Origin of the sequence: Dongia soli, from assembly GCF_034044715.1 — a bacterium.
GTDB classification, from domain to species: domain Bacteria; phylum Pseudomonadota; class Alphaproteobacteria; order Dongiales; family Dongiaceae; genus Dongia_B; species Dongia_B soli.
In genome coordinates, this window is the sequence record NZ_JAXCLW010000004.1 from 349,028 (window position 1) to 406,698 (window position 57,671).

Sequence of the window (57,671 nt, forward strand, 5' to 3'; positions counted from 1 at the left end):
ATCGTCATCTGGATCGACAAGATATAGAGGCCGAAACCCGAAGAGTGGAAAGCCGGGTCCAGCGACATCACCCAGTCAACAGCGATGAGGGAATCGAGCAAGACCAGCGCTATCAAGCCGACAGGTGCCACAAAAATCGCCGGTCGCGGCATCCGCAGCAGCAGGAAAGCAACCGCTCCCGAGGTCAGGAAGAAAAGGGCAGTCCTGCCAATGAAAGAGAGCGGCGTGAGATAGATGGCCCGGAAGGCTGAAGCAGCATCGGCTCCGCTCCAGGGATAGAGCGCCGTCAAGCCGGCCAGGATCGGCAAGGCGGCGCAAGCCGCTAAAGGAAGCAGCAGCACCGCGACTTCTCCCTGTACGGCAAGGAGGTCGTTCCATGCGCCGGGAATGATGCGCATCATCATCACAAGGGCCAGGGCGCCGATCGGCAGACTGCTCCAGAAAACCAGGCCGACAAGCCAGCCGGCAAGCGCATCCTGTTTGCTGAAGATCATCGTAAGCAAAGCGGCGGCGCAAAGGCATATTCCCGCCAGCGCAAAGTGCCGGGGCCATTGCTCGGCAATGGGTTTCCTATGGCGCGGCATCAGCCTTCTCCACCCGCTCGCGCTCGGCAGGCGATAAGTTATCGACCGGCGCATTCTGGCTGAGCTGTAATGCCTGGATATAGGCGGCGATCGCCCAGCGATCCGCGGGCGCCACCCGACCGGCATAGGCATACATCACGCCATGTCCATGGGTGATCACATCGACGAAATAGGCTGGAGATGCCTGCCGCAGCCGATCGATATGGAAACTCGGCGGATGCGGGAATCCCCGGTTCGCCACTGTGCCGTTGCCATAGCCGGCCTGGTCATGGCAAGGCACGCAATAGATATTGAATCGCTCGCGGCCGCGCTCCACCAACTGCCGGCTCATCTGCGGCTGCTGACGCAGCGCCGCTAACAAAGCGGGATCGTCCCGACCAATGCTGCCCGCCGGTGGCGCCTGCATCGATTTGCCGTCGGCAAAGAGCTTGCTCCTCTCATAGGAATCGTATTTCGGCTGATGTGACATCTCATCGCATCCGGCCAGAGCCAGCAAAACGAAGCCGAGGAGAAGCGCACCTCTCATGCCGGCTCCTCCGTTTGCCTGACGACATCAACCCTCACTGGATCGAGGCTCTCCAGGAAAGTGCGCGTCTGCACCGGATCGAATTTTTCGTCATGGCCGAACACGATCAGGAAGAACTTGTCCCTGGTGGCCAGATGAAAGCTCTCAACGCCGAAGACCGGATGATGCAGTTTGGGCAAATGATTGAGCACAAGCATACCGCCGATCGAGAACAAAACGGCAAACAGCACCGTCAGCTCGAAAGTGATCAGCATGAAGGCTTGCGGCGTAATGGTGGGACGGCTGCCGACCAGAATCGGATAGTCCAGATGCAGCCAGGCTTGCATGCCGTAGCCCGCGGCCGCGCCGAACAGCCCGCCGAACAATGTCAGCCAGGCGACCCGCCGGTCACGGAAATCCAGCACCTCGGCCAATTCCTCGATGGGGAACGGCGAATAGGCGTCGATGCGGCGGAAGCCGGCATCCCGGCTGCGCTTGACCGCCTCAATCAGGCTTTCGGGCCGGTCGAATTCTGCCATCAGCCCAAAGAGCGGATATCCGGCGCTCGGCTCACGCATGCTGCGCCTCGCTCTCTTCAAACTTGGCCTCTTTGATTTCGAAGACTGAGATGACCGGCAGGAAGCGGACGAATAGCAGAAACGGCACGAAGAAGACGCCCAGCATTCCCGCGAACAAGCTCCAATCCCAGAAGCTCGGATGATAATTTCCCCAGGAGGAGACCAGATAGTCGCGGTAGAGCGTCGTCACCAGCAGCATGTAGCGCTCAAACCACATCCCCACCGTAACGGCGGCACTGACCATAAATAGGCAAAGCGGATTGCGGCGCGCCCAGCGCAGCCATAGCAGTTGCAAGGGAACGAAATTCGCCAGCACCGCGCCCCAATAGCTCCAGGCATAGCGGCCGGTCAGGCGGTCCATCAAGGTGCCGAGATCCTGCTTGTCGCCACTATACAAGGCATCGAAGACTTCCGCACAATAGCCATACGCCGTCATCAATCCGGTCGCGAGGACGAACTTGCCCAGAAGGTCGAGATGGCGTTCGGTGACGAGTGCTTTCAGCCCGAGCACATCGCGCAGCACCACCGCGATCATGGAGACCACGGCAAAACCGGAAAACGCGGCGCCCAGCACGAAATAGGGTGGGAAGACGGTAGACGTCCAACCCGGCATTGGGCCCGCTGCCAGCAGGAGCGAGATTTCCGAATGCACCGAAACCACCAGCGGTACGGCAATCGCTGCCGTCAAGCGATAGCTCTGGCGCCAGCGCGCCCAATGCCGCGCCGAACCGCGCCAACCTAAAGCCAGAATTCCGTAAAATACCTGCAGTCCGCGCTTTTTTGCCCGGTCCCTGGTGGTGGCGAGATCGGGAACGATGCCGATATACCAAAAAAGCAAGGACACAGTTAGATAGGTGAGGACGGCGAAAAAGTCCCAGGTCAGCGGACTGCGGAATTGCGGCCAGATCGTCATCGTATTTGGATAAGGCGCCATCCAGTAGAACAGCCAGGGCCGCCCCAGATGCAGGATCGGATAGAGGCCGGCGCAAATCACCGCAACTAGAGTCATTGCTTCGGCAAAGCGATTGAGCGAATTGCGCCAATGCGCTTCCAGGAGCAGCAACATGGCGGAAATCAAGGTACCCGCATGGCCGATGCCGAGGAACCAAATGTAATTGGAGATGGCAAGCCCCCAATTCACCGGAATATTGTTGCCCCAGACACCGATGCCGCGCCAGAACAGGACAGCAGCGGAGATGCAGAAGAGCAGCAATAGGCAGAGCGCGCAGCCGAAACAGATTAGCCAGGCAACCGGTTTGGGGAAAGCGAGCGGAATGCGCGTCACCCGATCAGTGGGCGCCGCATGGCCGGATTGGGTCTGCGTCTGCGCCTGCGCCATCTCACCCTTCTCCCTCATCGCGTGCCGGCTTTGTCTCGATCCGCGCTAGATAGGTGGTTCTTGGCCAGGTATTGGCTTCTTCGAGTAAGGTGTAATTACGCACGTCCGCCTTCTGGCGGCTGACCTCGGTGGTCGGATCCATCACATTACCGAAGATGATGGCTCGTGTCGGACAAGCCTGCTGGCAGGCCGTGACGACGTCGCCGTCGCGCAGCTTGCGTCCATCGATTTCGGCGGCAATTCGCGCTTCGCCGATGCGCTGAACACAATAAGTGCATTTCTCCATGACGCCGCGCTGTCGCACCGTCACATCCGGATTGCGCATCGCCTTTATCGTCTCAGGGTCATCACCCGTGTAGTCAAACCAATTGAAGCGCCGGACCTTGTATGGGCAATAGGATGAACAGGTGCGCGTGCCGATGCAGCGGTTATAGACCTGCAGATTGAGACCATCGGAACTGTGAACGGCGGCATTCACCGGACAGCCCATCTCGCAAGGGGCTTGCTCGCAATGCATGCAGGGGACCGGCTGAAAATACGAGGCCGGTGCATCCGGCGGCCCTTCGTAATAATGATCGACCCGCAGCCAGTGCATCTCCCGCCCCATGGCGACAAGGTCCTTTCCCACCATGGGAATGTTATTTTCGGCGACGCAGGCTACGACGCAGGCATTACAGCCGATGCAAAGGTCGAGATCGATCGTCATGCCCCAAGACGGATCGTCCCATTTATGCCGGGGATAAAAAGTCGCCGTATGGCGTTCCTCGTTCGGGCTAGATCTCGGCTTGACTGCCTGGTCTCCATCGCTGAGGGCAGAAGCATCGACCAAGCGAACGAAATCAAAGCCATCCATTGCCTGATGCAACTGCGTCGTTGCGATGTCTTGCTGCTGGCCGGTGGGCGAGATTTGCACGGCTGGAACGTACCAGGGATGATCGCTGTCACGTAAAGCAAAGGCATTGCATCCGAGCCCCGCGGAAAGCGGGCAAGCCGAACGCCCGTGTCCGAAGCTAACGGCAATGGTCTTTGCTTCTTGCCCCGGCACAATCCATACCGCACCAGTGAGAGTCCGTCCGGCTACCTCCAGGTTGATCTCATCGCCATTCTTCAATTGGCGTTCTGCGGCCAGGCGGGGACTGATCGTTAGGACATTCCCCCAGGTTATCTTGGTGAGCGGCTTCGGCAGTTCCTGCAACCAAGCATTGCCTGAGAAACGCCCATCCCAGATCGTGGGATCCGGTCGCAGGACAAGGTTCACTTCGCCTGCGGGCTCCTGATCGGACTGATTGGCCTGGGGTATTCCAGACATATCTCCCGCGATTGCCGGCTCGACAATCGCAGCTGCCGTTCCGGGTACGTAGCCGCGATAGAGTGCATCAGACCAGTGCGCGTCGAAATCTGTCTGCCAGTTTTGCCGCCAGGTGGCCTGGATGATCTCTCGGCCATCGCGTGGCCCGCCGAGCAATCCAGCCAGGATCTCATGCTGCGACCTGACGCTATAGAACCGTCGCACCAGCGGCTGGATGATCGTTGCCGTGCCGTCAACGGCGCGCGCATCGCTCCAGCTTTCCAACTCATGCGTCATCGGCAAATGCCAGTGGCTGAGCTGCGCCGTCTCGTCGTCATGAAGCCCGGCATGGATGCGCAAGCCCACTTTCTCGAGATGCGCAGCGAAGTTAAGGTCGGCAAATCCGGCATAGACCGGATTGACACCGATCATGAGCAAGGCTGAGATTTGACCGGATGCCATATCCCCAACGAGCCTTGCGAAAGACGCCGCGCCATCAGGGGGCAAAACAGCAATTGGCTCGGTGAAGCGCAAGGTCCTACCGAAGCTGCCGATCCGTTGATTGACGAGTAGCGCGAGCGCCTGTAGCTGCGGTTCACGGTGGCTACCGACGGTGACCAGCGCCCTTCCCGCTTTCTCCTTCAGCAATCCGCCGATCCGGTCAACCCAGGACCGCTCGCCCTCAGTCAAGTCGAGCGCTGAACCGGCTTCGATATCAAAGGCCGCTGCAATGCCGAGCAGGAGAGCGGCGATACGACCATGCGGTGCGGCCAAACGTTCCTCGGCCATCGCCCCGGTAATGGTTGGTGTCGGTTCGGCCACGAACAAGCGGATGCCTCCCTCCCCCTGCGGCAAGCCACGCCGACGCTTCGCCCAAAGGCCCGCTTGCATAGTTTGACGAGGACCCGCGCCGAGAAAATCGTCGTCCAGACTGACGACGAGTTCAGCCTGGTCGAGACCTAATTGCTGATCGAGCGGCCGGCCGAAAACCAAACGCGTCGCTTCCAGGCGGAGGTCCTCGCTGACCGGCTCGAAAACGTGCCAGCGAGCTTTCGGCCAACGCTGAACTAACATCTTGATCTGGCCGGCCAGGCTCGGTGAGGTGACCGTACCGGTGAGCAACCGAAATCCTTCGCCCTGCTTTCCGTTGAGCGTCGCTATCTGGGCCTGGATGGCATCGTCGAAGGCGCTCCAGCTGACCGGACGATCGAGGTAGCGTGGCGATTGCGATCGGTCCGGATCATAGAGGCCGAGGAGAGCCGCCTGCGTAAAAGCATCACAGGTGCCGGTGCTGGCCGGATGGTCCGGGTTGCCCTCAAGTTTCACCGGTCGCCCGACATAGGTCTTGCCGAGGATGGGCTGTGCATAGCCATTGAGCGTGACAGCGCTTGCGTACCATTTCGGTTTGCCTGGGACGACGGATTCCGGCGCATTCACATAGGGAAGCGCGGTTTCATCTTCCTTGCCATCGCAGCCCGCGAGCCCGGCCAAAGCGAGGGAGGCACCCATTGCCTTCAGCAAGGTCCGGCGTGCGAACTTTGGCTGATGTGTTGCAAGAGCAGGAAACTCCGCCGCGAGGAAATCGGTGAATTCCTTTGTTCGGGAAAGTTCTTCAAGGCTGCGCCAGAAAGTCCGCCCGCGCTTGCCTTTCAGTCGCGCCCCTAAGCTTTCCAAATTCGGTGCCAGTCCATCAGGTCCCGGCATATGATCCTTCGTCATCGCCTTCACCTGTGGCAGATATTGCAATCATCGAGCTTATCAGGCTGAAGGCCATAAACCGTCACCATCCGCTCGCCATATGCCTTATGTTCCTTGGAATTCTCATCCCAGCCCGACCAGTCCATCTGCGTGACCTTCGATGGTGGGCGCAAATGCGGCGCCGGATTGCGGTGACAGTCGAGACACCAGCGCATCTGGAACGGCTGGGCACGTGTCATCAACGGCATCTGGTCGACCCGACCATGGCAGGTAACGCAGGGGACACCGCGGGCGATATGGATCGAGTGATTGAAATAGACGTAATCCGGCAGCCGGGCGACGCGCTGCCATTGCAGCGGCGTGTTATTGGCGAGGCTTTCCCGTACCGGTGCCAGCATCGGCGCACCGGTCCAGACCTGAGAATGGCAGGTCATGCATATATGGGTGCTTGGCAGCCCCGCCTCTGGTCCGACGTCGACCGTGGTGTGGCAATAGCGGCAGTCGATCCCCAATTCCCCGGCATGATGCTTGTGGCTGAAAGGCACCGGCTGGTCTTTCACCCATCCCACAAGCGTCGCATAGGTTGAATCCATCTCCCCTCCAACAAACAGAGCGGCGACGAAGATCAGGAGGACGATGACAAGACCTACGGCACGAAGCCGCGTATCGGCCGATGCCGTAAAGATTTGCGGCATGAGCACGCCCCTGCGATGCGCATTCCGAACCTCAACAGCGCAGGGGGCTGGAAGTTCCGGTGCGGACATTGCCACGCTGCCATATTCGCCCCCGCTGTTCGCGGGAGACCGAACAGGTCAGAATGAAGCAGGCGACAGCTTTCTTGCCCGAAATCGTATCAACCGGATAGCGGCACGGCCGCGGTCGCTCAACTTCAGATTATTCGCCGGCTTCCGTCAATTGCCGGACGGATTTGTCATCGAGGTCGAGTTGGGCGCCGGCCAGAAGCTGCTGAAGCTGTGACTCTCCGGTCGCACTAGCGATCGGCGCCGTGAGGCCGCGGCGTTTCAACAGCCAAGCCAGAGCCACCTGTGCCGGTGTCACCGAATGCTTGGCGGCGACATCATCAAGCGCCTGGAGTATGCGCTGGCCGCGGGCATCGAGATATTTCTCAACATCTTCGCCACGCTCCCTGCCCTGCAGGTCCTGCTTGCTCCGATACTTGCCCGTCAGGAATCCGCTGGCGAGTGAAAAATAGCTGATCATGCCGAGTTGGCGTTGCAGGCACAACTGCTGCAGTTCACCTTCATATTCGGACCGGTCATAGAGATTGTAGCATGGCTGCACGACCTCATAACGCGGATATCCCTGCTTCGCGGCAAGATCTAGCGCTTCCGTCAGTCGGCCGGCTGAGAAATTGGAGGCACCGATGACGCGGATTTTCCCCTGTTCCACCAAATGAGCATATGCCTCAAGGGTTTCTGCCTGGGAGACCGTGTCGTCGTCACGATGCGAGAAATAGAGATCGATATGATCTGTCTGCAGCCGCCGCAGGGAAGCCTCGACCGCTTTCATGATATAAGCCTTGGACAGGCCTTTTGATCCGCCGCCCATATCCATGCCGACTTTCGTCGCAATGATGACGTTGTCCCGGCCGCCGCGCTTCTTCAGCCAGGTGCCGATGATCGTTTCGGATTCGCCGCCCTGGTGACCATCGGCCCAGATCGAATAGACATCTGCCGTATCGATCGCATTAAAGCCCGCCGCAACGAACATATCGAGCAGGCGATGCGATGTCGCTTCATCTGCCGTCCAGCCGAAGACATTCCCACCGAAGACCAGTGGTGCAATCTGTAGGTTCGACTGGCCTAGTTGGCGCATCTCCATCACTCTACCTTTCGTTATGCTTGGTTTGGCGAGATCACCGGCAAGGCTGCGATGAAAGCAGCGCCGCATAAAGCATGTGGCGCTGCCTCACCTTAATAGCCGAGCGCGCAGCCATCCTTACGCGGATCGGAGCCGCCGGTCAGTGAGCCGCGCTGCCAATCAATCAGCACAGCCTGACCGCCGCCATGGGGATCGCCCGCCAGTTCGCAGCGATGGCCGCGTTCCTGCAAGCCACGGAGGCTTGCCGCCGCAACGCTGCGCTCAACCAGAACGGTGGTTCCGTCATGGAAGACGCGGGGCTGGTCGAGCGCTGCCTGAACGTCCATCTCGAAATCCACCACGTTGGTCACCAGGCGCACATGGCCAAAGGGCTGGTAATCGCCGCCCATCACGCCATAGGGCATCATCGTGCGGCCGTTGCGCACAGCCATGCCCGGCATGATCGTGTGCAGCGGGCGCTTGCCAGGTTCGATGCAATTCGGATGCTTGGGATCCAGCCGGAAGCCACTGCCACGATTCTGCAAGACGATGCCGCTCTTGCGAGTGACCACGCTGCTGCCGAAGGAATGATAGGTCGAGTTGATGAAGCTTACCGCGTTCCGATCCTTATCGACGACCGAGATATAGACCGTGTCCGACTTTTCGCGCAGCGAGGGCGGCAGATCGCGCATCGCCCGGTCTGGCCGAATCGCCGTGCGCAGCCGTGCCGCATATTCCGGCGACAGCAATTCCTCAATCGGCACATTCTGCTTCTTGGGATCGGCGATATAGAGATCGCGATCGCGATAAGCAAGCCGCCCCGCTTCGATCTCCAGATGCAGCCGGTCGGCTGAATAAGGATCGAGGCTCGCCAGATCGAACCCCGATAGGATGTTCAGCATAATCAAAGCCGTCAGGCCCTGATTGTTCGGCGGCATCTGATAGATATCGACGCCGCGATAGTTCGTCTTGATCGGCGTGACATATTCACCGGCCGCCGCTGCGAAGTCTTCCTTGGTATGCAAGCCACCGAGATCGCGCAGCGTCTTTACGATGTCTTCCGCGATTTCGCCCTCATAGAAAGCAACACGGCCTTGCGCCGCGATGGCGCGCAAAGTCGCGGCCAGAGCCGGTTGACGATGCACTTCGCCTGCCTGCAAGGCGCGGCCCTGGGGCAGAAAGATCTCCTTAGCAACTTCATTGCTCTCGAGATTCTCGACACTGTCGGCCCAATCGAAAGCCACCCGGTCATGCACGACGTAGCCTTCCTCGGCATACCGGATGGCCGCTGCCAGTGCTGCCGCAATACCCTTCCTGCCGTGATCCTGTAGCAAGCGGCACCAGGCATCGATGGCACCGGGAACCGTCACCGCATGCGGGCCATAGGTCGGAATTTTGGTCATGCCCTTCGACAGATACCAATCACTGGTCGCCGCCATCGGCGCTCGGCCTGAGCCGTTGAAAGCCAGAACCTCGCCATTGCCCTTGGGGCTGTAGAGGACGAAGCAATCGCCGCCGATACCGGTCGATTGCGGCTCGACCACCGCCTGGACCGCGGCGGCGGCAACGGCCGCATCCATCGCATTGCCGCCATCACGCAGCATTTCAATGGCCGCGAGGGTGGAGAGCGGGTGCGACGTCGCTGCCATGCCACCCAGGGCACGGATCGGAGAGCGACCTGGGAAATGGAGGTCTCGGGAGAATTTGCTCATGTTGAACTTTCCGGCAAAATGAAGGAGCAGAGTGGAGGTTCGGTTAATTCTCGCGTTTCGTACCCAATATCTGCGCGATCGAGAGCATGAGGACCGACAAGATGATCAAGCAGGTAGAGATGGCGGCGATGGTCGGGTCGATTTCGTCCCGCAACGCGTTGAACATGCGTCGGGTCAGCGTCGTCGTTTCGCCGCCCGAAATGAAGAGCGAGACGACGACTTCATCGAAGGAGGTGGTGAAGGCGAACAAGGCGCCCGAGATGATCGAGAACCGGATCTGCGGTGCGGTCACCTGCCAGAAGGCCGACAGGCGCCCCGCACCGAGGCTGCGCGCCACGCGCTCCTGGTTCATGTCATAGCTCCGGAAGCCGGAGAGCACCGTCAGCACGACCAGCGGAATGGCGAGGACGGTATGAGCGAGAACCAGGCCGGTCAACGTATTGTTGATACCGATCCGGGCATAGAGGAAAAAGGCGCCGATCGCGATCAGGATCACCGGGATGATCAGCGGTGCCGTCAGGATCATGTTGATGATGCCAGTGAAGCGCAACACACTGGCATTCAGGGCATAGGCCGCAGCGACACCTATCGGGGTGGCCAGGATCGTCGTCATGACAGCAACTTTGATCGAGACCATCGTGGCATCGCGCCATTCGATCGAACCGAAATACTCGTTATACCAGCGCAGCGACCAGGTCGGCGGGGGGAATTGCAGCAGCGTACTGTCTGAGAACGACATCGGCACGATGATCAGGCACGGCGCGATGAGGAAGAACAGCACAAAGCCGCCGACCGCATAGAGCCACAGCCGTTGCCAATGTGTAATGGGAAGACCAGTCTGATCGCTCATTTCCCACCCCATGCAGCCTTGATTTGGCCGCGCAGCAACCAGTTGAAGAAGCCGAGAAGACCGAAGGTCACGATCAGCAATAAGACGCCAAGCGCACTGCCGGCGCCCCAATTGGCATAAAGGCTGGTCGTCTGCTGCATGCGCATCGCCCACATGATGACCCGGCCGCCACCCATCAAAGCCGGCGTGACGAAGAAACCGAGACAAAGCACAAAGGTAATGACGACACCGGCAGCTAGACCCGGCAGGGATAGCGGAAAGAAGATCTGCCAGAAAGTAGCAACCGGCCCGGCCCCGAGATTCATCCCGGCCCGTTGATAATCGGCGCTGATCGATTTCATCGAAGCGTAAAGCGGCAAAACCAGGAAAGGCAGCAGGACATGAGTCATGCCAATCAGGACGCCAGTAAAATTGTTCACCAGGGCCAGCGGCTGGTCGATGACGCCAAGATCGATCAGCAAGTTATTGATCAGGCCTTTGCGTTGCAGGATCACCAGCCAGGCATAGGTGCGCACCAAGACCGAGGTCCAAAACGGCAGGATGACCAAGATCATGCAGATGGAAGCGGCGCGCCGCGGTATCTGCGATAGCATATAAGCGAGCGGATAGCCAAGCAGGACACAGGCGCCGGTAACAGCGAAGGAAACCTTGAAGGTCGTCAGGAAGGTCTTGATATAGGAGCTCTGCTCGACGAAACGTTCGTAATTGACGAAGCTGAGCATGCCGTTTTCATCATAGAGCGACAGCCAGAACAGCCAGCCGACCGGCAGGATGATGATGACGCCGACCAGGAAGAGGCTCGGCGAGCAGAGACCGAGCAGGCCCCAAATTTCGTTGCGGGCGTTACGCTTGAGCTCGGCGACATTCAGCTCGCCAGATCCGACGTCGACGTCCTTGCCCGGATCGGTCACGAGGGCCGTCATGATTCGGCCTGTACGATCGCCGCATCCTCCGCATCGATCCGCAGATGGATCGGTTCGCCAGCGGCCGGCAGACGGGAGAGGACATCGCTGCGGCAATAATCCCGAAGCGCCATGACCTGGCCATCCTGCAAGGTCGCATAGCAAATGAAGCTGTCGCCCTGATAGACGACTTCACGCACCGAGGCGGCGAAGAAATTGCCCTGATCGCCGTTCGTGGTGCTATCTGCCAAGCGAACCTTTTCAGGGCGCGTCACCAACCAATGCTGGCCGGAACCGGGCACCTGCGAGTGTGTTTTGATCTGCCTGCCTTCGTACCAGGCAACGCCGTCGCGGCATTCAACCGGCATGAAATTCGACTCGCCGATGAAGCCGGCGACGAATTGCGTCTTCGGCCTGGTATAGAGTTCTTCCGGCTTGTCCAATTGCTCGATCCGGCCATTATTCATGACGGCGATGCGATCCGACATGGTGATTGCCTCGCGTTGATCATGAGTGACATAAACCGTGGTCATGCCAAGCCGGCGATGCAGGCTGCGCAGCTCTATCTGCATATGCTCGCGCAGCGACTTGTCCAAAGCCGAAAGCGGTTCATCCATCAGCACAATGCGCGGCTCGAAGACGATCGCGCGCGCCAAGGCGACACGCTGGCGCTGACCGCCGGAAAGCTGGTCTACGCGGCGGTCGGCATAACCGTCGAGCTTGACTTGGTGCAGCGCTTGCTCGACCTGGCGCGTGATCGTCGCCTTGTCGGCACGGCGCTGCTTCAGCGGAAAGGCGATATTGTTGAAAACGTTCATATGCGGAAAGAGCGCATAATTCTGAAACACCATGCCGATATTGCGCTTATGCGGCGGCATGGTGATGACTTCATCGGGCCCGATCTTGATGCTGCCGGAATTGGCGCGGACGAAGCCCGCGAGGATCATCAGCAGCGTGGTCTTGCCCGAACCCGATGGCCCCAGCAAGGTGAGGAACTCGCCGGGTGCAACTTCGAGATCCAGATCTTTCAAAACGTCCTGAGACCCGAAACGCTTGACGATCTTGCGTATGCTGATTGGCGGAGCAGATAGCGCGAGAGACAAATGGCACTCCCTTTGCGATCACTTGATAAAAGACATCGACCTGCCGGGACGCCCCGCACGCGACGTGTCCCGGCAGATCTCTTATTCGGCTATTCTGATCCCGTTACTGCTGGATGAGATTGTCGAACTGCTCTTGCGCTTCGACCTGATGCTCACCCCAGAAGACCGGGTCCAGCAGAATCTGGTGCTTCATGTTTTCCGGCGAGGAGTTGATGCTGGGCATCTTTTCCGCCGGAATCTTGCCTGTATCGAAAGCCTTCTGATTGACCGGGCCGTTGGCAACGAGCAGCGGCAAATTGGCTTGAAGGTCCGGGCTCACGAAACGAGCCAGAGCCTTCATCGCCAGATCCTTGTTCTTCGATCCCTTCGGAATGATCATGCAATCGGCGGTGAAGACGCCGTTATCGTAGCTGAAAGCAACCGGAGCGCCGCCGGTCTTCAGCGTGGTCGCCCGGCCGTTCCAGATGCTGGCCATATCGACTTCGCCGTCCTTGAGAAGCTGCAGCGCCTGCGCGCCCGAAGACCACCAAACGTCGATATTCGGCTTGATCTTTTCCAGCGACTTGACCGCGCGCTCGATATCCAGCGGATAGAACTTGTCCATCGGCACGCCATCGGCCAACGCCGCAACCATCAGGCTTTCCGTTGGAAAGGCGCCGAGCGCACGGCGGCCCGGAAACTTCTTCACATCCCAGAAATCGGCCCAAGTCTTCGGACCATTGCCGTCCTTGAAGACGTCGGTGCGATAGATCAGGACGACCGAGGTATAGCTGATGCCGACCCAGTCGTCGTGGACCAGGCGCGGATCGATGCCGTCGGATTTGATGACATTGTAGTCGAGCTTTTCGAACAGGCCTTCCTTGGTGCCGCGGGCGCATTCATCGGCGCCCATTTCAGCGATGTCCCACTTCACGGCATTGCCGGTTACCTGCAGCCGAACGTCGTCCAAGCCACTGGTCGTGTCCTGCTTAATTGTAATGCCGAGTTCCTTCGCCACCGGATCGAAGAAAGCCTTGGTCTGCGCTTCCTGGTAGGTGCCGCCGAAGGACGCGACCGTGATCGTCCCTTCCGCATGAGCCGCGCTTGCCATGGCCAGCGTCGCGCCGGCCAGGGCAAAAATTCCTGCAAGTTTCACTTTTCCCATTTGTCCCTCCCGGAGATGTAATTCGTATTCTCATTGAGTACGATATTGTATACAATAACAAATGTAGAGACAGACTCACGGGATTGTCAACCGCAGCTATTGCTCAAGGACCGTGCGTCTGGCGGCTGTGCCGTTTCCTCAGCGACACGACCTGACTTCTTTCGTTGCGAGCTAGGCCAAGCGGCCTTTTGGAGTCGACTATTTATGCGAGCACCACGCAAGACCCTGCGTGCTTCGGTCTATGAATCGCTGAAGGGTATGATCGTCACCGGAGATTTGCAGCCGGGTACCCGCGTCACCGAGAGCGAACTGGCCGAACGTCTTAATGTCAGCCGCACGCCTGTGCGCGAGGCGCTGAACCGGCTGGAGCAGGATGGCCTCGTCGTCGGCCGGCCGCGGCAGGGCTATACCGTCAAGGACTTCGACCTGCATACCTTCCGCGAAGCCTTCGAAATCCGGGAATTGCTGGATGGCTATGCGGCGGAATTGGCGACGGCCAATATTGACGCCGCCGGGAAGGAGCGTCTGCGCGGCATGGTGCAGGAATGCGAGCGGCTCGCCGCTTTGTCCGATCATTCGACCGAAGCGATGTTCGCGGAACTGCAGCTCGGCATCGATATCCACCGGGTCATCGCCGAAATTGGTGGCAACGAGACCTTGTGTCAGGTGCTTTCCGGCCTGTTCGACAAATGCCAGCATTATGTCTGGATGGAATTGCTGTGGCTCGACGAATGGAAGGCCGCACGCGACGAGCATATGGAAATCGTCGAAGCCATCTGCAACGGCAAGGCCAGTCTCGCAGGCGAGCTTGCCCGCAAGCATGTGCAAGGATCGCGCAACAACATCCTGCGGTTGCTGCAGACGAAGACGGCCTATCGCACCTTCCTCGCGCGCGCTTCCTGATTCGGCTTTTGCTACATCAACGTATCGGCCGCGATGCCCCAAAGCCGGATCGGCTTGCGCCTGCCGCGAATGGAATGCTCGCCGAGATCGGTAAAGCCCACCAGAATCATCGCGCCGCTTTCCTGCATGGCGCGCCGGATTAAATCGTCGCTGGCGACGATGGCGTGCTGTACGACGCGGCTGATATTTTCAATGCGGCTCGCCATATTGACCGTATCGCCAACAACAGCGAATTCCAGCCGTTGCTCGGTGCCGATATTGCCCAAGGTCGCCGGCCCGTAATTGAGACCGATGCCGATCTGAATGCACGGCTCGCCGGCCACGGCGCGGCGGCCGTTCCACTCTTTCAAAGCCCGCGCCATATGCTGTGCCGCGATGATGGCATTGGTAGCATCCGTCTTGCCCACATAGGGCGTTCCGAAAGTCGCCATCAGCCCGTCGCCGATATATTTGTCGATGGTGCCGTTTTGCGCGAAAACCGCCGTTTCGACCAATTTGCGGAAATCGCGCAGCAAATCGATTATTTTCTCGCCGGGCATCGCGGCGACCAGTTCGGTGTAGCCGTAGATATCGGCGAAGAGAACCGCGATCGGCTGTTCGCGGGCTAGACCGGTCGCGTCGCCTGCAAGGATCAGCTCCTCCACCATATTCGGCGAAAAATGACGCGCGAGCTGTGCTCGCTGCAACTGCACGGCGGCGAGTTGCGCTTCCAATCGCTTGCGATGGGAAATATCCCGAATCACGAAGGTGAACAGGCGTTCCTCCGGCAAGGCCACCTCGGTGACCGAAAGCTCGACCGGTACCCGGCTGCTATCCGCCCGGCACCCCTCGGCCTCGATCAAACGGTCTACCGTCGTCGCCAAATCGGCATAAAGCCTGGCCGGCATCGCCGGATCGCTACAGAGGGGGGATGAAATCAGCGCGCCGATCGAGCGGCCGAGAACTTCTTCACGGCCATAGCCAAAGATCTTCGAGGCGGCCAGATTGTATTCGACGATGCAGCCATCCGCTTCGGTGGTGATGATGGCATCGAAAGCGGTATCAAGGATGGCTCGCACACGCGCTTCACCGATCTGCAGACTGAGTTCGGCCGCCTTGAAATCAGTGATGTCGCGCATCGATCCCACGATGCGCGTGGCCTTTCCGTGATCATAGATGATGAGACCGCGCGCAACGATCCAGTGCACCTTAGCCATGGCATCTTTGACCCTGGCTTCGAAGCGGAACTGCTGCTCGCCGGTGGCGATGCAATGATCGAGATTGGCGATGACAGCATGCCAGTCCTCTTTCAGGAAACAGCTGAACAGCATGTCCGGCGCGTGTTCGGGGATCAGGATTGACAGATGCAGGATCTCGTGCAGCCGCGGCGCGCAATAGATTGTGCTTTCTTTCAGGTTCCAATCCCACAGCCCGTCATTTGCGCCGCGCGCCGCCAGGGCATAGCGTTCCCGGCTGAGGCGCAGCGCCTCATTGACCTGCGACCGATCGATCGCCCCCGCAATCAAGGCGGCGGCTGTCTTCAGAACATCGATATGCAGCGCACTCCACTGGCGTTCCCAGCGGCAATCATCCAGTCCCAGGAAACCCCAAACTCCGGATTGCAGCATGATCGGTACGGAGATGAAGGCCTGGGTGCCATGCTCGATGAAGGTCTGCCTTGTCTCGCCGGTTACGCTAGAAAGCGTCGCCTGGACGATCTCGCCGCGCATGCGCGCCTCGGCCCATGCGCTCAACTGACCTTCGGCTTCCGTCAGAAGAATATTGTGATAGCGGGGATCGTCGCTCAGCCGCGCCAAGCCGGGGCTGGCCCAGTCATAGCGGCAGCTCTCCGCTGGCCGACCATCGGGGGACGGGTGAATCTCGAACAAGGTTACCCGGTTCACATCGGTGGCGTGGCCTAGCCGGTTGAGTAGTTCTTGGATGCCGGCTGACCAGTTTTCATTGCCGATGATCTTGGTTGCAGCATAGCCGACCGCATCGAGCATCGCAGTTCGGCGCGCCAGCTCATCGAGGGGCGTTTCGTGATTAATCGCGTGCGTTGCCAAAACCACGGTCATGTTTTTGCCTGAACCGGTTGGACAGCGATAATCTTTGGGGAATGGCGCTTCTCGCGCCAGGAGAGGATCATCTCACATAACAACAAAAAAGTCGCGTCTATTTTGTATCTTTTCCCGCAAGAATGTTGGAATTCTTGTGAGTATCCCTCCTGGCAACAAAGTCCGCGACCTTTGGATCGATGCCCCGAAATGAAGATTAGAGACCTATAACGAAGCAGGGCTTGGGTGCAGATACCTTTCGCGCGCATGTTTTCACTATTGAAAGCGCAAATTTAGCCCTGTTCCGTCATACTGGTGGCGGATCCGTTCATCACGTCAGGCGTGAGGTATGGCGATGCAGAAAGACCCGAACCTGGCAGCTGCCCGCATCCTGAGTCCGCTGCGCAATACGACAAAAGCGGCTTCGGTCGATGCCTTGATCGAGGAACAGCTCCGGCATTTCTCGATCGATCCGGCATCGGCTTACGGTCAGGCGCTCGCGCGTCTGACCGCCAGCCTATATGCCGCCAATATGGCGACACATGATCTCTGGGCAGCGACGACCCAGGCCCTTGCCGATCTCGATCGCAAGGATCGTATCGCCTGGTTCAATGCCAAGCGTTTCGCGTGCTTCCAGCTCGCCAAGGTGCTCGACACCTTGCAGAACCCGATGCGCCGCACCTATCAGTCGCTGGCCAATGACGGCGGTCCGGTTGCCGGACGCGGCCCCTATCCGATCTTTGATAATGTGACGGCGATCTTCAGCGCGACACCCGTCATCACGCGTACCGCAACCTATCTCTACGCCTGCGTCGAATGGGTGGAAGATGCCTTCAAGGGCAAAGAACTGCTGCACGAAATTTATTCGCGCCTGCTTAACCCGACATCCATTAGCCTAGCCAATCATATCGTTGATGTCGAAGCGGGGCCGCGCGCCAGCGAGTATTTCGCCTGGAACTTCAATTCGGGCATGGCGGCGGTCGATGCGACCTTGGCACATCTAGTGGGATATCAGGACATCGTCTTGTCGAGCCGCAACGTCTATGGCGGTGTCTATCAATTGCTGCATGACTGGTACGGCAAGCGTAGCAACCTCGATGTTGCCCTCGAGTGGTTCGACGGCTTCACGGCGGAGGATTTCGCTGTGGCCTTGTCGGAAGTCGAACAATCATATGCCGACCGCCTCGCCGCGGGGCGGCATATCTATGTCTATCTTGAAAGTCCCTGCAATCCGCACGGCTACGTGCTCAATGTCGCTAGCATCTGCCGCCGGGCTCACGAAAAAGGCCTGACTGTCATTTGCGATGCCACGGTCGGCACGCCCTTTCTCCAGAAGACCTTGCGGCGCGAAGACCGGATAGAGCGGCCGGATTTCGTCATCCACTCTTATACCAAGGACCTTGCCGGCTACGGCACAACGACCGCCGGCGTGGTCATTGCCCGCAATGAAGACATGTTCCTACCCAAGGGGGAGAGCGTGACGGTGACGGCGGTGGACGGCAGGCCTCGCCGGATCAGTTGGGATGAAACCCTGTTCTGGAACGTCTACTATATCAAAGGTGCATTCCTAGACGCCGATAAAGCCTATGAAGTCATCAACGGCATTCGGACACTGGAACTCCGCATGCTCTCGAAATGCATCACCACCACCGTCCTGGCGCGGGCTCTTGCAGCGCATCCCGGCATTAATGTGCATTGTCCTGCGGTGCCCGGCCATCCCAATGCGGATCTCTGTCGAGCCAATATGTTTCTGGGATTGCCGGCGCCGTTATTCACGATCGACTTCGAACCGTCGGGCGGCCGGCAGGCCCTGTCTCGCGACGCCTTCAAGACTTTTTTCGATTCCCTCGAGCCGGTTTTCGGGCTTCAGGTCAGTCTCGGTCAGACGAATACGGTGGTGCTCTGCCCCGCTCTCACCAGCCACTCGGAAATGTCCGATGAGGCTCTAAAGGATGCCGGCATCTCGCGCACGACGATTCGCCTGGCAATCGGCTGCGAGGATCCCCGCACCCTGCTTGCCCATATCATCCGTGCGGCCGAACTCGCCTTTGACCCGGTATCGCCCGGCTTCTCGACGCAATTCATGGCAGCGGATGCGGTCGATAACCTCTATGAGGCGGTCTATCTCGACATTCATCGCCGCTTTATCGCCAGCCGCCCGACCATGGGCGAGCTATTGCAATAAGTGAGCCCGTCAGCCGCAAGAAATTTCGGTGATTACGTCTTGCTTGTCGAGCTTCACATTGGTGCGATCCGGCACATAATCCATCGTCACTGGCGTGTCCGGCTTGATCACCCGCACATGATGGTGCGGCACCGCCATCTCGATTTCGCGAAACAAGTCGACATCCAATTTCTCACCGATACGGTCCATTACCTTGTTCGCACCGCAAGTATCCTCCGCCGCCGAGATGGACTTTTGTTCAGCCGTACTCGAACAACCGGCCATGGCGAATGCGACACAGATAAAAGCTGACGAAACCCAAAATCGCATCGGTGCCTCTCCCAGAATCGAAAATGAATCCCCCAACATATATATTGGGACACGGCTGTCACCTACATGACACGTATGCTCAATATCAAGACTCATATTAGCACACTTACACCACAGATTGCGGTGATACCCGCACCGTTACGCTGAAAGATGAAGGCCACCAGCATCACGGCTGGTGGCCTACACACGTGATGGATACTGTTAAGAGAAGTCTATCTCCGCAAGCCTTTGCCCGGTTCGAGATTGGGCAGGAAGACAGTTAGCAGGCCGATGAGCGGCAGGAAGCCGCAAATCTCATAGACCGTGGTGATGTCGGTTATATCGGCGAGTTCGCCCAGCACCGCCGCACCGACACCGCCGATACCGAAAGCCAGCCCAAAGAAGAGGCCCGCCACCGTTCCAACTTTGCCGGGCATCAGTTCCTGGGCATAGACGACGATTGCACAAAAGGCCGAGGAGAGGATGAGGCCGACTGGAATGGTGAGTGCCACCGTCCAGAACAGGTTGACATGCGGCAGGATCAGGGTGAAAGGCAGCACACCCAGGATCGAAACCCAGATCACCAGCTTGCGGCCAAGCCGATCGCCGATCGGACCGCCGGCCAGCGTACCAATCGCCGCGGATCCCAGAAAGACGAACAAAAAGATCTGCGCCGATTGCACCGATACCTGGAAGCGGTCGATCAGATAAAAGGTGTAATAGCTGGTGATGCTGGCCATATAGAAGAACTTCGAAAAGATCAGAGCCAGCAACACAGCGAGCGCCATGCCGATCTGCCGACGTGACAAAGCAGGGCGTTCAATTGCCTCGCGCTTCCGGCCGGCGCGCGTTTTGCAATGGGCCTTGTACCAGTTGCCGATGCCGCCCAGCACGATCATGGCGAGCAAAGCTGCCAGCGAGAACCAGGCAACGCTGCCTTGGCCGCGCGGCAGGATGATGAAAGCCGCCGCCAGAGGACCGATTGCCGAGCCGAGATTGCCGCCCACCTGGAACAGCGACTGAGCCAGGCCATGCCGCCCGCCGGAAGCCAGCCGCGCCACCCGCGATGATTCCGGATGGAAGACGGAAGACCCCATGCCGACCAGCGAGGCCGCCAACAGCAGGACCGGGAAGCTGCTTGCTCGGGACAGCAGCAACAGCCCGACCAAGGTGAAGCCCATGCCGATCGACAGCGAATAATGCTTCGGTCGATGGTCGGTATAGAGCCCCACCACGGGCTGCAGCAGCGAGGCGGTAATTTGATAGGTCAGCGTAATAAGCCCAACCTGACCGAAATCGAGGTGATAGCCATCCTTAAGCATCGGATAGATCGCCGGAAGGAGCGATTGCAGCATGTCGTTCATCATGTGACAGAAACTGATGCTCACCAGGACGGCCATGGCCGTCCTATCCGCCGTATTGCGATCGGCTGTCGCCGCGATGGTCACGGAACTACTCCTTTTGAAAAATGACTTGCAACACCAGTGACGGTTGCTTCACCACTGGATTAACGCAGAATACACGATAGAATAAGGCCTGCTTGCGGAAGTGGGCCAGCTTCTTTCGAGATTAGGCCATGGTTAAAAACGCGCCAAGTGAATCTCTGGAAGCGATACCGAGGCCCATGGTGGCGCTCGGTAACGATTATCCAGCGAATTATGAGATCGCCCCGCACCGCCATGGCCGGGCGCAGCTCCTCTATAGCGGCACCGGGACAATGACCGTGCGGACCGAGCACGGCGCCTGGGTCGTACCGCCGGAGGAGGGGGTCTGGATCCCGGCCGGCATCCAGCATAGTGTCGGCATGATAGGGCAGCTCACAACCAGCAGCATTTATATCGACATGGCGGCGGTCCCCGACATGCCGGCGACATGCCAGGTGCTGTCGATCTCGCCCTTGATGCGCTCACTGCTGCAGGCGGCCGTCAATACCTCGCCGGAATATGAACCGCAAAGCCGCGATGGCCTGATCATGGCGCTGATGTTAGCGGAGCTGCGATTATTGCCGGTGCTGCCTTTGTCGCTGCCTTTTCCCCACCATCATAAACTGGCCCGTCGCTGCCGAGACTTTCTGGAAAGCCCGCATCTGCATCAATCGATCGATGATTGGGCCGATACCATGGCCATGAGCCGCCGCACCTTCACCCGTCTGTTCAAGCGCGAGACGGGCATGAGCTTCGCCGTCTGGATGCGTCAGGCCTGCCTGTTCTCTGCCTTGCGTCGTCTTGCTCAAGGTGAGTCCGTCACGACAATCGCCTTGGATCTGGGCTATGACAGCCCGTCAGCTTTCACCACTATGTTCAAGCGAGTACTGGGCGTCCCGCCCAGCCGTTATCTGGCCCAGCCCGCGACAAAGTCTTGATGCAATACTGAAAAAAATGACGCTGAAAACCGTTTCGACCGAGCCACGACACCACCGCCTTCTTGCACGATTTCTTCTACCGATCCTGCTCGCTGCCGGAATGCCCTTGCTTGCATCCTGCGCACCCAGGTTGCAAGCCATCGGGCCGGATATCCAGGCGCCCTTCCTGACACCGGAATCGATCATTACGGCCGATGGGGCTGCTTTACCAATGCGAGAATGGCTGCCCCGCGATGATCGTCTGCAGGTGAAACCGATCAAGGCCGTTGTTCTTGCGCTACATGGGTTCAACGACTATTCGCGTGGGATGACCATCCCCGGCGCGGGCCTCGCGCGGCGCGGGATCGCGGTCTATGCCTATGACCAGCGCGGCTTCGGCGATACCGCCGAGCGCGGCATCTGGCCTGGCGACAATCGGCTCATCGCAGATCTGCGCGTTGCCATCGATCTGCTGCGGAAGAAATATCCCGATAAGCCGCTTTTTCTGCTGGGTGAGAGCATGGGTGGTTCGGTGATAATGGCCGGCGCTGTTGAAAACCCCACCTTGCCGGTCGACGGGATCATTCTCGCATCCCCAGCGGTCTGGGGCTGGGAGACACAGAGCAGCTTCAATCGCGATGTGCTGCGTCTTGCCATTCGCACCATTCCCTGGATGCCGGTCTATGCCAGCGGAATTCGCGTCCAGCCGTCCGACAATACCACGGCGCTACGTGCCCTCTCCTATGATCCCTTCGTCATCAAGGACACGCGTATCGATGCGATTTATGGCCTCGTCAACCTCATGAGCCGCGCCTATCGTGCTCTGCCCTCTCTCTGCCGCGCCGATCTTGGCGAACCGCGTTGTCTGATCCTTTATGGCGGCCGTGAGGACATCCAGGCCGACAATGCGGTGCGGCAGATGCTGGCCCGCCTGCCCGATCTACCATCGGATCAGTTGCGCCTGGCACTTTATCGCGACGGCCACCATCTGCTGCTGCGCGACCTCGACGCTCAGACTGTGTTCACTGATATCGCTACCTGGATCGACAATCCCGCGCAGCCGCTGCCCAGTGGCGCCGACAAGGTCTCGCCCGCGGACTTCAAGCGACTTGGGCGTTGACCGTCGTCAGGCCGCCACAGTTATCTGGCGCTGCTCGCCAAGCCCGGCAATCCAAGCCGCATTTCCTGGCCGGCCGCAGATAGACAGGTTCCGGTTTCTCGCCCCATGCCAACGCCCGGCGGGGCGCCGGTGGAGATGATGTCGCCGGGCTGGAGAGTCTTGAAGCGGCTGAGATAGGTAATCAGGAACGGCACCTGATAGACCATGGTCCAGCTATTGCCATTCCGGAACATCGTGCGGTCAAGCGATAGCCAGAGATCCAGATTGTTCGGATCAGCGATCTCGTCACAGGTCACCTGCCAGGCTCCGATCGGCCCGAATGTATCGCAGCCTTTGCCGTTGTCCAGGTGCCGGCACGCTCGATCTGGAACTCGCGCTCGGAGACATCATTCGCCACGCAATAGCCCGCGACGTAATCAAGCGCATCAGCTTCCGCAATATATTTGCCGGTCTTGGCGGCCCCGACCGGACCGTAACGCAACAACTTCGTCTGCTGTGGCTACGACGCGCGTGAAATTTGCGTGCATCATGCGATACTCCCCTGACGGCTTCAATCCTGCGAGACTCTTCTGAAGGCTCCCCTAACCGCGCTGATTTCCCTATCAGCCCAGCAGCTTGCCAGGATTCATGATGCCGTCGGGGTCGAGGGCCGCTTTCACGCGTTGCATCAATTCCAGTTCCAGCGGATCCGCGGTGCGTTCGAGTTCGGCGCGCCGCACGGCACCGATTCCGTGTTCCGCACTGATCGATCCGCCCATCGCAAGCAAAATATCATGGACGATGGTGTTGATCTCAGTTGTGCGCGCTTGGAAACTCTTCGGCTCCATGCCGATGGGTTTGAGAATATTGAAATGGATATTGCCGTCACCGACATGGCCAAAAGGAAATGGCCGCGCATCCGGTATCGCTTTCAGGACGGCCGCGGTCGCCTCCTCAAGGAACTGCGGCACGCGGGAAACCGGCACGGAGATATCGTGACGGATCGATCCGCCCGCTTCCTTCTGCACCTCAGCGAGTGATTCCCGCATGCGCCAGAATTTCTGGCCCTGCGCTACGTTCTGCGCGACCACCGCGTCCAACACGAAGCCCTTTTCGATCGCCGCTGCCAAAGCCTCCTCGGTCATCTGGCGGATATCGCCCCGCTCCCCACCGGCGTCGATCTCGATCAGCACATACCAGGGATGCGGCTTGTCGAAAGGATCGGTAACGTCCGGCACATATCGGCCGGCCAAGTCCAGGGCCAAACGCGGCACCAGTTCGAACGCCGTGATGGCATCGCCGGTGCGCGGTCGCAAGGCTGCCAGCAAGGCGACACTGGCCTGGGGCGATGGCACGGCCATCAGAGCGATGGCCGTCTGTTGCGGCAAGGGAAACAGCTTCAAGACCGCGGCCGTAATGATGCCGAGCGTGCCTTCGGCAGCGATGAAGAGATGCTTGAGATCGTAGCCTGTATTGTTCTTACGCAGGCGACGCAACCCGTTCCAGATCCGCCCGTCCGGCAGGACGACTTCCAGGCCCAGTACCAAGTCGCGCATATTGCCATAGCGCAATGTCATGACGCCGCCGGCATTGGTGGCCAAATTGCCGCCGATCTGACAACTTCCCTCGGCACCCAGCGATAGTGGAAAAACGCGATCGGCCGCTTTGGCCGCAGTTTGCAGATCGGCGAGGATACATCCGGCCTCGACGACAACCGTATAATCCAACGGATCGATCTCGCGGATGCGATTCATGCGGCCAAGATTGATCACGACCTGGTCGCCGGCCGGCGACGGCACGGCCCCTGCAACCAGTCCCGTATTGCCGCCTTGCGGAACGATCCCGATACCGTTTCTCGAGCATAGAGCGACAACCTCACCGACCTGCGCGGTCGTCTCTGGCCGCAGCACAACAGCTGCGCGTCCGGTCGCCAACCCCCGCCAGTCGGTCAGATAGGGCGCCATATCCGCGGCCTTGTCGATCCATCCCTTCTCGCCGACGAGGTCTCGCAAGCGATCCCGGATCTCTGCAGTCAATATTGTCATTCGTGCACCAATGGCCGTTAGCGGCGTCCACCGATTTCATCGAGATGGCTGAGCATGTCGGCCGGATCCTCGAAGACACGGTAGGCGCCGCTGCGCTCCAGCTCTCCCTCTCCATATCCGCCAGATAGCAAACCGATGCCGAGCGCATGTGCTCGCCGCGCCGCAAGCATGTCCCAGATGCTGTCACCGACGACGCAAGAGGTCTCGATGGGCACATTCAGGCGGGCCGCGGCCTCCAGAAACAGGTCCGGATCGGGCTTGGCATATTTCACCTGGTCGCGCGTCACGACTGGCACGCGGTCGAAGTCAACACCTAGATTTTCGATAGTGACGCGCGCTGTCTCCATCCGCCCGCTCGTCGCGATCGCCCAGGGAATCCCCGCCTCGCTTAAGGCTGCCAGCAATTCCCTCGCACCCGGCAGGGGCCGAATGCGCGCCGACCGGCTGTTGAAAGATTCGGCATGCAACCGCCGCAGCCGTTCGACCCGCTCCGGTCCGATATCCAAGCCGGTTTCGCGCAGCAGGATATTCGTGAATAATCCGCCACTCATGCCGATCTTGCGATGAATACGCCAGACCGACAATTCGATTCCCTCCTCTTGCAGCGCATCGTGCCAAGCGAGCACGTGTTCGTACACGCTATCAATCAGCGTGCCGTCGAGATCGAAAAGAAAGGATGTCTGAAGACGGGACATGACCAAGGTCTCCTATCCGCACATCGAACCGGCATTAGCAAGCGATGCCGCGCGAACGCACAGCATGAAGAACACCATAGTACAGAATCACGCCGGGAATAAACCGTTCCTCGTGCTACTTTATTTTGCAGCAGACCATAGCCATGTCGCCAAGAGTAACGGTTCCCGCGGCGCTGCGCTGATCACTTGCCGACGGCGCCAAGCGTAAGGTCCGCACCCAGGCTGTAAATTGCCGGCTCCTGGATCGCCTCGCCATAGGCCTGGGCGAAAGCACGCGGGTTTCGTTCCTTCTGCTGCAGGAAGACTTGCGGGATGGTGTCATAGGTATATCGCGCCACTTCCTGCGACGTCACCACGCCATCCTTCGGGTATTTGTCGGCAGCACCCTGCAATCCTTGCAAAACCACATAGGTGAGAAACCCGTACCCCAATTGCACGCTTTCGGGCGCCATCTGGTCGCGTCGGGTCGCCGTCAGGACCTGTACGCCGGCACTGCGCAAGCCGTTATCCAGGAACCGGGTCTGGAAACTGGTAACCGCATTGAACCTGTCGACCGTACCACCGGAATAGCAGGAATCGACCACGACGAAGACACGCTGCGCACCGGCGGCTTGCAGCGCATTGCGAATTTCCGACGCTTTCAACCAGCTCTTGGGATCGTCGAAGCGCGCATCGCTGGGGATAAAATACCAGTCATCTTCATTGCCGAAGCCATGGCCGGAAAGGAATAACAGGATGGCATCTTCCGGCTTGGTGTTTTTCAACGCACCTAGGGCCTGAAGAATATTTGCCCGTGTCGCCTGCCCGTCCAGTAGTTGCCGGGTCTGCACCGATTTGAAGACCGGCTTTGCCCGACCGCCCACCGTCGATGCAACAGCTTGGGCGTCGCTTGACGCGACGCGCAACTGATCCGTTGGCGCCAGATTGGGATATTTGGAAACCCCGACTGCGATGATATTCAGAATACCGGCGCCGGCCTGCCCGGTGAAGGTTTCGCGAAACTCCGCCTTCTGGCCTTCATTATCGTAAGCGCCCGTCGCCACTGCCTGGAAGACATTGGCGCCCGGCGTCGGCCAGACATTGTAGCCGACGACACGAATATGGCGGCCGTCATTTTCCGCGTCCTTCTGCTCGAGCATGGCGCCGACACTGACGATCTTGCCATTGTGATAGAGGCGCACATCCTTGATGCCACCACCCTGGTCCTCGGCAATGACGATCAGCTGATAGGGCTTGCCCGCGACCTTGTCGTTGGGCACCGGCTCTATCTCGATCTTCGGTGGCAAAGGCAGGCCCTTTTCCATGCTTTGCGGCACAGCGCGCGGTTCGCGCGCCGATTTCTTCAGCGCTGCTGCCAACAGGCCGGGATCGGAGAATGCCTGCTGCAATGTCGTCACCGGGAAATTGAGCTTATTGGCATTCCAGGACACATTTTGCAGGGCATCCGCCGTACCGTCGAACCGCCCCTGACGGTCGACCAGGGCCCAACCGGTCGGGCTGATGAAGATCGACAGCAATTCTTTCTTCGCTGCGAGGTCCCAGACAATAAGCTTGCCGTCGGCAGTTGCCGCGATCAGGCGCTGCGCCTTGTCGTCGATCTGTATCCCGATCACACGGTCGGTTTCGCCCGTCACCTGAGCGATCGATTGGCCGCTCGCCAGATCGACGACGGAGATCGCTTTTCCTTGCGCCACAGCGGCGACGCGTAGCGTATCGGCAACTGCGACAATGCCATCGCCGATCGGCAGCTTGGCGCCTGCAGCAACGGCCTTGCCGCCAAGCGTCAGCAGCGATGCCTGGCCCGAGCAGGAAATCGCGGCGACACGTTTGCCGTCTGCCGAAAACTGCATCGTCTCGACCGCTTGATCTGTCTTGCCAAGCGGCGCGACCTTACCAGTCTTGAGGTCGATGCTGCCGAGGCTGCCATCGGCGAGACCGACAGCGGCTTTGTCGTCACCGGGCGCCATGGCGATCGCCGTCACCGCAGTCTTGCCCGCATGGCCTTGCCAGAGACGGCTACGCTTATTCACGTCCCAATATTCGACCACACCGCTGCCATAGCCGATCAGCACAAATTGCGCGTCATTGCTGGTCATCAATTGTGTGATCTGCCCGCCTTGTCCGGTCAACCCCAGGCCAGGCTTGCCGGTCAGCGCATCACGGATATCGACCTTGCCTGTGGCATCGCCGATCAGCAGCCGGCTGCCATCGGCGCTGGGAACGAAGATCGCATTGGCGGCGGTGCCGGTGATGGCTCTGCCCTGGCTGCCGCGCTGCAGATTCCAAACCCGGATCGACCCGTCTTCCGCGCGAAGGGCCAGATGATTGCCGCCAGTGGCGACAGCGAATTGCTTGAAGCGAAGCAACGGCATCGAGACGCGCAGCTTCGCCTTTGCATAGACGACATTCTCAGTGATGGTGCTGCTGATCGCATCCGAGATGGAGCCCGTGATGCTCTGCGTGATGGTATTATTGATACTACCCGTCACATCCTGGGCAATGGCATGACTCGCCGCCAAGCCGGTTGAGAGTCCGGCCAGCGTCGCCAGGGAGAAAAGCCGGGATCGCCTGATCATGGCAGCTCCACAAGTTATATCGATGTCGTCGTCACTATTGCGGGGCCGCTTCCTGCGGTCACTTTCGGCTCACCCTTTTGGGAGCCTTGATCGACGGACGGATGTGCCGGCTGCCCGGCACACCCGTTGATCGATGATCAGAAGCGCACGCGGAATTCAGCCGCGCCGCCGACCTGATTGGTCTCGTCATTCAGGACTTCGGCCTTCACCGAAGCGCCGGCAGAGATGGTGTCGGTGATGGCAGCGCGCAGGCCGCCCGTCAGGAAGACATAATCGTTATCACCCTGCTTCACGCCGCTGAACTTCTCCGGCCAGACATGTTCATACTGGACCTGGAAATACGGCAAGAAACGATCGAAACGATAACCGACTTCCGCATTCAGGACTGCGGAATTGGCGTGCACATCGTCATCGCCGCCGCCTTCGTTATCCAGCAGCTCAGTATAGTTGAAGCGCCAGGCGGCCTTGCCCGTGAACAACCACTTGTCCCAATCATACACGCCGTTGGCAGCGATTTCGGTGCCAAATGTCTGGGAGTTGTTGCTGGCCGTGTCTTTGATGCCAAGGAACTTTGTCTCGCTCTCGGCATCGGAATAGGTGTAGCTGAACAGGCCGCTCATGAAGAAGTTCGGCGTGATCACGTAGGCCGCATAGGGCGAAATCGTATAGGAATCGTTATCCGCTTCCGACTTGAAATCGCTGAAACCGATCAGATCGGTATCGGTGCTGGCATGGGTATAGGAACCCGACAGGCCAAGGAAGAAGGAGTCACCGAAGCGATGATCGGCGCCGAAGGTGGTGTTGACAACATCGGATTGGAACTTCGCGCCAGCCTCTTCGATCAGGCCGCTATTGTCGCTGGTCAGGCTGGTATAGCTGGCGGTGATCCAGGCGCTGTTTTCCAGCGTATCGGTGCCGCTCGGCGTGCCGGACAAGCGGTCGCTGATGCGGTTCGATACCGCGTCGCTGACCCGGCGACTGACTTCTTCACGGATCTTCTTTTCAACTTCATTATCTGCCCGGGCCGCCGTCGTGGCAAAACCCTGGGCAGCCAAAATCCCCAAAAGCGCCGCGCAGGCAGCTTTTTTCGAATGCGAAAGATACTTACGCATAATCCCCTCGATTTGATTTACCAAAAATCGCCCCGCATTGCGCGTATCCCGCGCAATGCCCGCGCGCAATCTATTGACGGAAGTTCCGGTTGTCCAGCCGCAAACCGGTGAGTTTCATTTGTTCAACGCACCGGAAATCCGCAATTTTTGCCGCTTCGACGGATTTCTATTTACCCGAAAATACGACCATAGACAGTGACTCTGGTCACAAGGTCTCCCATTGCGATAAAGGTATTTCGCGCTAACATTCATCTCATAAGGGATTTTCGTTGCCGAAAGCGCGCTTCGGCGCTTCAGTTGACGCGGCGAAACCTGTTGGGGCACAAGGGACTTCCAGATGCAACGGATCAAGAAGCAGATGCGCTCGTATTCTCCTGAGAAACATCCGGTTTCGGTGATGACCGCAATCGGTCTTTCCGTTCTCCTTGCCGGAATCTCGGCTGCCGCGTTGCCGGCGAGAGCCGAGCAATCGGCCGGCGCACTTGTCGAGGAGATCGAATCGGGGCCTGCCGGTGTCGCTCAGTTCGATAGTCTCCGGGCCGGCCAGACGGTCGATCTGCGGCCGAGCGGGCATGCGATCATCAGTTATCTCGACAATTGCCGCCGGGAAACCATCAGCGGCGGTTTGGTTAAAATCGGTAAAACCGAATCGGTCGTCGAGGGTGGGCAGGTCAGCCGCGAGACGGTGGATTGCGGCACGAAGCAACTGGCCTTGTCGGGCGATTCCCAGGACCAGTCGGCCACCGTCGTGTTCCGTCCGCTGCCGACAGTTCCATCGGTCAGCCCCTTCATCATCGCCGATAGGGCCAGCAAGGTGACGCTGACCCGGACTGACAAAGAGATGGCGCCGGTCGTCGTCGCGTTGAAGAAGGGACGCGCCGACCTGCAGGCGGCCGGCATCAAGTTGCAGCCGGGCGGGGTCTATCAGGTCACGGCCGGAAAGCGGAAGACGACGATCATGATCGATCCCGCCGCGAAGCCCGGCGAGACCCCGCTGCTCCGCCGCCTCGTCAAACTATAGGCGGATAGTTCAGGAGCGGATCGGCAGCTTGCGCGTCCAACCTCTCTTTGCCGTGGTGGCGATCGCCGCCGCGCTCGCCCTGATCGGCAACGACGCCTGGCGCGAGCGCGGCGACGGCCTGTCACTGGATATCCTGCATTGGCTGTCCGGCTTCGTGCCGGCTACCGCGGCACCGGCTAACGATAATCGCACAGTCATCATCGGCATCGATGAGGAAACCTATGCGCGGGACCCCTTTCGCCTGACGCCCCAGGCCATGTGGACGCCGCAGATCGGCGCCGTCCTCGATGCCGTTCTGGATGGCGGTGCCGATGTCGTCGGCATTGATGCCATCTTCAACAAATCCGTCGCCGCAGCGCCCGCTGCGACGCCGGAAGCTGATGCCGTTCTACGCAATTACGATCGCAATTTGCTGCGGGCCCTGAACCGGGGCGGCAAGGAAAAGCGCATCGTCATGAGTTACAACCGGCAAGGCGGGCAGCCGCTCTGGCCCTATCGTTCCCAGGCTCTGGCGGTCGGCGGCAGCGTCAATTTGCGGCCAACCAATATGATCGACGACGATGATGGCGTCATCCGCTCGGCCTTGCTGAAGACCCATGAATGCCCCGGCACGACCGCCTGCATGCCGGAAGAGGAACGCGATATCGCCGGCTTCGCATTGGAAGTCTTTTCCCGCGCGACCCATCAGGACCTCACCTTCGATGCCAGCGGCGCGCCCTTGATCGGCGGCAAGCGGCTGCCGGAGACCGGCAATGATCGTTTTCTCCTGAATTTCAAACCGGTCGCGGCCGATCCGCCGCTCTATTCCTTTGCCGATCTCTATGCCTGCGTCCAGGCCGGGAATGCCGATTTCTTCCGCCAGCACTTTGCCGGCCGTACCGTTATTTTCGGCGCGGTACTGGATACCGAGGATCGGCGCCTCACCGCGAAGCGCTTAGCCACCAATCCCATGGGCCAGAATTATGCGGCGCGCTGCGTCTATAAAGACGTGATTCAAAGCGTGCTCAGTCCCCATGTCAGCAAATTCATCCCCGGCTCCTATATTCTCGCCACCGCTATCGACAATCTGAAACAAGGGAATTGGCTGCGGTCCGCTTCGGAGGGCCTGCGCCTCGCCTGCCTATTCCTGCTGGCCTTCGTCATGGCCGGCCTGGTGACTTATCGACCTTTTCTGCAGGCGACGATTGGCGTCGGCATCATAGGGATCGCCTGGATGGCGACGGCGGCCTTTGTGTTCGCCGGCAATCTCGTCTTGCCGTTGATCGCCGGCATTGGCGTCATGCTGGCGGCCTTGCCGGCAAGCCTCACTTATCGGATCGCTTTGGTCGATCGCCTGCGCCGCCAGTTGCGGCGCTCCTTCGCTCTCTATCTGCCGGAAGCCGAACTGGAGCGGCTGACCGCCGAAGGACAAGCTCCCTCGCTGGGGGGCGAATTGCGCGAGGTCACCATCCTGTTTTCCGACATCGCCGGCTATTCCAAACTGTCGGAAAGCCTTTCTCCCGGCGATCTGGTGCGCGACTTGAATGCGTATTTCGGCCGGATGACGGAGATCGTGCAAAAGCACGGCGGCTTCGTCGACAAATTCATCGGTGACGGCATTCTCGCCGTCTTCGGCGCGCCGGTCCGCAACGGCAATCATGCCCTGGCGGGTACCCAGGCGGCGCTGGATATGGTGGCAGCTTGCGCCGGCGATGCCAACCTGACGCTGAACGGCGAGCGTTTTCATATCCGTGTCGGCCTGCATACTGGTGAGGCGATCGTCGGCAATATCGGCTCGCCCAACCGTTTCAACTACACCGTCGTCGGCGACAGCGTGAATCTCGCCTCAAGACTGGAAGGAGTTGGGAAGCGCTATCACACGTCCATCATCCTCAGCGAACAGACACGCGAATTAGTTGGCGATGCAATCGCTTGCCGGGAGTTGGACCAGGTGCGCGTGGTCGGCCGCGATCAGCCGGTCCGGCTCTTCACCCCGCTCGCCGATTCCGGCGACGGCTGGATGATTGCCCTGTCCCAGTGGCGCACCGGCGATTTCGCTGCGGCAGCCGCAGGCTTCCGGACCCTGGCCGAGGCAGGCGACGAAATCGCCGGCAGCTTCGCCGAACGCGCTGCCGCTTACAGCGTGACACCACCCGCTTCCTGGGACGGCATCGTCAATCTCTCCGAGAAATAAGCCACATCATCGGTTGGCTAGTAGCGGCCCCAGCACATCGGTGACGCCGGTGATCAGGATCTGCACGCCGATGCAGAGCAGCAGGAAGGCCGAGAGGCGCGTCACCACCCGGCTGCCGCCTCGGCCGAGAAACCGGGAGAGTTGGTCAGTGCTGCGATAGGCAATCCAGATGATGAAGGCAAGCACCACCGCCGCCAGGGATACGCCAGCGAAGAAATCCAACCAATTGGTCTGCGAGGCCGGCCGCCCGGAGCTGAGCGCGATTGCGACCGAAATTGTGCCGGGGCCGGTGGTGAAAGGCAGCGTCAGGGGAAAGAAGGCGACATCCTCCGCCTCACCAGCCCGCGCCGCTTCCTTCTCCTTGCGGGCCTCGCGCTGCTCCGGAGCCGACAACAGATTCCAGGCAAAGAGCGAGAGGACCAGTCCACCGGCCAGACGCAAGGCGGCGAGCGAGATGCCAAAGAAGGAGAGGACATAAGAGCCGGTCCACAAGGCGATCAGCAAGACCAGCAGGCTGTAGAACGCCACCCGCCCCGCCAGCCTGATCCGCTCCTCATGCTGACGCTCCGCCGTCGCTTCGCGGAAGATGAACGCGCCGGCGATCGGGTTGACGATCGAAAAGAGGGCGGGAAAGGCGAGCAGGAAGGCGCTGAGCATGGCCAACTGTCGAGGCAGAGCCCCGCCTTGTCAACCACCCGTTTAGCGGCCAGAAAGAATTTCCCTTGAGCCCTTGGCTTAAGCGCGGCGGGAGATCACTCGGAAGAAGGCGATGGTCAGAATCAATACCAGGAAAAGCAATGCGAAGGAGGTCGCCGCACCTTCATTGATGCCGAGCCCGAGAAACGCCTTCTTATAGGCAAAGAAGCTGAGGAGATCAGTGGCAACACCCGGACCACCCTTGGTCAGCACATAGACCAAGTCATAGGTGCGGAATTCATTGATCAATTGGATGATGATCGCGATGGTCGCGACCGGCCGCAGCATTGGCAGGGTCAGATACCAGAATTGCTGGAAGTCGGTAGCACCGTCCACTTCCGCCGCTTCATAAGGATCCTTCGGCAGCGAAGCGAGGCCGGCGGCGAGAATCAGGATCACGAAGGACACCTGCTGCCAGACATCGACGAAGATCACCGTCCAGAAAGCAAGATCGGAGGAGCCCAGCCAATCGACGCCATCGAAGCCGAAGCGCACCAGCAGCTCATTGACGATGCCGAGATTAGGCTGCAGCAGCATATGCCAGATAAGCCCGACACTGACCGGCGACATCGCCATGGGAATGGTCAGGATAGCAAAATAGATCGCTTTGAACTTCACCACGCGATTGAGCATCAGCGCGACGCCGAGGCCCAGCAGGAATTCGCAGATGACCGCGATCGCCGAATATTTGATCGTCAGCCAAAGCGAGTGCCAGAAATACTCATCGTCCATCACGGACAAGAAATTGTCGAACCCGACGAAGGGCAAGACCCGGGGATGGAGCAGCGTAAAGCTGGACATCGCCAGCACCACGGCATAGATCAGCGGAATGCCCATGACGATGGCCAGCACCGTGAGGCCCGGCGTGGCAAATTTCCAACCGGTAAAGGTCCAGCGGTCAATCTGCCGGCTCGTTTCCTCACTTCCATTCATCGTTACTGATGCCATCTTCCGATCCTTGTCCGAAAGCGGGGAGGTGTCCCCTCCCCGCTCCAGCCATTTACTGATTGTGACTAGCTTACTGCCCGGCCTTCTTCAGCAGCTTCTCCAGACCTTCAGACGCCTCCTGCAAAGCATCCGCCGGCTTGGCATCACCCGAAGCAGCCAGGGAAAGCTGGCGGCCCAGAACGTCCTCGTATTGGGCCGAATAGGCAAAGATCGGGAAGGACTTGCCGCTCTTCACCACATCCTGCGCTTCCTTGTAATAAGGATACTTCTTCAGGACATCCGCATTGCTATAGGTGTCGCTGCGGACCGGCGCATGGCCCTGCATGGCGCGGGCAATCGAAGTCTTCTCGCCCTGGACCCAGGAGATGAATTTCCAGGCCGCTTCCTGCATTTCGGGAGACTGGTTCTGCGGAATGCCCCAACCCCAACCGCCGCTTTCCCCGTGACCACCCGGCATGACATTCAGCGCCACCTTGCCGGCACTGTTCGGGCATTTCTCCTTGTTATCGATCTGCGGCAGCATCCACCAATAGGTGACCATGCTGAAGGCCTTGCCGTCGCACATCAGGCGCATCGTATCGTCAAGCGTCGCGGACAGCGCGCCCTGCTGCGCGCCGTGCTGGATATTGTCGACATAAAGGCCGAGTGCCTTCTTGCCGGCATCGCTGTTCAGCACCACCTTGCCGTCCTTGTCGACATATTCACCGCCGGCCGAGAACAAGTAGTTGGAGAATTCCATGCTGTTCGGATCACCGCGCTGGCCCTGCATGGCCGCGCCGGCAACACCGCCATTGGCCTTCATGAACTTGGAGATCTCCACATAGTCTTCCAGCGTGGTCGGCACTGTCAGTTCTTTGCCGGTTTTTTCCTTATAGGCCGCTTTCAACTTGGCATCTTCCAGCAGGTCCTTCCGATAGATCAAGCCCATGGAATAATTGTACATGGGGATCAGATAGAGCTTCTGCTGGTAATAGCCGACAAGATCGAGCATCGCCGGAATGATCGGCTTCAGGTCGAACTTGCTCTTCTCGACGAAGGGCTGCAGATCAGCTAGCCATCCCGCCGCCGGGAACTCGCCGGCCCAGAGAAAGTCGACTTCCATGACATTGTAGAAGCTTTCATTGCTGGTAAGCTGCGTCACCAGCTTGTCATGCATTTCCGAATAGACCAGCTTCTGGAAATCAACCTCGATGCCGGTTTCCTTCTCGAATTCCGGCAGCAGCGATTCGATGATCTGCGTCTCCGGCACGTCTTCCATCAAAGCATGCAGCGTCACCTGCTCCGCCTGCGCCGCCGGTGCAACAGCCGTCAACAGGGCCGCCAGCGACGCACCCCCGAGCAATGCCGGTAGAAAATTGATCCTCATGTTGTCTCCTCCTCCATGAACTGATGATCTACAAACTGTGATCTGTGGACCTGGTGATCTTTTCTATGTCACTTGACCGCGCCGAAGGTCAGGCCGCGGACCAAATAACGTTGAATGAAACGCGAGGCGAGCAGCATGGGCAGGATGCCCATGATGACGCCGGCGGAAATCTCGGCGATTTGCACGCCGTTCGAGGATTGCAAACCAGCCAGGGCAACGGGAATGGTCGCCGTGGTCGGCCCGGTCAAAATCAAGGCGAACAGAAATTCGTTCCAGGCCAGGATGAATCCCAGCACCGCCGCTGCCGCGATGCCGGGCAACGACACTGGCATCACGATCTTCCAGAAAGCTTCCCAGACCGTGGCGCCATCGACCTGGGCCGCCCATTCCAATTCGACCGGCACCCCTTCAAAAAAACCCATCAGGATCCAGGTCAGGAATGGCAGATTGATCGCCGCATAGGCGATCATCAGGCCGGTGACGGAATTGGTCAGCCCGGCCATCCGAAACAAGGCGAAGACCGGCAGGATGATGGCAACCGGCGGCAGCATCTGTGTGGCCAGCACGACGAAACGGCTGATCTGCCCGCCGGTGCGATAGCGGGCGAAGGCATAGCCCGTCATCGCCGCCAGCGGCAGGCCGAGGATGGTCGCGCCTGCCGAGGCGATGAAGCTGTTCAGATAGGCTCGTGCGAAGGTACCTTCGGTGAACAGCTTGACGTAATTCTCCCAGGTGAATTCCGGCATCAGGACCGGCTGATAGGCGACGGAATCCGGCACGAAACTGGTCCGGAGCACCCAAAGCGGCGGCAGGGCGATATAACAGGCGAAGAGCACCAGGATGATATGCGGCACAATGGTTTTCATTCGCATGATCCGGCTCCCTCGCTCTCTATTATTGTCTCTTAGCTGCCGCGTTGCCGATCAATCCATCAACACGCCGCCGCTGGCATTGATCGCCTCGCCGGTCAGGAAGCGGGCGAGATCGCTGGCCAGGAAGACGACGATATCGGCGACATCCTCCGCTTCCTGGATGCGGCCAAGCGGCGTCAACGAAATATATTCCTCGCGCACCGCTGCCGGTGTCATGCCGCGCAATTTGCCTTCCCATTCGATCTCGCGTTCCTGCATGCCGGTACGGACGAAGCCCGGGCAGACGCAATTCACCCGGATACCGTTCTTGCCGACTTCGCGCGCCAGCGCCTGGGTGAAACCGACTACGGCGAATTTGCTGGCAGAATAATGCGCCAGCAGCGGCGCGCCGATCTTGCCGGCCAGCGAAGCCGTGTTGACGATGACGCCCTGGCTGTTGCTGGCGAGCCAGCGACGCACCGCCGCCTGATTGGTCAGGAAGACGCCCTTGGCGTTGATGTTCATGTTGAAGTCCCATTCGGCCTCGGTGAGGTCGATGGTCTTGTTCATGGTGGAAACACCGGCATTGGCGCAGACGATATCCAGCCCGCCGAATTCCTCGATCACCTTGTCGAAGACCTGCGCAGTCGCCGCGGCATCAGTGACGTCAAGCGGCATCGAAATCGCATCCTTGCCGACCTCCTTAGCGACGGCAGCCGCCGCATCGCCATTCTTGTCGGTCACCGCGACCCAGGCACCGGCCGCAGCCAGCGCCTTGACGATGGATTTGCCGATGCCGGAGCCGCCACCGGTAACCAAGGCTCTACGGCCGGCAAGCAAATTGTTCTTTTCCATCATCCTCTCCTAATTCTGACGGTCAATTGCCGGTAGGCAAATTGGGATAGAGGCTTTTCAGCCGTTCATAGATATCCCGGAAATTTTTGTACACATGATCATAGACGGCCACACGTTCGGCCGACGGCTCGAAAATCCGACCGCCGGCGACGTAATCGGCAATGCCGGTCCAATTCTTGATCACACCTGCGCCAAAGCCCGCGACATAGGCCGCACCGAGGCATGAGCCGGGATGATTGGCGATGCGCTGGACCGGACGGTTGATCGCATCGGCGGCGATCTGCAGCCAGAGATCACTTGCCGCACCACCGTCACAGGCAAAGACCCGCTGCACCTTCAGGCCGATTTCCGTGAAGACCTCGACATGATGACGAAAGCCGAAGATGACGCCTTCGAGTGCGGCACGCCAGATATGAGGAAGGCCGTGATGCAGCCCTAAACCGACTACGGTCCCCCGTGCATGTGGATCGTGCAACGGAGTTTTCTCACCGAGAAAATAGGGCAACATCACGACGCCCTCGGCACCTGCCGGAACATTCGTCGCAAGCTGATCCAGCCAGGCATGCACCGATAGACCGGCCAGCTTGGCCTTCTCGACCTCGCCCCCGGCGAGTTGCCGGACAATCCAATTCAGCAAGCTGCCCGATGTCGCGGTGCAGCCATTGCTGAAATAATGATCCGGCATGATGTGATAATCGATGAAGAGCCGCGGATCGGTAACCGGCTTTGTGGTCGAGAGCAGGATATCCCCCGCCCCGCCGAACTTGAGCACCAGATCGCCATCCAAAGCCGCCCCGGCAACATAGGCTGAGACCACATGATCGGCGCAGCCCGCTACCACGGGCGTCCCGGCCCTGAGGCCGGTCAGGCCAGCCGCTTCCGCCGTCACCGTTCCGACGACTTCGTGGGAGGCGCGGATCGGCGGCAGGACCTGCGGATCGATTCCCGCCGCTTCAACCAGTTCCGGCGCAAAACACCGCTGCTTGAAATCCATCAGGCCGGATTCCAAGGCCCAGTTATGCTCTATCGACCGCGTGCCTGTCAGGCAATAGGTGATGTAATCATAGGAACCGAAGACCGTCGCGACCCGCTTGAAGACATCGGGTTCATTCTTCTGCAGCCAGCGAAGCTTCGGCGCCACCAATTGCTGGTTGATGCTGCCGCCGGTCAGGCCGAAGAAATCCTGGCGGTCGAAACGCTGCTGCATCGCATCGATCTCGGCCACCGCACGCGCATCGTTCTGCTGCATGCTGCGGCGAAGAACCTTGCCATCGGCATCCAGCAGGACCACGGCAGGCACCATGCCGGTGACACCGATGGCGGCAATATCCGCGCCGCTCAGCCCAGTCTTCTTTAGCAGTTCCGCGATGATCGACTGACAGTTCGACCACCATTGAGCAGGATCTTCTTCCGCCCAATTGGCATGCAGTGAGACAAGGTCGCTCGGCCGCGAGACCGTCGCCAAAGTCCGGCCACCGTCATCGATGAGGATGCCGATGGTCGAGGTCGTTCCGATATCGAGGCCGAGCAATGCTGGCATGATGCCACTTTGTCCTATTCGCCACGCATGTCTTAGCGGATCTTGTTCACGACATCCATGAAACGCTTGACGCGGTCGCCGTCGACCGCATTCCAGGTATTGCCGTCCACCTTGAAATGGGTGCCGATGACGCAGCCATCGCCGACCGACAGGATGCTTTTGACATTGTCGATATTGACGCCGGTATTGGCAAAGACCGGCGTGTCTTTCAACACTTCCTTGACCGACTTGATATCGCTGGTATCGACCGCCTGACCTGTCATGATGCCGGACACCAGGACCACATCTGCAAGCGCCGAGAAGACCGCGCTCTTCGCGCGCTGGGCGATTGTGCGGGTGCCGATGGGCGAAGCGAATTCTGCGTTGACGTTATACATCATTTTGAAATCGTCCCGCGCCAAATTGTGGCGCAGACGGATCGCGCTCGCGGCATCCGGCTGCCACAGGCCCATGTCGGAATCATAGACACCGGTCATGACTTCGCGGCCGAAGCGGGCGCCGGTCGCATTGCCTAAAGCCACCGTGGCCACGGGATCCCACAGATAGTCCACGCCAAAGGGAATTTTGATGATCGGCTTCAGGGCTGCAATGGCCGACGCCATGGCGGCAAGGCTTTCCGGCGTCGATTTGATCAGATAAGGACGGTCGCCTTCGTTGCCGAACATGATGCAGTCAACGCCACCATCCTGCAGCTTTTCGATATCCTTGGCTGCTGAATCAATAATGGCATTCACACCGCCCTTCGCGTCGTAAAGCGGCGAGCCGGGCAGCGGCAACAGATGGACCATGGAAATGATGGGCTTCGTGCTGCCAAACGTTTCCTTCAGCATACCGATAATCTCCTTCTAGAGTGATCTCATATCCGCCGGGTGATGCCCGCGGTTCATCATTGGAAGTCAGTCGGCCCGCTATGCCTGCGGCCGGGGAACAGCATTCGTCGTCTGCGGATCGAAAAGCTGCATTTCGGCAAGGTCGACATAAAGCTGCTGCCGGCTGCCGATCTGGGCGCGATAATCGCGGCCCAGGCGCGCGGCGATGTCGGCGCGTGCGATGCCGGAAATGCCCATCACCAAAACGACCTCAGCGCCCAACGTCTCCAGCGCCACCACATTGGCATCCAGCACTTGCCAGTCCGGTTGCGCCTGATGGGCGTGGATATCCTCCGCCCGGATGCCGAAAATCACCGGCTTGTCGACATAGACGCGATAGGCTTCGCGATAAGCGGCGGGCACTCTCAGGCGCAAGGCGCCGGCCTCGACCCACAGCGTGTCGCCCTCGCCGACCAGCCGGGCCTCGATCAAATTCATCGGCGGGCTCGCCAGGAATCCGGCGACAAAGGTATTCGCCGGATTGCGATAGACATCGAGCGGCGCACCCACCTGGACGACGCGCCCGTCCTTCATGATGCAAATCCGCTCGCCCATGGTCATGGCTTCGACCTGATCATGGGTGACGTGGATGATGGTGCTGCCGAGCTGGCGATGCAATTTCACCAGCTCCAGCCGCATATCGGCGCGCAACTGCGCATCGAGATTGGATAAAGGCTCGTCCAGCAAGAAGGCTGCCGGATCACGAACCAAGGCACGTCCCAAAGCGACGCGTTGCCGCTGTCCGCCGGATAGAGCTGCAGGCTTGCGTTCCAGGAACTGGCCAATGCCCAGCATGGCCGAAACCCGCTTCACGCGTTCTTCGATTTCGTTCTGCGGCCGCTTATGCATCTTCAGACCGAAGGCGAGATTTTCCGCCACGGTCATATGGGGATAAAGCGCGTAGCTCTGAAACACGACGGCGATATTGCGGTCGCGCGGCGCCACATCGTTCATGCGCTTGCCGCCGATAAAAAGTTCGCCGCCGGAAATGTTCTCCAGCCCCGCGATCATGCGCAATGTCGTTGATTTGCCGCAGCCCGAGGGACCGAGGAAGATCATGAACTCGCCGTCGCGGATGTGAAGGTTCACATCCTCAACCGCCGCAACGCGATTTGTGTACCGCTTTGAAACATTGCGCAACTCAATATCAGCCATTGGCCTCAACGATCCCCGCTTGCCGATTCCACATCATGATTCCATGCCCGACATAAATGTGCAATAACAAACAAAAACGAACATTATCTACCAGCGAACTTGTTCGTTTTTTGTTATCATCCGCTCAGGAACCCGGCCCGCGACTCACTTCAACCTGTCGCGAAGCCGACTAAGTCAGGGATAACAAAGGTTTCAAGACGATGCGCGAGGCGCCCCCAAAGGAAGACATCCCCACCAGCCGCTTGCCCGCCGGCGCCCGTCAGGCCCGCTTGGCGGAGACCGTCAATCGTCACGGCTTCATCACAGTGGCGGATATCGCCCAGGCGCTCGGCGTGTCGGCCATGACCATCCGCCGAGATCTCGAAATCCTGGAAGAGCGCGGTATCCTGAAGCGCACCCATGGCGGCGCCGTGGCGACCGAAAACGATAAGCACGAAGTCTTCGATGCTGAAGAACCGATGTTCAAGCAACGGCAACGGCGCAATGCCACGGCGAAAGCAAGGATCGCCGCGGCCGCCGCACAGCTGATCGGTCCCAGCGAAACCGTGGCCCTCGATGTCGGTACATCCGTCCTCGCTTTGTCGAAAGAGCTAGTTAAGCGCTCGGACCTGCGGATCTTCACCAACAGCCTGCCCGCAGCGATCACCCTCACCTCGGGACGCAGTCCGATCTATCTCCTGGGCGGGCAATTGCGTGGCCCGGAACTCGCGGTTATCGGCCCGGTCGCAACATCGCAGGTGACCGACTATTACTTCGACCGCGTCTTCATCGGCGTTTCCGGTATCATCGAATCTGGCCTTTACGACTACACCCTGGAAGACACCGAGGTGAAACGTGCTTTCATCGATCGGGCGCGGCAAGTCGTGGTCCTCTGCGATTCCACGAAATTCGACCGCCGTTCCCTGGCGCAGATTTGCGGTCTCGACCGCTGCCATGTCATCATCACGGAAACGCCGCCGCCCAATCATCTGGTTCGCGCTTTCAAGGCAAATAAGATCGATCTGATCGTCACCGGCATCTGACCGAGCAACTTAGTTGTCAATGTCACATTGCCAGGGCTTTATTCTCGCCCGGGAATGGCGGCGGCGCTCAATCGATAGCAGGCGAACGGCCTGAACATATTCCGCGGCGGCACGCTGCAGGCGACTTGCATCTGCCGCTCCAGCCGGCAAGAGGCACTTACGTACCGTCGCCACAGCCAGCTTGCCAATGAGCCGGTTAGGCCGCAATTCTCGGCGGCTGTCGCCACCTCGCCGTTTGCAACCACAAGTTCTTGCCAGAGAAAGCGCCCGTAACCTATCATTGAGAGTGATTTGCGGACTGTTTCTTGAACGCTGGCTGACCTTCATATGGGGGAAAGAAATGCGCAAAACATTGGCAATCATCATGACATTGGGTGCGACGGCTCTCCTCGGCGGTTGTGCTTCTGATATGAGCGGCCCCGGCAATCTTCTTCTGGACAACAATTGCAGCGGCAACGGATTTAGTATCAAGGACTATTGCACCGACACATTTCATCCGGTCGCCGGCCCTTATGGCACTTCCTATCGCGATAGCCGATGGCATCAATTCGATGACCAAGCCTGGCTAAATCTCGAATAAAAAATCAGGTCATTTGTGTGACGTAACGAAATAAGTATATCGAATCTCGCTTCCGTGTTCCGGAATCACGGAATTAGTGGAAAAGATTCACTTCGAGGTGAGAATGCCTCAGCGGCGAACGCGCAGAATTCACCAAAAGAGTTTTGATGCGGGCGTTGCTGGGGCATTATTGCGAGAGCGTCGAGAGACGCTCTGTCGCGGTGTTTCCGTCTGCAGCGCAATTTCTTGCGTCTGCGCAACTTACGGCCACCGCCTGCTTGGTCGCCGATATTCACATGCCAGAAATGACTGGTGTCGAGCTTTATAAGCATCTGGTCGAAACTGGGCACTCAATCCCGACGATTTTGGTCACCGCCTATCTGGATGTGCGCTCGAAGGAGTGCATGCTCAGCCGGGGGGTGCAATGCAACCTTCATAAGCCGCTGGTGGAAGCTGCGGTGATCGACTGCCTTCGCACCGCGGTGGCGCAGGCGCAGGCGTGTCGGAGCAGTCGATGAGTCTACACTCACCTTCTCATCGTCGACTCAACAGGGTCTTTGTGTTCGTCGCATAGATCGCGGATGCCTTGGCCCACCATGCCCTTGATGTGCCTTCACCCATGTGTGGAGTGCGCGCGTTGCTCCATGAGACGTCCTTGGAACCGGCGTGCACATCACGGCGCCGGTGCCCAACTGGCCGCCCAACTATAACGTGACCCCCACGCATGTCATGCCGGTGACGGGGCTCACCCTTGAACGATATACCTCGGTATAGTCAAGTTGTCCCTTCTGCCAATGCGGCCCTTCCTAGAGTGGCGGCCTGAAGTGCTGACGCACGATATCATCCAGTGCGACGCGGGCCCACTATAGAGCTCAAGAAGAAGCAACCCATTCTGCTTACGAGGCCTGAAGCGTTACGATGATCTACGCTCGCCTATCGAACGGAGGATGCACTCGCATTTTTGGAGGCGTTCATGGTGACAATCCGATCCACTTCCTCACTCGCGCAGGCAGGCGTCTCGCGCCGAATAGCACCGAAGTCAGCAGGTTCTGCGAAGAACCTCAATCAGGAATGCTTAATCGAACGGACGCGGATTTCCCGTCGATAGATGCCCGCCGCTGGCCAAGAACCGAAGATGCTCAAGAAACTGGAAGGCGTGATTGCCGCGGAGAAGAAGGCAGCAGAGTAGGCCGCGCTATAGCGGCAAGGAGGAGCTATGTTCCCGGAGATGGACGACCAGAACGATTTCTGGATCTTCGACCCCAAGTCCGACCACGACGACCGCTTCGCGTACTTCCGGGGCGCCGCGTTCGCGGCCGTGCTGAGCCTGCCTATCTGGTGTCTCGTTGCGTGGCTGGTGCTGTGAGGGCGCGATGATCCGCTACGTCCCTATAACTGTCCGCCGCCGGAAATACATGGTGCCGGAATGGACGGTCACCCGGCTCGATCGCGCCTGTGGCTGTAGGCCGGTGGCGGTGGACGGGCGGCGTCTCGGCATCGCGAGGGCTGTGGCCGCGATGAATGACGGTGGACTGATGAACAGCTACAGGCGCGGGGACGGGTGGACGTTCCGCGTGGGGCAGAAGGTCCCAATGATCGCCCCTCCTCCAGGACAGGACCAAGCCGACGCAAGCCCTAGAAAGACCTGACAATTGCGCTTTCGTCGTTGACCTTTCTAACGGTCGAGTTGGACGCCTGCGCTCGTAACGCCGCCTGACAGTACTTTTAGCGCCCAACGAAATGCGACGAGAGTCGCGCTACTTGAGAGGCCTCGTCTTGATATACATTCAAAGTGTCACAGAATCAGCGCCCATGCCATCAGTGCCCATGCCAGCGCCACAAGCTCGGGGCGGTCTCCCGCCCGGCGCTACGCGCCGTGTTTTGGAATATGTGGAGACGCACCTAAGCGAGAAAATCGATCTCGCGGTGCTGGCTGGAGTGGCAGGTTTCTCGGTTTTTCATTTCGCGCGAGAATTCAAGCAAACGGCGGGTGTCACACCGCACTTTTATCTCTTACAGAAGCGTGTCCAACGAGCCAAAGAAATGTTGACCCGCACCGATCTTTCACTGTCCGAGATCGCACTCGCCGCAGGTTTCGCTGACCAAAGCCATTTGGCACGTCATTTTCGTCGAATAGTCGGATCGACTCCCAGAGAATTTCGATGGTCACGTCGGTAGCGGCAATGCCGTACAGCGTCTACTGATGGCAGTTAGTCCTCTTTGTTCTACGGAATTTCTGCAATTTCCATCGGGCACCTTTTGGATGACCATCACCCTTGAGAGCGTTCTTACTAGGCTCTGAATCGCTTTTGATGCAACTTATGGTTCACGCAGCACTGAGAAGGCGGGCTCGCAGCGGATCGAGTTTGGCGCGGCCGCACATCTGCCCTTGGCCTTCCGCCACGGTCACGATTGACACCGATCTCAAGATGCTGAGTTATAAGGTGGAGTACACGGGTCTGTCGTCCGGCAACGGCAGGACATTTCCATGGCCCCGCTGCTGTGGGCAAGAACGCAGCGGTGCTCATCCCGATAATGGCGCCGCTTGGCAGTCCGATCAACTGTATGGCCAAGCTTACCGATGCTGAGATCGCCGATTTTGCGGCCGGGAGCGTCTACGTCAATATCCATACCGAGAAAACCCGGACGGGGAAATCCGCGGCCAGAAGCCTGACCGACCGGCGGCGGTGTTCGCGCGCCTGCGCCTCCGGGCGGCGTCTCCTGCGCTGCTTTACCGGTCAGAATATTCGTGTCGATGGCGATATCACGCGCGCCTCTGAATTATGGAAGTGAAAAACCTGCCGGTCGAATTCTCGACCGGCAGGTGCTGCGCTTGGAGAGCAGCAGTGCGACTCAGCTATCCAGCCAGACCAGTTCTGGAATGTGGCCGTTAAACAAATCGTTGATGCCGCCTATCTGGTAGCCTTTGACTTTGCCGCTATGCGCTTCGAGGACATGCGCAAATACCGGTATCACGGCGCCGCCATTCTCATGCAGCAGTCTCTGCGCCTCCCATAGATAATGTTTGCGCTTGGCATCATCGAGTTCGGCGGAGGCATCGGTTAGCAACTTGTCGAATGCCTGGTCCTTCCACGCGGTTTCGTTCCAGGTCGCGTCGGATTTGTAGGCGATTGAAAGCATCTGGAGCGCACTCGATCGGCCGGCCCAATATGACTCGCAAAATGGCCGCTTCAGCCAGGCATTCGACCAGAATCCATCGATCGGCTCCCGCTTCAAAGCCATGTCCAAGCCGGCTTTCGCAGCGGAAGCCTGGTAGATCTCCGCGGCACTGACCGCACCTTCATAAGCGGCATCGGAGGCTGTCAATTCGATTGGGGAAGAGCCTAGATTCGCCTTTTTGAGATGGAATTTCGCTCGGTCGAGATCATAGGCGATCTGCGGCAGCTCGCTGTTGTAATTCGGGTCATTCTCCGGAACCGGATGATCGTTGCCTACGGTCCCATAATTGTTGAACAGGGTCTTGAGCAGGGCCTTCCGATCGATCGCATATTTCAAGGCCAAGCGGAAATCGGGGTTGTCGAACGGCGCCGCATCCATCCTCGCCGCCATGATGGCATGCCAGCCGGTCGGCGCCTTTTCCACTTTCAATCCGCTTCCGCTGTTCAGCAGCTCGACGCTGGTTTTGCCGACGCGATTAATGATATCGACCTGGCCCGCAACGAGCGCATTCATTCGAACGGCCGTGTCGTTGATCACCGTCGTCTCGACCACGTCGACAAAGCCGCCGTCGGTGCGCCAGTAATCGGCATTGCGCACCGTGCGCGCCCGGATGCCGGGGGTAAAGCTGTCATATTTGAAAGCACCGGTTCCAATAGGCTTCGACCAGTCCTTGAAGCCATCCGCCACCACTCGCATATGGAAGTCGCCCAGGACATAAATGAATTCCGCATCCGGCCGCGACAGCTTTACGGATATTTGATGGTCGCTGAGTTTCGTGATGTCCTGCACATGCTTCATTTGCCCGACCATCGCCGAGGTGGATTTGCCGCGGTGGAGATTGAGCGAATAGATGATATCATCGGGGGTCAGGGACCTGCCGTCATGGAAGGTGATGCCGCTTCGAATGTTCATAATCCATTCGCTGGCGCCGGGTTTCACTTCCCAGCTTTCGATGAGATCGGGCTGCGGCCGCCGCTCACGGTCGAAGCGGACGAAGCCATTGAAGACTTGGGCGCCCAGGGTAATCATGACGAGCTCGTTATAGGTTCTGGGATCCCAGCTATCGGTCGTGCTGCCGCCCGCGAGCCCCAGACGCAGCGTGCCGCCCTTCTTCGGCGTCTCCCCCCCGTGCCGGGCTTACGTCTAGGAAAGACGATGCCGCTGACAACGCGCCGATGGCGGCGGCAGCGCTGAGGAAATCCCGCCGCGATAACTGTCCCAGGCGAAAGGCTTCGCTCAGCTTCGGCCAAGTATTCATGATGATCCCTCCCGGATGCTTGGGTACGACTGGCTGTTTGATGTCTTTATTCTTGCCGGTCGGATGGCTTGTGTTAGTTCTCTATAATTCCCGGCCCATAAGAGTCTCGTCGTAGGGGAAAGTGGAGAGAAGCTGGAAGCCCGTTTCCGTTACCAAGACCTGCTGTTCCAGTTTCACGCCTTCCAGCCCATTCTCTTCGGCCACATAGCTTTCGCAGCAGATCGTCATGCCGGGGGCCAGCACGCCATCTGTGCCTTTCGTTTCGAAATGGCCTCGTCCGACGATGGTCGGCCATTGGCCATAGAGGCCAACGCCATGCCATGTCATGGGAATGGCCAAAGCGCGGTATTTCTCCGGCAGGAGAAAAGCCTTCTCCGACATCTCGCGGAAGGTCGCGCCGGGCCGAATGAGATCCAGATTGTGTTCCAACTGCTCCCAGGCATAGCGGTAAAGCTGCCGCTGCGTACCTGAGGGGTGGCCGGGCGGACACAGGAAGGTTCGGCTAATATCGGCGTCATATCCGAAGACGCCGATCATATCCGTATCGAGCGCAACGAGATCGCCCGGCCGCACCAGCCGGTCTGTGGCCTCCTGATACCAGGGATTCGTGCGGCCGCCCGATGACAGCAGGCGGGTATCCATGTATTCGCCACCCATCTCGACATTGGTCCGCTCGAGGATCGACCAAAGCTCGATCTCGCTTTTGCCCGGCTCCAGCGCCGTCTGAAGCCTGTAGATGGCTGCTTCGGCAACCGAGACGGAGGCCGACATGCAGGCAACTTCCTCTGCCGACTTGATCGACTGCGCGCGCGCCATAATGCGCTGCGCCGGGACAAGGGTAATGCCAAGGTCTTCCAGCATCTTGGCGGAAAAGTGGTCGACATGACGATCGATCGCCAGCCGCATCACATCGCCGGTCGCGCGCAGCAGCTCGGCGATTTCATTGGCCCACAGCCGGACCTTCCGCTCGTCATGCAAATCGGCGCTTTCGGCGATGCCGGCCCAAAAGCGGGACGTCGCCGACCGGACCTCACGAACCGTCTCCAGTCCGGTTGCCAGATGTTCCGATCCCGCATATTCGAACAGCGTCACCTTGCCATGGGCGGGAATGAAGGCTGTCCGGAAGCTGCTATGCAAGGACCAGGGCTGCATGTTGCGGACACCGGAGGCATAACGTGCATTCACGGGATCGGACAGCAAAGCGGCGGCAATGTCCGCGCGCTGCAACTCGGCTTGAAGCCTGCCAAGACGGTAGGCGCGTAATGCAATCATATCGATTTGTCCGGCGCCGTGATCCGAAACAGTGCGGCCAAGTGAGCTGCGCGCAAGATCGGTCTGACAGTAGCGGTCTGAGCCGCGCGAAGGGTCGGGTGATGAGTGTGATTCCGAATGTGATTCCAGGGCGGCCATCATTTTCTCCGCATATCGACGAATCGACCCTAGGCAAACACCGTCTTCCGAGCTAGGAGTTCAAGGTAATCCGACCGATAAGCCAGGCTTATGAGAGATCTACGCAGCACGACCTCCTATTTTGCCGAGCTGATAGCCTTCGAAACGGCGGCGCGCCTCGGCAGCTTTACAAGGGCTGCCGACGAGTTAGATGTCAGCCAGCCGGCGATCAGCCTTCGTATCCGTGCCCTTGAGAAGCGATTGGCGACCAGCCTCTTCGCCCGCGAAGGGCGTGGCGTGACGCTGACCTCGGATGGGCTGCGCTTATGGCAGGAGGTCAAATGCGGCTTCGATCGCATTGAGGAGGGCGTTGCCGCGGTGGAGCGTCGGCAGGGACTGCGCAATACGGTGACGATCGTCGTCTCCAGTGCGTTTGCCAGCTACTGGCTGCTGCCACGTATCCGCCGTTTCCAGGAAGCCCATCCGACGATCGAACTACGCGTCCTGACATCGGATCGACCGCTGGACCTTGTCGCCGAGCAGATACCGCTTGCCATCCGGCATGGCGATGGTACCTGGCCGGAATACAATTCCTGGCTCTTGGCGCGGGAGGCGGTGTTTCCCGTCTGCGCGCCGCGCTATTTGAAGGCCCACGGGTCCATCGTTGCGGCAAGCGAGCTCACAAAGCACCGTCTCATCGATTTTCACGAACGCCATCGGCGTCACGTCACCTGGGATGACTGGTTTCGTGAAGTACATATTCGTATCGGCCGCGGCGTAAACCGCCTGGACTTCAGCGACTACGCACTTGTGCTCAAGGCGGCGCTGGCGGGCGAAGGTGTGGCTTTAGGCTGGGAACATCTGGTGACCGATTTGTTGGCGGAAGGGCATCTGGTAGCGCCACGGGTGCAGGTCATGACGACCGGGCGTTCATACTGGCTGGTCGCCCCCAAGGTTATGCCGGAAACCAAGGGCGTCTTGCGGCTGCGCGACTGGTTGCTCGCGGAGGTCAAGCGATCGGTGAAAAACATCTCCCGGTAACTCGCCTCCATCTCGTTGGACGGAGGCGAACAACCGGCATCAAACCTGCTTTTTGGGTTTCATGAAAACGACGATCAGGGCAAGCATCGTGGCGGAGAGCGAGATGAAGACATCTCCGGTGACCGATTCGCCCAGGAGAAGCGCACCGCTAATGACGCCGACAGCCGGAATGGCGACAATGCCTAGACCGGCGATGGCGGTGGGAAACATGGTGACCACCCGAAGCCATGCCCACTGGCAGAAGATCATCGCCGCTGTGCTGGTATAAGCGGTGGCCAACCAGGCCTCACTGCTCACGGCGCGTAAATCGAGTGACCGGTCCGAGATCAAGGCACCGATCAGGACCGGCAGGCCGCCCAGGACCAATTGCCAGCCTGTCAGCAGGGCGGTCGAGGAGGTCCATCGGTAGTACTTGAACAGCACCGTGCCGAGGGCCCAGGAGATGGCCGCCGCCAACATCAAGACGATGCCGATCGGGTGCGCCATGATCTCGGAAAATTGCGGTCCCACCATCGCGCCAAGGGCGATCAACCCCAGCAGAAGGCTGATCGTTGTCGCTACGGTCAGTTTCTCGCCGAGAACCGGGATCGAGAGCAAAGCCGCCCATAGCGGCATAGTCAATGCAAGGATTGAGGCCCGCCCCGAAGGCAAGAAAAAGAGGCCGAAAGCCGAACAGAGCTGCCAGGCAATGACGTTGAAGAGCGTCACGAGGAGGATTGGCCAGATCTCCCGTCTCGCGATCCGCAGGGACGCCCCCCTCAATACGCAAAGAAGCAACAGTCCAAATCCGCCGACTAGCAGGGAGATCGCTCGGAAGGTCCAGACGGGAATCTCCGTAACGGCAATCTTCGTGATCGGCCAATTGATGCCCCAGAGCAAGGTGACGAGGCAAAGCACGACGATCCCACTGGTGTGCGACAGAGACCGTTGCTTTTTTTGACGCTTCGGGGCGGCGGCAGCTGGCGCGGAAAGTCCAGGCTCTGCATCGAAGGCACTCATGATGTCTTGTCCCGGACTATTGAAATTCAGCCTAGCCGAATTGGCCTGCAGCCGGACCAAGTTAATCGCAACGTGTTGGGCAAGGTAGCGAGCCAGCTTAACGGGTCCTATAACCTGATCTTATGACTCGGGACGCTCGCGTTTTATCTCAACCAAAGGCGTGGTTAAATCCAATACAAAGCCAGCGTCAGGGAAAGCGAGACGCGCGGCCCTGGTGACTGTAAGAGGCGGATTTCCCCGTCCGGGTTTTTCTCGGTATGGATATTGACGTAGACGCTCCCGGCCGCAAAGTCGGCGATCTCAGCATCGGTAAGCTTGGCCATACCCTTGATCGGGCTGCCAAGCGGCCCCATTATCGGGATGAGCACCCGTGGCCGTGGCGGTTCCGGTGCCTGCGGTCTTGTTTGGCGGCACTTGGACACACCGCTGAGAGCCGCATGGTAGGTAATGGTTTCAGCCCCCGCCGCAGCAGGCATCAACAAGGTGGCAAATGCGGTTAGGCCGAGAGCGGAGCGAAACATCATCACATCTCCCAGAAGACGATCTACGGCGGCGTCCTTGACGCCGCCGGGTCAAAGGACGTCCATTGGAGCGAGCCAACCGAATGCAGAAGACCGACCTTATCGACGCCAAACGGACAATCCTTCGTGTTTCACGCCTCGTTGTTCCTATTCCCCGACAGCAATCCGTTGACTTCGGCCTGTGCCTCGGGGCTGACGGGAGTCTTGTTGGCAGCCGCGCTTAATGCCTTTTGCGCCGTGGGATCAGCCGCGGCCGCAGCGGCCTCAGCCTCGGCCTGAGCAGCTTGGGCCTCGGCAAGAGCGTCTTTCAGTGCCCGATTTTCCGGATCTGCAGCTAACGCATCTTCAGCGGCCGCGACATCTTCGGCGGCCCGTTGCGATGCTGGATCGGCTGCTATGGCTGCCCGGGCTGCGTCACCATAGGCGGCGACCCTGCCGACACGGGAATTCGGGGCGGCATTTGCCATAGCTGTCGCAGAAGCATGGGCGGCATTCAGACCACCCATCGCACTTGCTGTTTCCCCATGATTGGTCTTGGCGGCAGTATCGGATGCGTGGGCGTTGGCTTTCCCTTTCTCCACACCCCTGTCTGCCCTGTCGCCATGCCCCAGTGCGCCGTCATGGCGGCCACCGCCGTTGTCACCACCATTGCCGTTGCCGGCTCCGCCACCATCGCCGCCCCCATGGCCGCCACCGTTGCCGCCTCCATGGCCGCCACCGCCATTTCCACCGCCGCCGCCACCGCCACCGCCACCGCCTCCCTTGGCAAAGGCTTTGTCGATGGAGAAGACATGATGGTTGTCAATGCTGACTGGCGCAGCCGCCAGCAGCCCGGCGGCAACTAGAAGCGTCAACGAGGATACGAAGGTCTTTGCCTGAATAAGCATGTCTGCCTCTTTTTTTGCATCTGCGTGCGCGGGCCGTATTTGGCGGCAACAAGCGTCGAGGCGAAGAACTGAAAAGTATTGCGGACGATTCAAGTATTGAAGGTGCAGGCGGGAAATAATCTCGTCTGCTTTTCAGTGCCGCCTACATAATAGCTACGGACGATTTTGCGGTTCGGGTTGTGATAAATGTGTGATTTCTCGAGTCAACGAGATGAAGTTATTTTGAATGAGTATCGCTGGCGAATGGTAAAGGGGTATCGAGCGTGGAATAGCGGCCGTTCCGGATCGTGGTGGACTTAAGAGCCAACAATCGCGGACGGGATCGACCGATGACGTCATCTGAAAAACAGACAGGAGGAAGCCGGTTCTTGCTCCGCCAGCAAAAATCCTTGGCCGTCACCGAGAAACGGCGGAAAGCGGAACTGCCTGTCGTACTGGGGATGTCTGCGCCGGCCACGTCTCTTAAATTGGCAAGTCATTCAGCAGGGTACAAGCGCCGAGGGTACGGGGTGGCAGCGGCTGTAACGTCCACCGGAGACGCGGCGCCCACACGATGGACCATGGAACATGCTCATAATTCAATCTTCCATTTGGCGCGGGCCCGGCCGCAGCCCCTTCCCTGCCATTACCCTCGCTTCATAAACCGACATTCCCACAAGGGCAGCGGGACGTCTATCCCGCTGCCCTTGTTTGTTTTCTCGTGTGCTTCCTTGACACAAGAGATTATTGGGGACGTTAGCGCATCAACCACGACTTAACCTGCAACATCAATGGGACGAGTGAGGTCGCGATCTATGCGCCCATACTCCATAGCCATCGTGCAGAACAACCGATGCACGCGGCGATCGGCGGTCAACTCTGGATGAAACGTGGAGGCGAGGACGTGATTCTGGCGAACGAGGACCGGCGATCCGTCGCGCATCGCGAGGACTTCGACCGCCGGCCCCGTGGCCATGATACGAGGTGCACGGATATAGACCGTTTCGATAGGCTCACCTCCCAATGTAGTCGGCGTCCTCAAAATCGCCGATTCGATCTGCCGACCGTAAGCATTGCGCTCGACCGTCACGTCGAGTACGCCGAGGCTAGGCTGCTTCGGCGCAACTACGCGTCGCGCCAGTAGGATACATCCGGCGCAGGTGCCGAAGACCGGCTTCTTCGCGGCAAAGTCCCTCAATGCATCGAACAGGCCGTCACGCGCCATCAGCTTCAGCAGAGCACTCGATTCACCGCCGGGTATCACCAGTGCATCGAGTTCGAACAGCTCGGTCGGCAGGCGCACGGCAACAGCCTGCGCCCCCGCTTCTTCCAAGGCCAGCGCATGTGCATCATAGTCCCCTTGCAGCGCGAGGACGCCAACACGCGGGGATGCGACCGCGGCCGCTTGTGGCTGCGCTACCATCCGCGGTCCTGCAGCATGTCGCCCGGAGAGAGCGCCGCCACCGCAAGGCCCTTCATAGCACCTTGGCATTCCGCGCTGGTCTCGGCGAGGATCGCCGGGTCCGTGAAATGCGTCGTCGCGCGCACGATCGCCCTGGCCCGGCGTTCCGCCTCCTCCGGTTCGGCGAACTCCGTCGAATCGCGCATGAAAATGCCGGAGCCGACGAACACTGCCTCGGCGCCGAGCTGGCGAACGAGCGCGGCGTCCGCCGGCGTCGCAATGCCGCCGGCGGAAAAATTTGGGACCGGCAGCTTGCCAGTCTCGGCCACCAGGCGCACCAGTTCATACGGCGCGGCGAGCTCTTTGGCGGTGGCGTAAAGTTCCTGTGCGCTGAGCACGGTGAGGCTGCGGATATCCTTTACGATTTGGCGCAGATGCTTCACCGCATGGACCACGTCGCCGGTGCCGGCTTCGCCCTTGGTGCGGATCATCGCCGCACCCTCGGCGATCCGGCGCAAGGCTTCGCCGAGATTGCGCGCACCGCAGACGAACGGCGTCGTGAAGGCGTGCTTGTCGACGTGATGCGCTTCGTCCGCCGGAGTCAGCACTTCTGATTCGTCAATGAAGTCGACGCCGAGCGTCTGCAGGATCTGCGCTTCTGCGAAATGACCGATGCGGCATTTGGCCATCACGGGAACGGAAACGCTCTCCATGATCTCCTTGATCTTCTTGGGCGAAGCCATGCGTGCGACACCGCCTTCGGCACGGATCTGCGCCGGCACACGTTCCAGCGCCATGACCGCAACCGCACCAGCGCGCTCGGCGATCTCGGCTTGTCGGGCATCGGTTACATCCATGATGACTCCGCCCTTCAGCATTTCAGCGAGGCCGGTCTTGAGGCGGAGCGAATGAGCGGCGTAAGGGGCTGGCACGCCATTGGCGGGCAAAGTCATGTGGCTCTCCAATACAAGTTTCGCCGGCCAGCCTAGGCCGAGTATATTGGTCGCAAAAGAGCCACGAATATGTAGATTATTTAGATCCAATTATCTCCGTTTTCGACACTGCTGAGGGAGTGTGGATTCCAATTTTTTTAGTTTTTATGGTACCGGTTTGGATAATCTTCCGCCCCGCCCGCGCTGACTCCTGCGGTGAAAGGATTGGACAACCTCCCGCAGCAATGCGACGCCCTGTCGGATGTCCGCTTCGTCGAGGCCCGCATAGCCCATGACGAAACTGGCACCGTCTCCTCCGGCACGAACTTCGGCCGCTGTGATGCCCACCGAATGCTGCGCGGCGGCTTCGGCGACGCTGGCCGCCAAAGTCGCTGAAATGCCTCGAAAGCGGACGACAAGATGCAGTCCGGCCTTCGCTCCTGCGATCTCAACTTCGGTTCCGAAGGCCGTCGTCAGTGCAGCTAACAACGCATCGCGCCGACGCTGATTGCGCCGGCGGGTGCGGCGGAGATGGCGCTCGAAATGACCATCACGGATGAGATGTGCGAAGACCGCCTGTTCCAGCGACGCAGTGTGGCGGTCGGTCAGCTGTTTGGCGCGCAGGAAGGGCTGTACAAGATCTGGCGGCAGTACCATGTAGCCGAGGCGCAGACCTGGTGCGAGCACCTTCGAGACCGTGCCGGAATAGATCACCTGTCCAGCGCGGTCGAGCGCTTGCAGCGGTTCGACCGGCCGTCCTTCGTAGCGATATTCGCTGTCGTAGTCGTCCTCCAGGATGTACGTGCCAGCGCGCGTCGCCCAATCAAGCAAAGCCAGGCGGCGCGCCGCCGGCATCACGCCCCCGGTCGGGAACTGGTGCGAAGGCGTGACATAAGCAAGCCGCACGCCGGTCTCCACTGGTGGAAGAAGCGCCGGGTCAAGACCGTCGGCATCCACCGGCACGGGCAGCAGCCGAGCACCCATCGCTTCGCAGGCCAGGCGCGCTCCGGAATAGCAGGGCTCCTCCACCACCACGGCCGAATTGGGATCGACCAGAACCCGCAGCGCGAGATCGATCGCCTGCTGCGAGCCATTGACGATCAGGATCTGCTCCGGTCTGGCGTCAATCCACCGACCGCGATGCAGGTAATCGGCCAAAGCGGCCCGAAGCTCCGGCAACCCTTGCGGATTTTCATAGAGATATGGCTTACCTGCACGGCGCCGGATCTCACGGAGCAGCAGGCGCCGCCAGATATCGGCCGGGAAGTCGGCGGCGCTCACGCTGCCATAATTAAAGCTGTAGCGCAGTCCCGTACCGCGGTTCAACGTGCTGACGTCAAGTCCACTGAGACGCTCGCTGTAGCGCGATAGACGGACAGGCCGCGCTGACCGGGGCTCCGGGTACTGCGCCCCACTTTCCTTGAGCTCTGGCATTGAGCGGCCAATGAAGGTGCCGGCGCCGGGCCGCGTTTCCAAATAGCCTTCCGCAAGCAACTGCTCATAAACAATAAGGACCGTGTTGCGCGAGACCCCATGCCGGTCAGCTAAAGCTCGCGAGGACGGCAGCCGCGTGCCCCCTTTGATCCGGCGGCTCAAAATGGCATGCTTGAGCTGGTCATAGATCTGATGCTGGAGCGGCGCCTCGCGGTCGAGATGTAACATCATGGTTTACCATAGCTCGCTGGTGCGACTGGGCGTTGTCCCGCCGACACGTCGTTAAAGACCGGCCAAAGGTCGCCAGGTTACCGCAGGGAAGTTGGAAAAGTCATGAGACCAACTGGCCGGCGGTATACGTCGTGAAGCGGGCGACTACATCATTGGCGATGGGTTCGGGCAGGTAAAGAGCAATAAAGGACTTGCAACAGTGTGCGTGGCTGGTTGCTGTTTCCAAGTCTATTGGGGACCCAGCAAGGATCCCTACGCCAACATACCGTCCTAATAAAATTGCCATTGTCATTATTACAATGACGATTATCTGAGCAAAAAAGTTAGCTATCTGTCACTCTTTGGTGGAAGCTGACTGACCGCCATCATTTCTCTGACATCAATTATTCAGATTTTGGCGGTGTCGGATGGTTCTTCCACCAGGGGATGGCGCCGGTTCGGGAGCTGCTTCGCTAGTCCTCTTCACGATTGCCTCAGCGTTCAATCGGACCCATCTCGCGCTTCTCGAGTATGATCCGACTACGTGTCGGACGGTGTTACTCCCTCCAGCAAGGGAAACCAGCAACGAAAATTCTTCATCGAACACGGTCCAGTGTCACGACCTCAGTGCTTCCGGAGAAAGCCTGCATCCTGTGATGTAGGTGCCTAAACGTCTCAATTCGGTTGCTTTAAGTCCGTTTCTTTTGAGGTCATGGAAATTAAACTGGAAAACTCCCGTCTCTGACTTCCAAATGCTTGGAGTCAAAATGAAGCTACATAATCTAAGCCTTCTTCTTTCTGCGCTCGAGGTCGACGTGGATGCTTTTGCGATATGCGAGATCGCGCGATGCAGAAATTTTAATTCCACCCTTAAAAAAAGTAGAGGTGCACTACGTGCTCTCCGGACGACTATTTCTTTCGGTTGGGAACGATGCGCCACTCAAGGCACAGACGGGATTCGCAAACCGCAGTCACTTCAGTCGTGCTTTCAAAGATAGCTATGGAATCAATCCAAGTCATTACAAGCGGGTGCACAGCGGCCCCCAGAGAAGAAAATCGCACTAAGCATGCCATCGAGAAAGGTTGCATATCGGCAGTGGCACAGGTTTCTATTTCTGGCGCGCTAAATTCGACTTTTCTTCAGGAGGCGCCTAAGGCCAAAAGTTCGCGCACAGCGACCTCGGCCGCTGATAGCTGGGGCCTTTTGTTGGTTTCCGGTGGCGATGCAAACCCGAGCATCTACGCAAAACTTCTGAAGGATATCCGCGCTTGGTTACGGAGATTCTATGCGTCACGCCTGCCCTTAGATCACATCGAGGATGCAGTTCAGGAAACGCTCATCGCGATGCATGAGAGGCGCTATAGCTACGACGCTGGACGGCCGTTCAGACCCTGGTTGATTGGGATTGCTTCCCATAAGCGGCTCGATCACCTACGTGCCTCAGCGCGGCGCGCTGAAGTGGAGCTATCCGTCGATATTGAGGATGATCGAAATGAAGAAGCGATGACGAGCAGGATCGCGCTGTCCCAGTTGCTGACAACACTAAACCCGGCGCAGCGAGAAGTGATTCATTTGGTGAAGATTGAAGGTTTTACGATCGAAGAGGCGTCCATGAAAACGGGCCAATCGATCTCTCTCGTAAAGGTCAATATCCACCGCGGGCTGGCTAAAGCTTCCCAGGCCGCCAAACGCAACCCAGTATCAGTGCCGGCAAAGTAAATAGAGCCGCACTGGGACCGGGCGAGGCGTTCCAAACGAAGGAACCTAAATCCTAACGAACTAGCCTATAATCGCATCTAAGAAACAGCCTGGAAATTTGTTCAGTACTTATGACCTATGAGCAGACCCAATGCAGGTATTGCACAAAAGCCGATATGAGCCTCTAACAGCCCGGGCTCTGCCCGGGCGACTGGCCTCCCTCAAATCGATGGGGGAGCATCTCGGACCCGCCACAAGCTGGCGCGTTCGCGAAGTCGGCGACGGCAATCTCAATTTGGTCTTCATTGTCGAGAGTGACAGCGGATCGCTCGTAATCAAGCAGGCTTTGCCGTATGCCCGCGTGGTCGGCGAAAGCTGGCCGATGTCACTTGACCGCACATTCTTCGAGTACCATGCGCTGACGCGCCTTCTGGCACGAGATCCAGGTCGCCTGCCGGCGCTTATCCATTTCGATGAAGAGCAAGCATACTTAGTGATGGAGCATCTGCACCCGCATATCATTCTGCGCAAGGCCTTGACAGGCAATATCAGGCTACCTCATCTCGGCGAGCATCTTGGCAGGTACCTTGGCAGGACACTTTTCCGAGGTTCCGATCTCTCCATGAATACTGCCGAGCGCAAATCGGATTTGGCGCTCTTTTCACGCAACGTCGAACTTGCCGGGATTACGGAAGACCTTTTCTTCACGGATCCCTTCATGACTCATCCGCGGAACCAGCACACGCCCGGACTCGAGGACTACGCTAGAGCCGCCCGAGAGGACATGGATCTCAAACTCGCGGCACGCTCCCTCAAAGCAAAATTCTGCAACTGTGCCGAGACGCTTCTCCATGGCGACCTGCACACTGGTTCTATCATGG

The 57,671-nt window shown here is 59.1% G+C and carries 51 protein-coding genes and 1 pseudogene (2 of these 52 running past the window's edge); 15 read left to right on the top strand and 37 right to left on the bottom strand.

The genetic code is table 11. From position 1 onward, the window contains the following. From SMD27_RS16390 to SMD27_RS16445, 12 genes are all read right to left on the bottom strand, one after another. Nucleotides 1–584, bottom strand: partial view of a hypothetical protein gene (locus SMD27_RS16390; protein WP_320509488.1) — the 5' portion only. 499 nt of this gene lie to the left of the window's left edge; 584 of the gene's 1,083 nt are visible here — the first part of the coding sequence; its start codon is at nucleotides 582–584; its stop codon lies beyond the left edge, outside the window. Beyond that, nucleotides 571–1,110 (bottom strand): c-type cytochrome, encoded by a 540-nt coding sequence (locus SMD27_RS16395; protein WP_320509489.1) that lies wholly within the window; start codon nucleotides 1,108–1,110, stop codon nucleotides 571–573. Before SMD27_RS16395 ends, SMD27_RS16390 begins: the two co-directional genes overlap by 14 nt. After that, complete coding sequence (locus SMD27_RS16400) at nucleotides 1,107–1,667, bottom strand: DUF3341 domain-containing protein (protein ID WP_320509490.1); 561 nt, start codon at nucleotides 1,665–1,667, stop codon at nucleotides 1,107–1,109. The genes SMD27_RS16395 and SMD27_RS16400 overlap by 4 nt, the downstream gene beginning before the upstream one ends. Beyond that, entirely contained in the window at nucleotides 1,660–3,006 is a 1,347-nt protein-coding gene (nrfD, locus tag SMD27_RS16405) for an NrfD/PsrC family molybdoenzyme membrane anchor subunit (RefSeq protein ID WP_320509491.1), read from the bottom strand. Before nrfD ends, SMD27_RS16400 begins: the two co-directional genes overlap by 8 nt. Before the next feature lies 1 nt (nucleotide 3,007). Then, on the bottom strand, nucleotides 3,008–6,013 hold the full coding sequence (locus SMD27_RS16410) for a TAT-variant-translocated molybdopterin oxidoreductase (protein WP_320509492.1): 3,006 nt from the start codon (nucleotides 6,011–6,013) through the stop codon (nucleotides 3,008–3,010). 5 nt (nucleotides 6,014–6,018) lie between these two features. Continuing rightward, on the bottom strand, nucleotides 6,019–6,687 hold the full coding sequence (locus tag SMD27_RS16415; protein ID WP_320509493.1) for a cytochrome c3 family protein: 669 nt from the start codon (nucleotides 6,685–6,687) through the stop codon (nucleotides 6,019–6,021). Nucleotides 6,688–6,886: 199 nt separating this feature from the next. Further along, nucleotides 6,887–7,834, bottom strand: coding sequence for an aldo/keto reductase (locus SMD27_RS16420; protein ID WP_320509561.1), 948 nt, complete (start codon nucleotides 7,832–7,834; stop codon nucleotides 6,887–6,889). A gap of 92 nt (nucleotides 7,835–7,926) precedes the next feature. Further along, on the bottom strand, nucleotides 7,927–9,525 hold the full coding sequence (gene ggt, locus SMD27_RS16425; RefSeq protein ID WP_320509494.1) for a gamma-glutamyltransferase: 1,599 nt from the start codon (nucleotides 9,523–9,525) through the stop codon (nucleotides 7,927–7,929). A 43-nt stretch (nucleotides 9,526–9,568) separates the two neighbouring features. Further along, nucleotides 9,569–10,375, bottom strand: coding sequence for an ABC transporter permease (locus SMD27_RS16430; RefSeq protein WP_320509495.1), 807 nt, complete (start codon nucleotides 10,373–10,375; stop codon nucleotides 9,569–9,571). Beyond that, entirely contained in the window at nucleotides 10,372–11,298 is a 927-nt protein-coding gene (locus SMD27_RS16435) for an ABC transporter permease (RefSeq protein ID WP_320509496.1), read from the bottom strand. Before SMD27_RS16435 ends, SMD27_RS16430 begins: the two co-directional genes overlap by 4 nt. Beyond that, complete coding sequence (locus tag SMD27_RS16440) at nucleotides 11,295–12,308, bottom strand: ABC transporter ATP-binding protein (RefSeq protein ID WP_320509497.1); 1,014 nt, start codon at nucleotides 12,306–12,308, stop codon at nucleotides 11,295–11,297. The genes SMD27_RS16435 and SMD27_RS16440 overlap by 4 nt, the downstream gene beginning before the upstream one ends. Nucleotides 12,309–12,483: 175 nt before the next feature. Then, nucleotides 12,484–13,524, bottom strand: coding sequence for an ABC transporter substrate-binding protein (locus tag SMD27_RS16445; protein ID WP_320509498.1), 1,041 nt, complete (start codon nucleotides 13,522–13,524; stop codon nucleotides 12,484–12,486). A gap of 204 nt (nucleotides 13,525–13,728) precedes the next feature. Here SMD27_RS16445 and SMD27_RS16450 point away from each other — a divergent pair, with 204 nt between their 5' ends. Then, complete coding sequence (locus SMD27_RS16450; protein WP_320509499.1) at nucleotides 13,729–14,427, top strand: GntR family transcriptional regulator; 699 nt, start codon at nucleotides 13,729–13,731, stop codon at nucleotides 14,425–14,427. Nucleotides 14,428–14,438: 11 nt separating this feature from the next. Here SMD27_RS16450 and SMD27_RS16455 read toward each other — a convergent pair whose 3' ends face one another. Continuing rightward, nucleotides 14,439–16,484: a PAS domain S-box protein gene (locus SMD27_RS16455; RefSeq protein WP_320509500.1), complete on the bottom strand. Its 2,046-nt coding sequence runs from the start codon at nucleotides 16,482–16,484 to the stop codon at nucleotides 14,439–14,441. A 328-nt stretch (nucleotides 16,485–16,812) separates the two neighbouring features. On the opposite strand from SMD27_RS16455, the gene SMD27_RS16460 reads away from it, so the two are divergent. After that, a complete protein-coding gene (locus SMD27_RS16460) occupies nucleotides 16,813–18,648 on the top strand; it encodes a trans-sulfuration enzyme family protein (protein WP_320509501.1) in 1,836 nt (611 codons plus the stop codon). Between the two features lie 9 nt (nucleotides 18,649–18,657). On the opposite strand, the gene SMD27_RS16465 is transcribed toward SMD27_RS16460, so the two are convergent. Beyond that, the gene (locus SMD27_RS16465) at nucleotides 18,658–18,957 is read right to left on the bottom strand and encodes an I78 family peptidase inhibitor (RefSeq protein WP_320509502.1); all 300 of its coding nucleotides are present in this window, start codon (nucleotides 18,955–18,957) and stop codon (nucleotides 18,658–18,660) included. Nucleotides 18,958–19,169: 212 nt separating this feature from the next. After that, nucleotides 19,170–20,384: an MFS transporter gene (locus SMD27_RS16470; protein WP_320509503.1), complete on the bottom strand. Its 1,215-nt coding sequence runs from the start codon at nucleotides 20,382–20,384 to the stop codon at nucleotides 19,170–19,172. 176 nt (nucleotides 20,385–20,560) lie between these two features. Between SMD27_RS16470 and SMD27_RS16475 the strand changes: the two genes are divergently transcribed. Then, nucleotides 20,561–21,298, top strand: coding sequence for an AraC family transcriptional regulator (locus SMD27_RS16475; RefSeq protein ID WP_320509504.1), 738 nt, complete (start codon nucleotides 20,561–20,563; stop codon nucleotides 21,296–21,298). Between the two features lie 16 nt (nucleotides 21,299–21,314). After that, on the top strand, nucleotides 21,315–22,397 hold the full coding sequence (locus SMD27_RS16480; protein ID WP_320509505.1) for an alpha/beta fold hydrolase: 1,083 nt from the start codon (nucleotides 21,315–21,317) through the stop codon (nucleotides 22,395–22,397). A gap of 20 nt (nucleotides 22,398–22,417) precedes the next feature. Here SMD27_RS16480 and SMD27_RS16485 read toward each other — a convergent pair. The 5 genes and pseudogenes from SMD27_RS16485 to SMD27_RS16510 all read right to left on the bottom strand — a co-directional run bounded on the left by SMD27_RS16485 (nucleotide 22,418) and on the right by SMD27_RS16510 (nucleotide 28,804). Then, nucleotides 22,418–22,794: pseudogene (locus SMD27_RS16485) on the bottom strand (fumarylacetoacetate hydrolase family protein). Nucleotides 22,795–22,999: 205 nt separating this feature from the next. Beyond that, on the bottom strand, nucleotides 23,000–24,421 hold the full coding sequence (locus tag SMD27_RS16495; RefSeq protein ID WP_320509508.1) for an FAD-binding oxidoreductase: 1,422 nt from the start codon (nucleotides 24,419–24,421) through the stop codon (nucleotides 23,000–23,002). 17 nt (nucleotides 24,422–24,438) lie between these two features. Continuing rightward, nucleotides 24,439–25,116 carry an HAD family hydrolase gene (locus SMD27_RS16500; protein WP_320509509.1) on the bottom strand — a complete coding sequence of 226 codons (678 nt, stop codon included), beginning with the start codon at nucleotides 25,114–25,116 and terminating at the stop codon, nucleotides 24,439–24,441. A gap of 182 nt (nucleotides 25,117–25,298) precedes the next feature. Continuing rightward, nucleotides 25,299–27,692: a caspase family protein gene (locus SMD27_RS16505; RefSeq protein ID WP_320509510.1), complete on the bottom strand. Its 2,394-nt coding sequence runs from the start codon at nucleotides 27,690–27,692 to the stop codon at nucleotides 25,299–25,301. Nucleotides 27,693–27,829: 137 nt separating this feature from the next. Continuing rightward, the gene (locus SMD27_RS16510; protein WP_320509511.1) at nucleotides 27,830–28,804 is read right to left on the bottom strand and encodes an autotransporter outer membrane beta-barrel domain-containing protein; all 975 of its coding nucleotides are present in this window, start codon (nucleotides 28,802–28,804) and stop codon (nucleotides 27,830–27,832) included. A gap of 337 nt (nucleotides 28,805–29,141) precedes the next feature. Here SMD27_RS16510 and SMD27_RS16515 point away from each other — a divergent pair, with 337 nt between their 5' ends. Together SMD27_RS16515 and SMD27_RS16520 are read left to right on the top strand one after the other, a co-directional pair. After that, the gene (locus tag SMD27_RS16515) at nucleotides 29,142–29,825 is read left to right on the top strand and encodes a hypothetical protein (protein ID WP_320509512.1); all 684 of its coding nucleotides are present in this window, start codon (nucleotides 29,142–29,144) and stop codon (nucleotides 29,823–29,825) included. A 28-nt stretch (nucleotides 29,826–29,853) separates the two neighbouring features. After that, nucleotides 29,854–31,998, top strand: a complete 2,145-nt coding sequence (locus SMD27_RS16520) for an adenylate/guanylate cyclase domain-containing protein (protein ID WP_320509513.1) — start codon at nucleotides 29,854–29,856, stop codon at nucleotides 31,996–31,998. Nucleotides 31,999–32,004: 6 nt separating this feature from the next. Here SMD27_RS16520 and SMD27_RS16525 read toward each other — a convergent pair whose 3' ends face one another. From SMD27_RS16525 to SMD27_RS16560, 8 genes are all read right to left on the bottom strand, one after another. Beyond that, on the bottom strand, nucleotides 32,005–32,655 hold the full coding sequence (locus SMD27_RS16525; RefSeq protein ID WP_320509514.1) for a MarC family protein: 651 nt from the start codon (nucleotides 32,653–32,655) through the stop codon (nucleotides 32,005–32,007). A gap of 78 nt (nucleotides 32,656–32,733) precedes the next feature. Then, nucleotides 32,734–33,642, bottom strand: coding sequence for a carbohydrate ABC transporter permease (locus SMD27_RS16530; RefSeq protein WP_320509515.1), 909 nt, complete (start codon nucleotides 33,640–33,642; stop codon nucleotides 32,734–32,736). A gap of 70 nt (nucleotides 33,643–33,712) precedes the next feature. After that, a complete protein-coding gene (locus SMD27_RS16535) occupies nucleotides 33,713–35,008 on the bottom strand; it encodes an extracellular solute-binding protein (RefSeq protein WP_320509516.1) in 1,296 nt (431 codons plus the stop codon). A gap of 68 nt (nucleotides 35,009–35,076) precedes the next feature. Further along, nucleotides 35,077–35,880 carry a carbohydrate ABC transporter permease gene (locus SMD27_RS16540; protein WP_320509517.1) on the bottom strand — a complete coding sequence of 268 codons (804 nt, stop codon included), beginning with the start codon at nucleotides 35,878–35,880 and terminating at the stop codon, nucleotides 35,077–35,079. 51 nt (nucleotides 35,881–35,931) lie between these two features. Continuing rightward, nucleotides 35,932–36,717 (bottom strand): SDR family NAD(P)-dependent oxidoreductase, encoded by a 786-nt coding sequence (locus SMD27_RS16545; RefSeq protein WP_320509518.1) that lies wholly within the window; start codon nucleotides 36,715–36,717, stop codon nucleotides 35,932–35,934. A gap of 19 nt (nucleotides 36,718–36,736) precedes the next feature. Continuing rightward, nucleotides 36,737–38,254, bottom strand: a complete 1,518-nt coding sequence (locus SMD27_RS16550; protein ID WP_320509519.1) for an FGGY-family carbohydrate kinase — start codon at nucleotides 38,252–38,254, stop codon at nucleotides 36,737–36,739. A 32-nt stretch (nucleotides 38,255–38,286) separates the two neighbouring features. Beyond that, nucleotides 38,287–39,084 (bottom strand): BtpA/SgcQ family protein, encoded by a 798-nt coding sequence (locus tag SMD27_RS16555; protein ID WP_320509520.1) that lies wholly within the window; start codon nucleotides 39,082–39,084, stop codon nucleotides 38,287–38,289. Between the two features lie 78 nt (nucleotides 39,085–39,162). Further along, nucleotides 39,163–40,278 (bottom strand): ABC transporter ATP-binding protein, encoded by a 1,116-nt coding sequence (locus SMD27_RS16560; RefSeq protein WP_320509521.1) that lies wholly within the window; start codon nucleotides 40,276–40,278, stop codon nucleotides 39,163–39,165. A 200-nt stretch (nucleotides 40,279–40,478) separates the two neighbouring features. Here SMD27_RS16560 and SMD27_RS16565 point away from each other — a divergent pair, with 200 nt between their 5' ends. The 6 genes from SMD27_RS16565 (at nucleotide 40,479) to SMD27_RS16585 (ending at nucleotide 44,652) form a co-directional block, all read left to right on the top strand. Then, nucleotides 40,479–41,300, top strand: a complete 822-nt coding sequence (locus SMD27_RS16565) for a DeoR/GlpR family DNA-binding transcription regulator (protein ID WP_320509522.1) — start codon at nucleotides 40,479–40,481, stop codon at nucleotides 41,298–41,300. Between the two features lie 187 nt (nucleotides 41,301–41,487). Further along, complete coding sequence (locus SMD27_RS16570; protein ID WP_320509523.1) at nucleotides 41,488–41,880, top strand: YceK/YidQ family lipoprotein; 393 nt, start codon at nucleotides 41,488–41,490, stop codon at nucleotides 41,878–41,880. Between the two features lie 146 nt (nucleotides 41,881–42,026). Beyond that, nucleotides 42,027–42,377: a response regulator gene (locus SMD27_RS16575; RefSeq protein ID WP_320509524.1), complete on the top strand. Its 351-nt coding sequence runs from the start codon at nucleotides 42,027–42,029 to the stop codon at nucleotides 42,375–42,377. Nucleotides 42,378–43,075: 698 nt separating this feature from the next. Beyond that, complete coding sequence (locus tag SMD27_RS16580) at nucleotides 43,076–43,225, top strand: hypothetical protein (RefSeq protein ID WP_320509525.1); 150 nt, start codon at nucleotides 43,076–43,078, stop codon at nucleotides 43,223–43,225. A gap of 461 nt (nucleotides 43,226–43,686) precedes the next feature. Next, entirely contained in the window at nucleotides 43,687–44,037 is a 351-nt protein-coding gene (locus SMD27_RS24215; RefSeq protein ID WP_407651931.1) for a helix-turn-helix domain-containing protein, read from the top strand. Between the two features lie 261 nt (nucleotides 44,038–44,298). Next, a complete protein-coding gene (locus tag SMD27_RS16585) occupies nucleotides 44,299–44,652 on the top strand; it encodes a CHRD domain-containing protein (RefSeq protein ID WP_320509562.1) in 354 nt (117 codons plus the stop codon). Between the two features lie 60 nt (nucleotides 44,653–44,712). Here the strand turns inward: SMD27_RS16585 and SMD27_RS16590 are convergent, their stop codons facing one another. The 3 genes from SMD27_RS16590 to SMD27_RS16595 all read right to left on the bottom strand — a co-directional run bounded on the left by SMD27_RS16590 (nucleotide 44,713) and on the right by SMD27_RS16595 (nucleotide 47,569). Beyond that, entirely contained in the window at nucleotides 44,713–46,068 is a 1,356-nt protein-coding gene (locus SMD27_RS16590; protein WP_320509526.1) for an ABC transporter substrate-binding protein, read from the bottom strand. A gap of 31 nt (nucleotides 46,069–46,099) precedes the next feature. Beyond that, a complete protein-coding gene (locus tag SMD27_RS24220) occupies nucleotides 46,100–46,297 on the bottom strand; it encodes a twin-arginine translocation signal domain-containing protein (protein ID WP_379989890.1) in 198 nt (65 codons plus the stop codon). A gap of 81 nt (nucleotides 46,298–46,378) precedes the next feature. After that, entirely contained in the window at nucleotides 46,379–47,569 is a 1,191-nt protein-coding gene (locus SMD27_RS16595; RefSeq protein WP_320509527.1) for a M24 family metallopeptidase, read from the bottom strand. Between the two features lie 228 nt (nucleotides 47,570–47,797). Between SMD27_RS16595 and SMD27_RS16600 the strand changes: the two genes are divergently transcribed. Further along, nucleotides 47,798–48,727, top strand: coding sequence for a LysR substrate-binding domain-containing protein (locus tag SMD27_RS16600; protein WP_320509528.1), 930 nt, complete (start codon nucleotides 47,798–47,800; stop codon nucleotides 48,725–48,727). A 39-nt stretch (nucleotides 48,728–48,766) separates the two neighbouring features. On the opposite strand, the gene SMD27_RS16605 is transcribed toward SMD27_RS16600, so the two are convergent. The 6 genes from SMD27_RS16605 to pdxR all read right to left on the bottom strand — a co-directional run bounded on the left by SMD27_RS16605 (nucleotide 48,767) and on the right by pdxR (nucleotide 55,112). Further along, on the bottom strand, nucleotides 48,767–49,726 hold the full coding sequence (locus SMD27_RS16605; RefSeq protein ID WP_320509529.1) for a DMT family transporter: 960 nt from the start codon (nucleotides 49,724–49,726) through the stop codon (nucleotides 48,767–48,769). A gap of 164 nt (nucleotides 49,727–49,890) precedes the next feature. Next, entirely contained in the window at nucleotides 49,891–50,250 is a 360-nt protein-coding gene (locus tag SMD27_RS16610) for a CHRD domain-containing protein (RefSeq protein WP_320509530.1), read from the bottom strand. A gap of 128 nt (nucleotides 50,251–50,378) precedes the next feature. After that, on the bottom strand, nucleotides 50,379–51,134 hold the full coding sequence (locus SMD27_RS16615; protein ID WP_320509531.1) for a hypothetical protein: 756 nt from the start codon (nucleotides 51,132–51,134) through the stop codon (nucleotides 50,379–50,381). Nucleotides 51,135–51,888: 754 nt separating this feature from the next. Beyond that, a complete protein-coding gene (gene pdxT, locus SMD27_RS16620) occupies nucleotides 51,889–52,536 on the bottom strand; it encodes a pyridoxal 5'-phosphate synthase glutaminase subunit PdxT (RefSeq protein WP_320509532.1) in 648 nt (215 codons plus the stop codon). Beyond that, nucleotides 52,530–53,468 carry a pyridoxal 5'-phosphate synthase lyase subunit PdxS gene (gene pdxS / locus SMD27_RS16625; RefSeq protein ID WP_320509533.1) on the bottom strand — a complete coding sequence of 313 codons (939 nt, stop codon included), beginning with the start codon at nucleotides 53,466–53,468 and terminating at the stop codon, nucleotides 52,530–52,532. Before pdxS ends, pdxT begins: the two co-directional genes overlap by 7 nt. 144 nt (nucleotides 53,469–53,612) lie before the next feature. Beyond that, nucleotides 53,613–55,112: a MocR-like pyridoxine biosynthesis transcription factor PdxR gene (gene pdxR, locus SMD27_RS16630; RefSeq protein WP_320509534.1), complete on the bottom strand. Its 1,500-nt coding sequence runs from the start codon at nucleotides 55,110–55,112 to the stop codon at nucleotides 53,613–53,615. Between the two features lie 1,075 nt (nucleotides 55,113–56,187). On the opposite strand from pdxR, the gene SMD27_RS16635 reads away from it, so the two are divergent. Then, nucleotides 56,188–56,811 carry a sigma-70 family RNA polymerase sigma factor gene (locus tag SMD27_RS16635; RefSeq protein ID WP_320509535.1) on the top strand — a complete coding sequence of 208 codons (624 nt, stop codon included), beginning with the start codon at nucleotides 56,188–56,190 and terminating at the stop codon, nucleotides 56,809–56,811. A gap of 130 nt (nucleotides 56,812–56,941) precedes the next feature. Next, nucleotides 56,942–57,671: the 5' portion of an S-methyl-5-thioribose kinase gene (gene mtnK / locus SMD27_RS16640; RefSeq protein ID WP_320509536.1), read on the top strand. Its footprint extends 545 nt past the window's final position; the window shows 730 of its 1,275 coding nt (coding positions 1–730); its start codon is at nucleotides 56,942–56,944; its stop codon lies off the right edge, out of view.

Coding starts and splice junctions, on each gene's coding strand:
- SMD27_RS16395 (WP_320509489.1), bottom strand. CDS start 1,110: ATGAGAGGTGCGCTTCTCCTCGGCTTCGTTTTGCTGGCTCTGGCCGGA.
- SMD27_RS16400 (WP_320509490.1), bottom strand. CDS start 1,667: ATGCGTGAGCCGAGCGCCGGATATCCGCTCTTTGGGCTGATGGCAGAA.
- nrfD (WP_320509491.1), bottom strand. CDS start 3,006: ATGGCGCAGGCGCAGACGCAGACCCAATCCGGCCATGCGGCGCCCACT.
- SMD27_RS16410 (WP_320509492.1), bottom strand. CDS start 6,013: ATGACGAAGGATCATATGCCGGGACCTGATGGACTGGCACCGAATTTG.
- SMD27_RS16415 (WP_320509493.1), bottom strand. CDS start 6,687: ATGCCGCAAATCTTTACGGCATCGGCCGATACGCGGCTTCGTGCCGTA.
- SMD27_RS16420 (WP_320509561.1), bottom strand. CDS start 7,834: ATGGAGATGCGCCAACTAGGCCAGTCGAACCTACAGATTGCACCACTG.
- ggt (WP_320509494.1), bottom strand. CDS start 9,525: ATGAGCAAATTCTCCCGAGACCTCCATTTCCCAGGTCGCTCTCCGATC.
- SMD27_RS16430 (WP_320509495.1), bottom strand. CDS start 10,375: ATGAGCGATCAGACTGGTCTTCCCATTACACATTGGCAACGGCTGTGG.
- SMD27_RS16435 (WP_320509496.1), bottom strand. CDS start 11,298: ATGACGGCCCTCGTGACCGATCCGGGCAAGGACGTCGACGTCGGATCT.
- SMD27_RS16445 (WP_320509498.1), bottom strand. CDS start 13,524: ATGGGAAAAGTGAAACTTGCAGGAATTTTTGCCCTGGCCGGCGCGACG.
- SMD27_RS16450 (WP_320509499.1), top strand. CDS start 13,729: ATGCGAGCACCACGCAAGACCCTGCGTGCTTCGGTCTATGAATCGCTG.
- SMD27_RS16455 (WP_320509500.1), bottom strand. CDS start 16,484: ATGACCGTGGTTTTGGCAACGCACGCGATTAATCACGAAACGCCCCTC.
- SMD27_RS16460 (WP_320509501.1), top strand. CDS start 16,813: ATGGCGATGCAGAAAGACCCGAACCTGGCAGCTGCCCGCATCCTGAGT.
- SMD27_RS16465 (WP_320509502.1), bottom strand. CDS start 18,957: ATGCGATTTTGGGTTTCGTCAGCTTTTATCTGTGTCGCATTCGCCATG.
- SMD27_RS16475 (WP_320509504.1), top strand. CDS start 20,561: ATGGTGGCGCTCGGTAACGATTATCCAGCGAATTATGAGATCGCCCCG.
- SMD27_RS16480 (WP_320509505.1), top strand. CDS start 21,315: ATGACGCTGAAAACCGTTTCGACCGAGCCACGACACCACCGCCTTCTT.
- SMD27_RS16495 (WP_320509508.1), bottom strand. CDS start 24,421: ATGACAATATTGACTGCAGAGATCCGGGATCGCTTGCGAGACCTCGTC.
- SMD27_RS16500 (WP_320509509.1), bottom strand. CDS start 25,116: ATGTCCCGTCTTCAGACATCCTTTCTTTTCGATCTCGACGGCACGCTG.
- SMD27_RS16505 (WP_320509510.1), bottom strand. CDS start 27,692: ATGATCAGGCGATCCCGGCTTTTCTCCCTGGCGACGCTGGCCGGACTC.
- SMD27_RS16510 (WP_320509511.1), bottom strand. CDS start 28,804: ATGCGTAAGTATCTTTCGCATTCGAAAAAAGCTGCCTGCGCGGCGCTT.
- SMD27_RS16515 (WP_320509512.1), top strand. CDS start 29,142: ATGCAACGGATCAAGAAGCAGATGCGCTCGTATTCTCCTGAGAAACAT.
- SMD27_RS16525 (WP_320509514.1), bottom strand. CDS start 32,655: ATGCTCAGCGCCTTCCTGCTCGCCTTTCCCGCCCTCTTTTCGATCGTC.
- SMD27_RS16530 (WP_320509515.1), bottom strand. CDS start 33,642: ATGGCATCAGTAACGATGAATGGAAGTGAGGAAACGAGCCGGCAGATT.
- SMD27_RS16535 (WP_320509516.1), bottom strand. CDS start 35,008: ATGAGGATCAATTTTCTACCGGCATTGCTCGGGGGTGCGTCGCTGGCG.
- SMD27_RS16540 (WP_320509517.1), bottom strand. CDS start 35,880: ATGCGAATGAAAACCATTGTGCCGCATATCATCCTGGTGCTCTTCGCC.
- SMD27_RS16545 (WP_320509518.1), bottom strand. CDS start 36,717: ATGATGGAAAAGAACAATTTGCTTGCCGGCCGTAGAGCCTTGGTTACC.
- SMD27_RS16550 (WP_320509519.1), bottom strand. CDS start 38,254: ATGCCAGCATTGCTCGGCCTCGATATCGGAACGACCTCGACCATCGGC.
- SMD27_RS16555 (WP_320509520.1), bottom strand. CDS start 39,084: ATGCTGAAGGAAACGTTTGGCAGCACGAAGCCCATCATTTCCATGGTC.
- SMD27_RS16560 (WP_320509521.1), bottom strand. CDS start 40,278: ATGGCTGATATTGAGTTGCGCAATGTTTCAAAGCGGTACACAAATCGC.
- SMD27_RS16565 (WP_320509522.1), top strand. CDS start 40,479: ATGCGCGAGGCGCCCCCAAAGGAAGACATCCCCACCAGCCGCTTGCCC.
- SMD27_RS16570 (WP_320509523.1), top strand. CDS start 41,488: ATGAGCCGGTTAGGCCGCAATTCTCGGCGGCTGTCGCCACCTCGCCGT.
- SMD27_RS16575 (WP_320509524.1), top strand. CDS start 42,027: ATGCGGGCGTTGCTGGGGCATTATTGCGAGAGCGTCGAGAGACGCTCT.
- SMD27_RS16580 (WP_320509525.1), top strand. CDS start 43,076: ATGTTCCCGGAGATGGACGACCAGAACGATTTCTGGATCTTCGACCCC.
- SMD27_RS24215 (WP_407651931.1), top strand. CDS start 43,687: ATGCCAGCGCCACAAGCTCGGGGCGGTCTCCCGCCCGGCGCTACGCGC.
- SMD27_RS16590 (WP_320509526.1), bottom strand. CDS start 46,068: ATGATTACCCTGGGCGCCCAAGTCTTCAATGGCTTCGTCCGCTTCGAC.
- SMD27_RS24220 (WP_379989890.1), bottom strand. CDS start 46,297: ATGAATACTTGGCCGAAGCTGAGCGAAGCCTTTCGCCTGGGACAGTTA.
- SMD27_RS16595 (WP_320509527.1), bottom strand. CDS start 47,569: ATGATTGCATTACGCGCCTACCGTCTTGGCAGGCTTCAAGCCGAGTTG.
- SMD27_RS16600 (WP_320509528.1), top strand. CDS start 47,798: ATGAGAGATCTACGCAGCACGACCTCCTATTTTGCCGAGCTGATAGCC.
- SMD27_RS16605 (WP_320509529.1), bottom strand. CDS start 49,726: ATGAGTGCCTTCGATGCAGAGCCTGGACTTTCCGCGCCAGCTGCCGCC.
- SMD27_RS16610 (WP_320509530.1), bottom strand. CDS start 50,250: ATGATGTTTCGCTCCGCTCTCGGCCTAACCGCATTTGCCACCTTGTTG.
- SMD27_RS16615 (WP_320509531.1), bottom strand. CDS start 51,134: ATGCTTATTCAGGCAAAGACCTTCGTATCCTCGTTGACGCTTCTAGTT.
- pdxT (WP_320509532.1), bottom strand. CDS start 52,536: ATGGTAGCGCAGCCACAAGCGGCCGCGGTCGCATCCCCGCGTGTTGGC.
- pdxS (WP_320509533.1), bottom strand. CDS start 53,468: ATGACTTTGCCCGCCAATGGCGTGCCAGCCCCTTACGCCGCTCATTCG.
- pdxR (WP_320509534.1), bottom strand. CDS start 55,112: ATGATGTTACATCTCGACCGCGAGGCGCCGCTCCAGCATCAGATCTAT.